The sequence below is a fragment of the Saccharopolyspora flava genome, from assembly GCF_900116135.1.
GTDB classification, from domain to species: Bacteria; Actinomycetota; Actinomycetes; order Mycobacteriales; family Pseudonocardiaceae; genus Saccharopolyspora; species Saccharopolyspora flava.
In genome coordinates this window covers 172,155-227,691 of the sequence record NZ_FOZX01000001.1, presented here as the reverse complement: position 1 = coordinate 227,691, position 55,537 = coordinate 172,155, and the positions used below count along the sequence as shown (strand labels likewise).

Annotated in this window: 55 protein-coding genes and 4 tRNA genes (2 of these 59 only partly in view); 40 read left to right on the top strand and 19 right to left on the bottom strand. The window is 70.7% G+C overall.

The annotated features are described in order from the left end of the window. Positions 1-1,482 carry the 5' portion of a Na+/H+ antiporter gene (locus tag BM424_RS00980; protein ID WP_093412976.1) on the bottom strand. Its footprint begins 84 nt before the window's first position, so only the first 1,482 of its 1,566 coding nucleotides appear in the window; its start codon is at positions 1,480-1,482; the stop codon falls past the left edge of the window. 50 nt (positions 1,483-1,532) lie between these two features. Here BM424_RS00980 and BM424_RS00975 point away from each other — a divergent pair, with 50 nt between their 5' ends. Continuing rightward, entirely contained in the window at positions 1,533-1,805 is a 273-nt protein-coding gene (locus BM424_RS00975) for a UBP-type zinc finger domain-containing protein (RefSeq protein ID WP_093412975.1), read from the top strand. A gap of 293 nt (positions 1,806-2,098) precedes the next feature. On the opposite strand, the gene BM424_RS00970 is transcribed toward BM424_RS00975, so the two are convergent. After that, positions 2,099-2,521 (bottom strand): hypothetical protein, encoded by a 423-nt coding sequence (locus BM424_RS00970; RefSeq protein WP_093414511.1) that lies wholly within the window; start codon positions 2,519-2,521, stop codon positions 2,099-2,101. Between the two features lie 416 nt (positions 2,522-2,937). On the opposite strand from BM424_RS00970, the gene BM424_RS00965 reads away from it, so the two are divergent. Continuing rightward, the gene (locus BM424_RS00965) at positions 2,938-3,303 is read left to right on the top strand and encodes a hypothetical protein (protein ID WP_139273981.1); all 366 of its coding nucleotides are present in this window, start codon (positions 2,938-2,940) and stop codon (positions 3,301-3,303) included. On the opposite strand, the gene BM424_RS00960 is transcribed toward BM424_RS00965, so the two are convergent. Further along, positions 3,279-4,058 carry a cupin domain-containing protein gene (locus BM424_RS00960; RefSeq protein WP_245775527.1) on the bottom strand — a complete coding sequence of 260 codons (780 nt, stop codon included), beginning with the start codon at positions 4,056-4,058 and terminating at the stop codon, positions 3,279-3,281. The two genes, BM424_RS00965 and BM424_RS00960, sit on opposite strands and share 25 nt — an antisense overlap. Before the next feature lie 89 nt (positions 4,059-4,147). On the opposite strand from BM424_RS00960, the gene BM424_RS00955 reads away from it, so the two are divergent. Beyond that, positions 4,148-5,095, top strand: a complete 948-nt coding sequence (locus BM424_RS00955) for a D-2-hydroxyacid dehydrogenase family protein (RefSeq protein WP_093412970.1) — start codon at positions 4,148-4,150, stop codon at positions 5,093-5,095. Positions 5,096-5,204: 109 nt separating this feature from the next. Further along, positions 5,205-6,524 (top strand): MFS transporter, encoded by a 1,320-nt coding sequence (locus BM424_RS00950; RefSeq protein WP_093412969.1) that lies wholly within the window; start codon positions 5,205-5,207, stop codon positions 6,522-6,524. Positions 6,525-6,624: 100 nt separating this feature from the next. Here the strand turns inward: BM424_RS00950 and BM424_RS00945 are convergent, their stop codons facing one another. Beyond that, positions 6,625-7,671, bottom strand: a complete 1,047-nt coding sequence (locus tag BM424_RS00945; protein WP_093412967.1) for an LLM class F420-dependent oxidoreductase — start codon at positions 7,669-7,671, stop codon at positions 6,625-6,627. A gap of 214 nt (positions 7,672-7,885) precedes the next feature. Between BM424_RS00945 and BM424_RS00940 the strand changes: the two genes are divergently transcribed. Genes BM424_RS00940 through BM424_RS00930 form a run of 3 tightly spaced genes read left to right on the top strand, consistent with a single transcriptional unit; the run spans position 7,886 to position 9,970 of the window. Then, on the top strand, positions 7,886-8,842 hold the full coding sequence (locus BM424_RS00940) for a Ppx/GppA phosphatase family protein (RefSeq protein ID WP_093412966.1): 957 nt from the start codon (positions 7,886-7,888) through the stop codon (positions 8,840-8,842). 54 nt (positions 8,843-8,896) lie between these two features. Further along, positions 8,897-9,283 carry a phage holin family protein gene (locus tag BM424_RS00935; RefSeq protein ID WP_093412964.1) on the top strand — a complete coding sequence of 129 codons (387 nt, stop codon included), beginning with the start codon at positions 8,897-8,899 and terminating at the stop codon, positions 9,281-9,283. After that, positions 9,284-9,970: an ESX secretion-associated protein EspG gene (locus BM424_RS00930; protein WP_093412963.1), complete on the top strand. Its 687-nt coding sequence runs from the start codon at positions 9,284-9,286 to the stop codon at positions 9,968-9,970. Between the two features lie 5 nt (positions 9,971-9,975). On the opposite strand, the gene lhgO is transcribed toward BM424_RS00930, so the two are convergent. Further along, positions 9,976-11,169: an L-2-hydroxyglutarate oxidase gene (gene lhgO, locus BM424_RS00925; protein WP_093414510.1), complete on the bottom strand. Its 1,194-nt coding sequence runs from the start codon at positions 11,167-11,169 to the stop codon at positions 9,976-9,978. A gap of 333 nt (positions 11,170-11,502) precedes the next feature. Between lhgO and BM424_RS00920 the strand changes: the two genes are divergently transcribed. From BM424_RS00920 to pip, 4 genes are all read left to right on the top strand, one after another. Continuing rightward, complete coding sequence (locus BM424_RS00920; RefSeq protein ID WP_245775526.1) at positions 11,503-13,773, top strand: sensor histidine kinase; 2,271 nt, start codon at positions 11,503-11,505, stop codon at positions 13,771-13,773. 27 nt (positions 13,774-13,800) lie between these two features. Next, complete coding sequence (locus BM424_RS00915) at positions 13,801-14,226, top strand: roadblock/LC7 domain-containing protein (RefSeq protein WP_093412961.1); 426 nt, start codon at positions 13,801-13,803, stop codon at positions 14,224-14,226. Positions 14,227-14,241: 15 nt separating this feature from the next. Beyond that, a complete protein-coding gene (locus BM424_RS00910) occupies positions 14,242-14,610 on the top strand; it encodes a DUF742 domain-containing protein (protein ID WP_093412960.1) in 369 nt (122 codons plus the stop codon). A gap of 180 nt (positions 14,611-14,790) precedes the next feature. Next, positions 14,791-15,741, top strand: coding sequence for a prolyl aminopeptidase (gene pip, locus BM424_RS00905; RefSeq protein WP_093412958.1), 951 nt, complete (start codon positions 14,791-14,793; stop codon positions 15,739-15,741). A 34-nt stretch (positions 15,742-15,775) separates the two neighbouring features. On the opposite strand, the gene BM424_RS00900 is transcribed toward pip, so the two are convergent. Beyond that, positions 15,776-16,147, bottom strand: a complete 372-nt coding sequence (locus BM424_RS00900) for an iron chaperone (protein WP_093412957.1) — start codon at positions 16,145-16,147, stop codon at positions 15,776-15,778. A gap of 81 nt (positions 16,148-16,228) precedes the next feature. On the opposite strand from BM424_RS00900, the gene BM424_RS00895 reads away from it, so the two are divergent. Continuing rightward, a complete protein-coding gene (locus tag BM424_RS00895; RefSeq protein ID WP_175547885.1) occupies positions 16,229-16,624 on the top strand; it encodes a VOC family protein in 396 nt (131 codons plus the stop codon). 97 nt (positions 16,625-16,721) lie between these two features. Here the strand turns inward: BM424_RS00895 and BM424_RS00890 are convergent. Further along, a tRNA-Val gene (locus tag BM424_RS00890) sits at positions 16,722-16,793 on the bottom strand. Between the two features lie 56 nt (positions 16,794-16,849). Next, the gene (locus BM424_RS00885) at positions 16,850-17,239 is read right to left on the bottom strand and encodes a TIGR02611 family protein (protein WP_281248677.1); all 390 of its coding nucleotides are present in this window, start codon (positions 17,237-17,239) and stop codon (positions 16,850-16,852) included. 955 nt (positions 17,240-18,194) lie between these two features. Between BM424_RS00885 and BM424_RS00880 the strand changes: the two genes are divergently transcribed. The 5 genes from BM424_RS00880 to BM424_RS29685 all read left to right on the top strand — a co-directional run bounded on the left by BM424_RS00880 (position 18,195) and on the right by BM424_RS29685 (position 19,347). Further along, positions 18,195-18,620 (top strand): SsgA family sporulation/cell division regulator, encoded by a 426-nt coding sequence (locus BM424_RS00880; RefSeq protein ID WP_093412952.1) that lies wholly within the window; start codon positions 18,195-18,197, stop codon positions 18,618-18,620. A 139-nt stretch (positions 18,621-18,759) separates the two neighbouring features. Then, positions 18,760-18,832, top strand: a tRNA-Gly gene (locus BM424_RS00875). A gap of 46 nt (positions 18,833-18,878) precedes the next feature. After that, a tRNA-Cys gene (locus BM424_RS00870) sits at positions 18,879-18,950 on the top strand. Between the two features lies 1 nt (position 18,951). Further along, positions 18,952-19,026, top strand: a tRNA-Val gene (locus BM424_RS00865). Positions 19,027-19,212: 186 nt separating this feature from the next. After that, positions 19,213-19,347: a hypothetical protein gene (locus BM424_RS29685; protein ID WP_281248666.1), complete on the top strand. Its 135-nt coding sequence runs from the start codon at positions 19,213-19,215 to the stop codon at positions 19,345-19,347. Positions 19,348-19,470: 123 nt separating this feature from the next. On the opposite strand, the gene BM424_RS00860 is transcribed toward BM424_RS29685, so the two are convergent. Next, positions 19,471-20,037, bottom strand: a complete 567-nt coding sequence (locus tag BM424_RS00860; RefSeq protein ID WP_093412951.1) for a CGNR zinc finger domain-containing protein — start codon at positions 20,035-20,037, stop codon at positions 19,471-19,473. Between the two features lie 82 nt (positions 20,038-20,119). On the opposite strand from BM424_RS00860, the gene BM424_RS00855 reads away from it, so the two are divergent. Together BM424_RS00855 and BM424_RS00850 are read left to right on the top strand one after the other, a co-directional pair. Further along, positions 20,120-21,277 carry an epoxide hydrolase family protein gene (locus BM424_RS00855; RefSeq protein WP_093412949.1) on the top strand — a complete coding sequence of 386 codons (1,158 nt, stop codon included), beginning with the start codon at positions 20,120-20,122 and terminating at the stop codon, positions 21,275-21,277. 135 nt (positions 21,278-21,412) lie between these two features. Beyond that, complete coding sequence (locus tag BM424_RS00850) at positions 21,413-22,027, top strand: hypothetical protein (protein WP_139273979.1); 615 nt, start codon at positions 21,413-21,415, stop codon at positions 22,025-22,027. A gap of 54 nt (positions 22,028-22,081) precedes the next feature. Here BM424_RS00850 and BM424_RS00845 read toward each other — a convergent pair whose 3' ends face one another. Next, entirely contained in the window at positions 22,082-22,999 is a 918-nt protein-coding gene (locus tag BM424_RS00845; RefSeq protein WP_093412946.1) for a cyclase family protein, read from the bottom strand. A gap of 156 nt (positions 23,000-23,155) precedes the next feature. Between BM424_RS00845 and kce the strand changes: the two genes are divergently transcribed. The 10 genes from kce (at position 23,156) to BM424_RS00795 (ending at position 34,402) form a co-directional block, all read left to right on the top strand. Further along, positions 23,156-24,085, top strand: coding sequence for a 3,5-dioxohexanoate:acetyl-CoA acetone transferase (gene kce / locus BM424_RS00840; RefSeq protein ID WP_093412945.1), 930 nt, complete (start codon positions 23,156-23,158; stop codon positions 24,083-24,085). Positions 24,086-24,124: 39 nt separating this feature from the next. Next, the gene (locus BM424_RS00835; RefSeq protein WP_093412943.1) at positions 24,125-24,850 is read left to right on the top strand and encodes a GntR family transcriptional regulator; all 726 of its coding nucleotides are present in this window, start codon (positions 24,125-24,127) and stop codon (positions 24,848-24,850) included. 173 nt (positions 24,851-25,023) lie between these two features. Then, positions 25,024-26,079 carry a zinc-dependent alcohol dehydrogenase gene (locus tag BM424_RS00830; RefSeq protein ID WP_093412942.1) on the top strand — a complete coding sequence of 352 codons (1,056 nt, stop codon included), beginning with the start codon at positions 25,024-25,026 and terminating at the stop codon, positions 26,077-26,079. Positions 26,080-26,089: 10 nt separating this feature from the next. Then, positions 26,090-26,941 (top strand): FAD binding domain-containing protein, encoded by an 852-nt coding sequence (locus tag BM424_RS00825; RefSeq protein WP_093414506.1) that lies wholly within the window; start codon positions 26,090-26,092, stop codon positions 26,939-26,941. Beyond that, positions 26,938-27,435: a (2Fe-2S)-binding protein gene (locus tag BM424_RS00820; RefSeq protein ID WP_093412940.1), complete on the top strand. Its 498-nt coding sequence runs from the start codon at positions 26,938-26,940 to the stop codon at positions 27,433-27,435. Before BM424_RS00825 ends, BM424_RS00820 begins: the two co-directional genes overlap by 4 nt. Continuing rightward, positions 27,428-29,728, top strand: coding sequence for a xanthine dehydrogenase family protein molybdopterin-binding subunit (locus BM424_RS00815; protein ID WP_093412938.1), 2,301 nt, complete (start codon positions 27,428-27,430; stop codon positions 29,726-29,728). Before BM424_RS00820 ends, BM424_RS00815 begins: the two co-directional genes overlap by 8 nt. 71 nt (positions 29,729-29,799) lie before the next feature. After that, positions 29,800-31,077 (top strand): Tm-1-like ATP-binding domain-containing protein, encoded by a 1,278-nt coding sequence (locus BM424_RS00810; protein WP_093412937.1) that lies wholly within the window; start codon positions 29,800-29,802, stop codon positions 31,075-31,077. Positions 31,078-31,112: 35 nt separating this feature from the next. Next, positions 31,113-31,766, top strand: coding sequence for a histidine phosphatase family protein (locus tag BM424_RS00805; RefSeq protein WP_093412935.1), 654 nt, complete (start codon positions 31,113-31,115; stop codon positions 31,764-31,766). Positions 31,767-31,845: 79 nt separating this feature from the next. After that, entirely contained in the window at positions 31,846-32,757 is a 912-nt protein-coding gene (locus tag BM424_RS00800; protein WP_093412933.1) for a glutaminase, read from the top strand. Between the two features lie 331 nt (positions 32,758-33,088). Further along, entirely contained in the window at positions 33,089-34,402 is a 1,314-nt protein-coding gene (locus tag BM424_RS00795) for an alpha/beta hydrolase (RefSeq protein WP_175547884.1), read from the top strand. Between the two features lie 180 nt (positions 34,403-34,582). On the opposite strand, the gene BM424_RS00790 is transcribed toward BM424_RS00795, so the two are convergent. Both BM424_RS00790 and BM424_RS00785 read right to left on the bottom strand, forming a co-directional pair. After that, positions 34,583-35,011 carry an HIT family protein gene (locus BM424_RS00790; RefSeq protein ID WP_093412929.1) on the bottom strand — a complete coding sequence of 143 codons (429 nt, stop codon included), beginning with the start codon at positions 35,009-35,011 and terminating at the stop codon, positions 34,583-34,585. A 10-nt stretch (positions 35,012-35,021) separates the two neighbouring features. Continuing rightward, complete coding sequence (locus BM424_RS00785; protein WP_093412927.1) at positions 35,022-35,921, bottom strand: LysR family transcriptional regulator; 900 nt, start codon at positions 35,919-35,921, stop codon at positions 35,022-35,024. 125 nt (positions 35,922-36,046) lie between these two features. On the opposite strand from BM424_RS00785, the gene BM424_RS00780 reads away from it, so the two are divergent. Beyond that, positions 36,047-36,796 carry an SDR family NAD(P)-dependent oxidoreductase gene (locus BM424_RS00780; protein WP_093412925.1) on the top strand — a complete coding sequence of 250 codons (750 nt, stop codon included), beginning with the start codon at positions 36,047-36,049 and terminating at the stop codon, positions 36,794-36,796. Positions 36,797-36,854: 58 nt separating this feature from the next. Here the strand turns inward: BM424_RS00780 and BM424_RS00775 are convergent, their stop codons facing one another. The 3 genes from BM424_RS00775 to BM424_RS00765 all read right to left on the bottom strand — a co-directional run bounded on the left by BM424_RS00775 (position 36,855) and on the right by BM424_RS00765 (position 39,807). Beyond that, on the bottom strand, positions 36,855-37,622 hold the full coding sequence (locus tag BM424_RS00775; RefSeq protein WP_093412923.1) for an SDR family NAD(P)-dependent oxidoreductase: 768 nt from the start codon (positions 37,620-37,622) through the stop codon (positions 36,855-36,857). Between the two features lie 132 nt (positions 37,623-37,754). Next, positions 37,755-38,720, bottom strand: a complete 966-nt coding sequence (locus tag BM424_RS00770) for an ABC transporter substrate-binding protein (RefSeq protein ID WP_093412922.1) — start codon at positions 38,718-38,720, stop codon at positions 37,755-37,757. Positions 38,721-38,736: 16 nt separating this feature from the next. Continuing rightward, positions 38,737-39,807 carry an LLM class flavin-dependent oxidoreductase gene (locus BM424_RS00765; RefSeq protein ID WP_093412920.1) on the bottom strand — a complete coding sequence of 357 codons (1,071 nt, stop codon included), beginning with the start codon at positions 39,805-39,807 and terminating at the stop codon, positions 38,737-38,739. Between the two features lie 111 nt (positions 39,808-39,918). Here BM424_RS00765 and BM424_RS00760 point away from each other — a divergent pair, with 111 nt between their 5' ends. Then, positions 39,919-40,371, top strand: coding sequence for a cupin domain-containing protein (locus BM424_RS00760; protein ID WP_093412919.1), 453 nt, complete (start codon positions 39,919-39,921; stop codon positions 40,369-40,371). Positions 40,372-40,623: 252 nt separating this feature from the next. Next, positions 40,624-41,154 (top strand): sigma-70 family RNA polymerase sigma factor, encoded by a 531-nt coding sequence (locus BM424_RS00755; RefSeq protein WP_093412918.1) that lies wholly within the window; start codon positions 40,624-40,626, stop codon positions 41,152-41,154. A gap of 26 nt (positions 41,155-41,180) precedes the next feature. Here the strand turns inward: BM424_RS00755 and BM424_RS00750 are convergent, their stop codons facing one another. Further along, on the bottom strand, positions 41,181-43,001 hold the full coding sequence (locus BM424_RS00750; RefSeq protein WP_245775524.1) for an Hsp70 family protein: 1,821 nt from the start codon (positions 42,999-43,001) through the stop codon (positions 41,181-41,183). Between the two features lie 147 nt (positions 43,002-43,148). On the opposite strand from BM424_RS00750, the gene BM424_RS00745 reads away from it, so the two are divergent. From BM424_RS00745 to BM424_RS00735, 3 genes are read left to right on the top strand one after another with little or no spacing between them, the layout of a single operon-like run. Next, entirely contained in the window at positions 43,149-43,700 is a 552-nt protein-coding gene (locus BM424_RS00745) for a hypothetical protein (RefSeq protein ID WP_139273978.1), read from the top strand. Continuing rightward, the gene (locus BM424_RS00740) at positions 43,691-44,356 is read left to right on the top strand and encodes a response regulator transcription factor (protein ID WP_093412913.1); all 666 of its coding nucleotides are present in this window, start codon (positions 43,691-43,693) and stop codon (positions 44,354-44,356) included. The genes BM424_RS00745 and BM424_RS00740 overlap by 10 nt, the downstream gene beginning before the upstream one ends. Before the next feature lie 5 nt (positions 44,357-44,361). After that, complete coding sequence (locus BM424_RS00735; protein ID WP_093412912.1) at positions 44,362-46,182, top strand: hypothetical protein; 1,821 nt, start codon at positions 44,362-44,364, stop codon at positions 46,180-46,182. Here the strand turns inward: BM424_RS00735 and BM424_RS00730 are convergent. Further along, positions 46,160-47,101, bottom strand: coding sequence for a sensor histidine kinase (locus BM424_RS00730; protein ID WP_093412910.1), 942 nt, complete (start codon positions 47,099-47,101; stop codon positions 46,160-46,162). The two genes, BM424_RS00735 and BM424_RS00730, sit on opposite strands and share 23 nt — an antisense overlap. Before the next feature lie 152 nt (positions 47,102-47,253). On the opposite strand from BM424_RS00730, the gene BM424_RS00725 reads away from it, so the two are divergent. From BM424_RS00725 to BM424_RS00705, 5 genes are all read left to right on the top strand, one after another. Beyond that, positions 47,254-48,378, top strand: coding sequence for a 4-oxalomesaconate tautomerase (locus BM424_RS00725; protein ID WP_093412909.1), 1,125 nt, complete (start codon positions 47,254-47,256; stop codon positions 48,376-48,378). Between the two features lie 236 nt (positions 48,379-48,614). Then, positions 48,615-49,637 (top strand): amidohydrolase family protein, encoded by a 1,023-nt coding sequence (locus tag BM424_RS00720; protein WP_093412907.1) that lies wholly within the window; start codon positions 48,615-48,617, stop codon positions 49,635-49,637. Between the two features lie 28 nt (positions 49,638-49,665). Beyond that, positions 49,666-50,349 carry a 4-carboxy-4-hydroxy-2-oxoadipate aldolase/oxaloacetate decarboxylase gene (gene ligK, locus BM424_RS00715; RefSeq protein WP_093412906.1) on the top strand — a complete coding sequence of 228 codons (684 nt, stop codon included), beginning with the start codon at positions 49,666-49,668 and terminating at the stop codon, positions 50,347-50,349. Next, a complete protein-coding gene (locus BM424_RS00710; protein WP_093412904.1) occupies positions 50,339-51,250 on the top strand; it encodes an amidohydrolase family protein in 912 nt (303 codons plus the stop codon). Before ligK ends, BM424_RS00710 begins: the two co-directional genes overlap by 11 nt. 27 nt (positions 51,251-51,277) lie before the next feature. After that, the gene (locus tag BM424_RS00705) at positions 51,278-52,624 is read left to right on the top strand and encodes an MFS transporter (RefSeq protein ID WP_093412902.1); all 1,347 of its coding nucleotides are present in this window, start codon (positions 51,278-51,280) and stop codon (positions 52,622-52,624) included. Positions 52,625-53,377: 753 nt separating this feature from the next. Here BM424_RS00705 and BM424_RS00700 read toward each other — a convergent pair. Together BM424_RS00700 and BM424_RS00695 are read right to left on the bottom strand one after the other, a co-directional pair. Beyond that, positions 53,378-54,847, bottom strand: a complete 1,470-nt coding sequence (locus tag BM424_RS00700; protein WP_093412901.1) for a hydrogenase large subunit — start codon at positions 54,845-54,847, stop codon at positions 53,378-53,380. Beyond that, positions 54,844-55,537: the end of a proton-conducting transporter transmembrane domain-containing protein gene (locus BM424_RS00695; protein WP_093412899.1), read on the bottom strand. Its footprint extends 770 nt past the window's final position; the window shows 694 of its 1,464 coding nt (coding positions 771-1,464); its start codon lies beyond the right edge, outside the window; the stop codon is at positions 54,844-54,846. Before BM424_RS00695 ends, BM424_RS00700 begins: the two co-directional genes overlap by 4 nt.

The window sequence follows — 55,537 nt, the reverse complement described above, 5'->3', positions numbered from 1 at the left end:
CCGGAACTGCACGAACACCGCGCGCTCGGCGGCCAGCATCTCGCCGCGCAACCGCTGGTAGGCGGCCGTGGGGCTCTCGCCCAGCTCCTCGTCGGAGCGGCCGAGCCGCTCCCAGGCGCGGTTGGCGCGCTGCTGCGCGGCCCGGCGCAGCTGGTCGGCCACGTCGCCGGGCGGCTCGGCCTCGGCGGTGAGCTCATCGAGCCGCTGCTGCGAGGCGCGGGCGGCGTTGTGCCGGGCCTCGGCCTCGGCGAGGGCGTCGGTGTAGTCCTCGCCGCCGACCACGCCGAGCCGCTCGATGAGCCTGCGCAGCGTGGTGCCGTGCAGCAGCAGCGTCGCCAGGGTGACGAAGAAGGTCAGGAACAGCACCTCGTCGCGGTGCGGGAACGGCTGCCCGGACAGGGTGACCGTGGGGATCGCCGAGGCCGCCGCCAGCGACACCACACCGCGCATCCCGGCCCACGACACCACCAGCTTGTGGCGCCAGTCCGGACGCTTGCCGCGCAACCACTCCGGTAGGTGCATCGCGGCGAACACCCACACCACCCGCGCCAGCACCACCGCGGCGGTCAGCGCGCACCCGGCTAGCAGCAGCGGGCCGAAACCCGTGGTCACCCCGGACACGACGCTGCTGAGCTGCAGTCCGATCAGCGCGAACACCACCGCCTCCAGCAGCGTGTCGGCCGCGCCCCACACGGCCTTGTCCTGCACCCGGGTCGCCGCGCTGCGGGCGGGGGCGTGGTGGCCGAGGTAGAGCCCGGCGACCACCACCGCCAGCACCCCGGAGGTGTGGGCCTCCTCGGCGACGAAGTAGGCGAAGAACGGCACGATCAGCCCGACGGCGCTGTCGAGCATGTCGTCGCGCAGCATCGGCTTGACGCGGTTGATCACCCAGCCGATCGCGAACCCGATCACCGTGCCGCCCACGGCGGCCAGCAGGAACATCCCGATGCCGGTCAGCAGCGAGACACCGGTGCCGATGGTGGCGGCCACCGCCACCCGGTAGGCGGTGAGCGCGGAGGCGTCGTTGACCAGGCTCTCGCCGCTGAGCACCGTCATCAGCTTGCGCGGCAGGCCCACCCGGCGGCCGATGGAGGTCGCCGCCACGGCGTCCGGCGGGGCGATCACCGCGCCCAGCACCAGGGCGGCGCTCAGCGGCAGCCCCGGCACCAGCCACCACGCCACCAGCCCGGCGACGACCGTGGTGAACAGCACCAGGCCGACCGCGAGCAGCCCGATCGGGCGCAGGTTGGCCTTGATCCCGACCGTCGAGCTGTGCAGCGCCGCCGAGTACAGCAGGGGCGGCAGGATCAGCAGCAGGATCACGTCGGGGTTGATCGCGTAGTCCGGCACGCCGGGGATCGCCGAGACCGCCAGTCCGACCACGACCAGCACCAGCGGCGCCGACACGCCGAGCCGGCGCGACACGGCGGTGACGGCCAGCGCCCCGGCGAGCAGGGCCATCAGCGCGGGCAGCTCGTGCATGCTCACTCCCGTCGGGACATGCTGGGAGGCAGGAGAGAAGGGACCTGACGATGTCGGATCGTTGCGCACACCTGACCGCGGCCGCCACCCAGCGGCCCGAACCCAGCAGCGTGGAGGGGTGCGAGGACTGCCTGGCCGCGGGCGAGCGGGTCTGGGCTCACCTGCGGATCTGCACCGATTGCGGCCACGTGGGCTGCTGCGACTCCAGTCCGAACCGCCACGCCACGGTCCACCACGAGCAGACCCGGCACCCGGTCGTGCGCTCCTTCGAACCGGGCGAGTCCTGGATGTGGTGCTACACCGACGAACAACTCTCGGCATAACCCGGGAGACCCCGGGTGGGGGAAGTTTTCATGAAAACCTCCCCGACCCCGAACGACCCCTGGGTGGGCGCAGTTTTCATGAAAACTTCCCCCACCACCCACCCAGAGGAAGTCTCAGTCGAGAACTCACCCCGACGAACCCCGGACACCCCACCACCAGCACGTTCTCCCGTTTCAGGGGTTCGACGACAACTCGGTTCGGGACGTGGGGGAGGGAAGTTTTCATGAAAACTGTCGTCCCCCACCACGTGACGGGGGTGGGGAAGTTTTCATGAAAACTGCGGGGGCGGGGGTCAGCCCCGGTGGGTGTGCTCGTCGAGGGCGTTGAGCGCTGAGGTCCTGGTCTCCTGGTCGACCGCCTCGGCCTCCGGCGGGGGCACCGGTTCGAGGTCCGGGCGCGTCGGGTCCCGCTGCTCGGAGGCCCGCGGCCCGGAGACCTGGTGGTCCGCCAGACCGTGCCCGGCGACCGGCCGGAAGCGGGGGTGCGACGGCGGGGCTGGCGGCATCGGCCTGCGCGGGGCGGGCGGCGGTTCGCTGGCGATGATGTAGAAGACCTGCAGCAGCAGCACGATGATCCCCACGATCAGCGCGGCCGCCGACAGGTAGAGCGCGTTGCGCTCGCCGCTGAACCACCACAGCGCGCCCGCGACGCCGCAGGCGGCTCCGGCGACGATCGCCAGCAGGTGGAAGAGCAGGTGGACGGGATAACCCCGCACGGCCGACACCTCCCCGGGTGCAACGCGGCGTGGGAAAGGGCGCGTAGGAAAAGCGTTCTGCGTGGACACGCGCGCCGGTCGCGGTGGGTTGCCTCCGGCCTGCGACGCGACGCGGGATCGATGGTAGACCGCCGGGACGCCGACGTGCCCGAGCAACGATCGTTCGGCCCAGCCGGAATCGATCCGAGACGAACTCGCATTCACCCGTTGGGGCGATGGGTGCGCGACGCGAGCGGCGTTCACGGCGACCCGCCCCTACCGTGGGAATCAACGGGCCTGGGAGTCGACAGGCCACAGTGGATCCGCGCGCATCGGACGGATCGATCTCAACGCGACCAACCCGGACGGGGTAGCGGGTGACGTCGCGCGATCATCCGGGCGAGCGCGGGCCGGCTACGTGTTCGGGGGTGTTGCCGGTGCTGAATTCGTTGACCGGGTTCGCGATGGCCGCGAGCATCGGTATCGGAATCGTTCTGATCTTCTCGATCCTCATGTCGTGGGTGGAGCGCGGGATGCTCGGCTCCGGCACGACGCGCAGGGGCAGGCATCGCGAGCACGCCGGCCTCGCCTGCGCCTACCGCAAGCACCGCGCCGCGCTGATGGCCCGGGGAACCTCGCTGCCCGCCGTGGCCGCCCTCGTCGAGACCGCGCGCAGCCCCCGCGGCCGCGTCGTCTCCGCCGGTGGCCCGGGCGCGATGCGCCGGCCGGGCGCCCGGCACTCCTCGTTCGACCCGCCCGCGAGACCCCGGAACCGGGCCTACAGGACTTCGAAGTCGGCGTAGTCGAATCCCGGCGACACCACGCACGTGACCAGCGATTCCACCGTCGCCGCGGCCGAGGCGCTCTGCCAGGTCCCGGCCGGGATGACCGCCTGCGGCGTCTGACCCGCGCCCGCGCCCAGCACGATCTGCTCCGGGTGCTCCGACGGGTTCGCGCCGGTGCCGCCCAGGTGCAGGGTCAGCGGGCCGCCGCGGTGCCACAGCCACACCTCGTCGGAGGCCACCACGTGCCACGCCGAGCGCTGGCCGGGCGGCAGCAGGAAGTAGATCGCGGTCGCGGTCGGCCGGGTGCCGTTGGTGGCCTCGACCTCGACGGAGGCGGCCCAGGTGCGCCGGAACCAGCCGCCCTCGGGGTGCGGCAGCAGGTCGAACTCCTCGGCGGTGCGGCTGCGCGACTCCAGCGCCAGGTAGTGGCCCTTGACGTCGCGGCGCGCGTAGCGGATGCCGATCACGGCCTCGCGCTCCAGCGGCCCGTAGACGTGCGGGAACAGCGCGTCGGCGGCGACCCCGGGCGGCGGCGCCGGGTCGGCGGCCTCCCAGCGCACCGGCGCGGACAGCTTCGCCGGGTCCAGCTCGATGGCGACCATCGGTTCCTCGACCTCGCTGTAGAGGGCGTTGGCCACGGCCAGCGTGGTGGGAACGTCGGGGGAGCAGTGCACGAAGCCCTGCGACTGCAGGCTCGCGGCGGTGATGGGCTGGTCCCGGTCGCTGTGGAAGGCGCTCAGGGGCAGCAGGTGCAGCAGGCTCGATCCGGTCACGCGCCCCAGTGTCTCCCGCGACCGGGGTCGAACGCGATCTCCTGCGTAGGATTTCCGGCGTCCGATCATGCTCGACCCAGGAGGACGCCATGCGCATCGCGGTGCTCGACGACTACCAGGACGTCGCCCGGAGCTACGCCGACTGGGGATCGCTGGACGTGGAGGTCTTCTCCGAGCACATCCGCGACATGGACGAGCTGGTGGCGCGGCTGGAGCCGTTCGAGGTGATCGCGGCGATGCGCGAGCGCACCCCGTTCCCGCGCGCGGTGCTGTCCCGGCTGCCCAACCTGAAGCTGCTGGTCACCACCGGGATGCGGAACGCCTCGATCGACCTCGACGCGGCGCGCGAGCTGGGCGTGGTGGTGTCCGGGACCGGCAGCGGCCGGGGCTGGGGCGCGACCTCCGAGCTGGCGTGGGGGCTGATCCTGGCGGTGCTGCGCGACATCCCCGGTCAGGACCGGCGGATCCGCGAGGGCGGCTGGCAGACCGGGGTCGGCGTGGAGCTGGGCGGCAAGACCCTCGGCGTGCTCGGGCTCGGGCGGCTGGGGTCGCAGGTCGCCGCGGTCGGGCGCGCGTTCGGCATGGACGTGATCGCCTGGAGCCGGAACCTCACCGAGCAGCGCGCCGCCGAGGGCGGGGCCCGGCTGGTCGGCAAGGACGAGCTGTTCGCGACCTCCGACGTGCTCAGCGTCCACCTGGTGCTCGGCGAGCGGACCCGGGGCCTGGTGGGCGAGGCGGAGCTGGCGCTGATGAAGCCCACCGCGTACCTGATCAACACCTCGCGCGGGCCGATCGTCGACGAGGCCGCGCTGCGGGCGGCGCTGCACGAGGGCCGGATCGCCGGGGCGGGCATCGACGTCTTCGGCACCGAGCCGCTGCCGGCCGACGACCCGTGGCGCACGACGCCGCGCACGGTGCTGACCCCGCACATCGGCTACGTCACCGACGACACCTACGAGGCCTTCTTCGCCGAGACGGTCGAGGACGTCCGGGCCTTCGCGGCCGGTTCGCCGATCCGGGTGCTCAACGCCGGGTGAGCGGACGCCGATCCTCCGGAACCTCTTGTCCGATGTGCCTTGACTCCTGACGAGACGGACATCACAGTCATACCAACCGGTCGGTCGGACGTGACAAAGGAGTCTGTCGATGACTGCTGCACAGGAGCCACCCAAGACCTCGAAGAAGCTGCTCGGCGCCGCGCTGATCGCGAGCTCGATCGAGTGGTACGACTTCTTCATCTACGCCACGGCGGCGGCGCTGGTGTTCGGCACCCTGTTCTTCCCCAACGCCTCACCGCTGATCGGCGTGCTGCTGTCGTTCGCGACGTTCTGGGCCGGGTTCATCGCCCGTCCCATCGGCGGCCTGTTCTTCGGCCACCTCGGTGACAAGATCGGCCGCAAGCCCGCCGTGGTGATCTGCCTGATCATGATGGGCTCGGCGACGTTCCTGATCGGCGTGCTGCCCGGCGCGGCCACGATCGGCGTCGCGGCCCCGATCCTGCTGGTGACGCTGCGGTTCCTGCAGGGCATCGCGGTCGGCGGCCAGTGGGGCGGCATCGTGCTGCTGCTGACCGAGAACAGCGCCAGCGGCAAGCGCGGCATGGCGGGCACCTTCGGTCAGATGGGTGTGCCGTTCGGCGTCATCTTCGGCAACGTCGCGTTCCTGGGCGTGGGCGCGCTGATGGGCCAGGAGGCGTTCCTGGCGTGGGGCTGGCGGCTGCCGTTCCTGTTCAGCGCGGTGCTCGCGCCGGTGGTGCTGTTCATCCAGCTCAAGATCGAGGACACCCCGGTGTTCCAGGAGCTGCAGGCGAAGCAGGAGAAGGAGGTCGTCAAGGCGCCGCTGATGGAGGTGCTGCGGGACCACAAGCGCAGCGTGCTGCTGGGCGCCGGACTGCTGTTCGCCACCAACACGTTCTTCTACATCGGCATCTCGGGGCTGCTCGACTACGGCACCCGGGAGCTCGGCCTGCCGCGGCAGCAGCTGCTCGGCGTCACGCTGCTGACCTCGCTGGTCGGCATCTTCGTGATCTTCATCTCCGGCTCGTGGTCCGACAGGCTGGGACGTCGCCCGATGATCCTCATCGGCGCCGGGATGCTGGCGCTGTGGTCGTTCCCGTTCTTCTGGCTGATCGACACCGCGTCGATCTGGTTGATCGCGCTGGCCGGCTGCGTCGGCAGCATCGGGCAGAGCATGACCTACGGTCCGCTCGCGGCCTACCTCAGCGAGCTGTTCCACCCCAGGGTCCGCTACTCCGGCGCCTCGCTGGCCTACCAGCTCGCGGCGATCCTGGTCAGCGGCGGAACCCCGTTCATCATGACCGCCCTGCTCGCGGCCACCGGCACTTCCGCCTCGGTCTCGCTGTTCCTGCTCGCGATGTCGGTGTGCACCTTCGCCGCGGCCTACTTCCTCCGCGAAACCCGCACCACCGAACCCGCTCCGACCACCCCCACCCCCGCCGAGGCCTGACCCTCCCGGGGGACCCCCGAACGAAAACCCCGGTTTTCATCGCGCGAAAACCGCAACATTCATCGCGCGAAAACCGGGGTTTTCGATCGGGGGAACGGGATCAGGCGTCCTGGGCGAGGGTTTTGACCTGCTCGATGAGCTTGGCGCGGCCCTCGGCGTCCTGGGCGAAGGGGGTGACGTTGAGGGTGGTCACGCCGGCCTCCTTCATCGCCGCCAGACGCTCCTTGACGTGGGACTCGGTGCCGATGAGGGAGATCTTCTCCAGCAGGTCGCGCGGGACCGCCGCGGCGGCCTCGTCCTTCTTGCCGTCGAGGTAGAGGTTCTGGATCTCCTCCGCCTCGGCCTCGTAGCCGTAGCGGCGGGCGAGGTTGTTGTAGAAGTTCTTGCCCTTGGCGCCCATGCCGCCGACGTAGAGGGCGACCATCGGGCGCACGAAGTCCACCAGGTCCTCCAGGCCCTCGCCGATGGCCAGCGGGGCCTGGGCGACCACGTCCAGCGGCGGCAGCGACGCGTCGCGCTTGGCCTTGCCCGCCGCCAGCGGCTCGCCCCAGACGTCACCGGCGCGCTCCGGCAGGAAGAAGATCGGCTCCCAGCCCTCGGCGATCTCGGCGACCATCTCGACGTTCTTCGGGCCGATCGCGGCGATGAGGATCGGGATCCGCTCGCGCACCGGGTGGTTGATCAGCTTCAGCGGCTTGCCCAGCCCGGTGCCCTGCTCGGCGGGCAGCGGGATGTTGTAGTGCTTGCCGCTGTGCTGCACCTTCTCGCGGCGCCACACCTGGCGGCAGATCTCGACGATCTCCCGGGTCCGGCCCAGCGGCGCGTGGTACGGGACGCCGTGGAAGCCCTCGATGACCTGCGGTCCCGAGGCGCCGATGCCGAGCGTGAACCGGCCGTCGGAGACGAAGTCCAGGCCCGCGGCGGTCATCGCGGTCAGCGTGGGCGTGCGGGTGTAGATCTGCAGGATGCCGGAGGCGATCTCCAGCCGTTCGGTCTTGGCGGCGATGAAGCCCATCTGGCTGACCGCGTCGAAGGAGTAGGCCTCGGGGACGTAGACGATGTCCAGCCCGGCCTTCTCGTAGGTCGCGAGGTCGTCGACGGTCTCCTTGAAACCCCCGCTGTAGTTCAGCGGCATCCCGATGCGCATCGGCCGATCCTTCCCGGGGTACGGCTGGCGGCGGGTCGCGGCGACACCGCCGAGGTCTGCAAGGACGTTACCGCCGAGTACGCCGGACCGGGAGCCCGGCCGCACGCCTGGGGCGTGTGATGCGCCTCGCAAATCCAATCGGGCGATTTGGTCGAACGCCGTCCGCCGTGCTCATCTAGAGAGCCATGTCGACCGTAGAGGCTGTGACCCCGTCATGAGACTCGCCATGCTCGACATCGGCTCCGCCGCGGCCCGGCTGGACATCGTGGACCTCGCCAGCCCCCGCATGCCGCGCGCGACCTGGAGCGTCAAGTCCCGCACCCACCTCGCCGAGCACACCCTCGCCGACGGCCGGGTGACCGAGGAGGGCTTCGCCGAGGCCGAGCGCGCGGTGCGGCGCTGCGTGCGCGCCGCGGCCGACAAGCCCGTCGAGGCGCTGATCGCCTACGGGACCTCGGCGGTGCGCGATGCGAGCAACGGCGCGCGACTGCGCAAGCACCTCGGCCGGGCCGCCGGGGTGCGCATCGGCGTGCTCACCCCGCGCGACGAGGCGGCCGTGGCCTACCACGCGGCGCGCCGCTGGCACGGCCACGACGACGAGCCGATGACCACCGTCGACATCGGCGGCGGCACCGTCGACGTCGCCACCGGAACCGGCGTCGACCCCCGCCGCGTGGTGACGCTGCCGCACGGCGCAGCCCGGCTGACCAGGCAGTTCCTGCTCGACGACCCGCCGACCCCGCGCCAGCTCGACGAGCTGCGCCGCGAACTGGCCGGGACGATCCCGCCCGCGCTGCGCCGCGTCCGGACCGGCTACCCGCTGGCGCTGTCGAAGGTGCTGCGGCAGCTGGCGGTGCTCACCGAGAGCGAGCCGGGCGCGGTCGCCCGCCGCCCGCAGCGGCTGCGCCGGGACCGGCTCGCCGACTGGATCCCCCGGCTCGCCGAGCTCGACCACCAGCAGCGCGCGAAGCTGCCCGGCATCTCCCGCAGCCGCGGCAAGCGCATCCTCGCCGGTGCGATCGTCGCCGAGGTGCTCCTGGACTCCCTGGACCTGCCGGAGCTGGAGATCTGCCCGTGGGGGCTGCGGCAGGGCCTGGTCTACCGGTTCCTGGAGGCCCGCACCCGCACCCGGGCCGACGCGCTCGACCTGGTGGGCACCCTGTTCGACTGACTCCCGCCCGCGATCCCCGGTAGCGTCGGAGGGAGATCGACTAGGGAGGCGCCCGTGGCACTGCTGTTGCACATCTTGATCACGATGGTGGCGGTGTGGATCACCACAGCGCTGCCCGGCATCGACCTCTACGGCGAGGACACCACCGCGAAGATCCTGACGCTGCTGGCCGTCTCGGTGATCTTCGGCCTGGTCAACCTGGTGCTCAAGCCGATCGCCAAGACGCTGGGCTGCCTGCTCTACGTGCTCACGCTCGGGCTGTTCGGGCTGGTCGTCAACGGTCTGCTGTTCTGGCTCACCGGCTACCTGGCGGACCGGCTCGACCTGCCGTTCCACGTCGACGGGTTCTGGGCGGCCTTCTGGGGCGCGCTGATCGTGTCCATCGTCAGCAGCGCGCTGGCCGGCATCGTCCGCCGCGTTGCCCAGCCGCAGGAGGACTGAGTGCGGTTCGCGCTGCGGTCCTTCGCCGCGCTGCTGGACGACGACGAGATCGCCGAATTCCTCGGCGCGACGGGCGCTTCCGGCGAGCCGCCGGAGGACGGCGAGGACGTGGCCCGCGCCCTGGCCAACGCCTCGGTCTTCGGCCTCGCCGAGGTGCGGGTGCCGGGGGAGAGCGAGCTGCGCGCGGTGGTCGCCGTCGGCGACGGCGGGGGAGTGCGGGTCCGGGTGCTCGGCGAGGAGGTCACCACCGACGTCGTCCGCCCGGACGCCCCGTGGCCGGCACTGGTCGCCTGCCTGCCGAAGCGGGAACCGTCCGAGGGCTGCGAGGTCACGCTGCCGACCCGCGAACTCGCCGAGGCGCGCGCCGAATCCGCCGACCGCGACGAGGGCGCGGACTGGCTGGCCTACGAGCTCAAGCAGCGCGAGGTGCCCGCCGACGACGCCCGCGCGGCGGCCGACCTGCTGGCGCGCGGCGACGACACCGAGGCGCGGCTCGCCGTCGCCTACCGCGACGGCTCCGGCGGGTTCCGCCGCTGGCGGCACGAGATCGAGGTCCGGCACTCGCCCACGGGCCGCTCGGCGGTCATCCCGGAATCCCCGGACGACACCTTCACCATGATCGCCCCGGCCGACGCCTACCTGCTGGGCAAGACGCTCCAGGAGTACCTGGAGGACCTCACCGGCTGACGTTCTCAGCCCTTGGCGTCGAGCCTGGCCGCGATGTCCTTGCCGATGAGCAGGGAGGCCGTCGCCGCCGGGGAGGGGGCGTTGAGGACGTGGACCCAGTGCGCGTCCTCGACGACCAGGAAGTCGTCGACCAGCTTTCCCTCCGGGGTGACGGCCTGGGCGCGGACCCCGGCTTCGGAGCGCAGCAGGTCGTGGCCGCGCAGGTCGGGCAGCAGCGCGCGGGCGGCGCGCAGGAACAGCGGTTTGAGCGCGGAGCGGGCGATCTCGGTGGCCCCGGTGCGCCAGTACTTCTTGGCCAGCACCCGCAGTCCCGGGTCGGTGACCAGGCGCTTGAGGTGCTCGGGCGAGATCGCGCCCCACCGGTAGCCCTCGCGCGCGAGCGCGGGCACGGCGTTGGGGCCGACGTGCAGGCTGCCGTCGACCATGCGGGTCAGGTGCACGCCCAGGAACGGGAACGCCGGGTCCGGCACCGGGTAGACCAGCGCGTTGACCAGGTCGCGGCTGAAGGACGTGGTCTCGTAGTACTCGCCGCGGAAGGGCAGGATGCGCGCGGGCGGCGTGGTCCCGGCGAGCTCGGCGACGGCGTCGCTGTGCAGGCCGGCGCAGTTGACCGCCTTCCTGCTGCGGATCTCGCCGCGGCTGGTCAGCAGCACCAGCTCGCCGCCGTCGCGGCGGACGCCGTGCAGCTCGGTCGCCGGGCGCAGCTCCACGCCGCGCTCGGCCAGCAGCTCGGCCAGCTTCTCGCTGACGGCGGTGAAGTCGGTGATGCCCGCGTCGGGCACGTGCAGCGCCCGCACCCCGCGCACGTTGGGTTCGCGCTCGCGCAGCCCGATGAGGTCGAGCTCGCCGACCTCGACGCCGTTGGCCCGGCCGCGGCGTTCGAGCTCGGCGAGCCGGGGCAGCTGCTCCATCGACGTGGCGACCACCACTTTCCCGGTCCGCCGCACCGGGATTCCGTGATCGGTGCAGAAGCGGTACATGGCTTCGCCGCCGGCGCGCGCGAACCGGGCCTTGGCGCTGCCCGGAGGGTAGTAGAGTCCACTGTGGATGACTCCGGAGTTGTGCCCCGTCTGGTGCGCTCCCCAGTGACGTTCCTTGTCCAGCACCGCGATTCGGAGTCCGGGCTGCTGCTCGACGAGCGCGTGGGCCGTGGCCAGTCCCACGATGCCGCCGCCGATGATCGTCACGTCGTTGGTCATGAAGGCCATCCTGCGCGTCCGGATGCGTCGTTTCCACAACGGACCGGAAATGTCCGAAAGCTCCGGGAATTCCGTTGCGATGCTTGCTGGTGAGAAAACGTTCATAATCCCCCAAGATCACCCTGTGCTAGGGTTCTTTCATCCTGTCGGGCGAGCGAAGTTCGCTGCTGACAGTGGTATCGGCTTGGTTACGAGCAGTGAGTTTCGGACTCGCGTGCCGCATGCTGATGCCGAGATTCCGCGCCGCATCCCGGTCGCGGAGCCCTGCTGAGTTGAGTCGCGATTCCGGCCCACGCGCGGAAGAGGCGACCGGTTCGACGGTTACGAGGCGCTGTGACGCGGAGCAGTTCGGGTAGTGAGCACAAGACGATCCGGGCCCGCCTGACGCGCGTCGGGCTGGCCCCGAGCATCATCCTGCTGGGCATCTGGTTGGCGTTCTCCTCGGTGCCCGTCTACGAGGGCGTCTACGACCGGATGGTCGCCACCGGAGCCCGCGACGCGGCGGTGCCCTCCGCCGCGTCCTTCATCGCCACGCAGCAGGAACGCCGGCTGTCCATCGACGAGCTGACCGGGGCGGGCCCCGACGCGGCGACGATGACGGCCAAGCGCGCCCAGACCGACCGCGGCATCGAGGACGCGCGGGCCGGCCTGCGGATGCTGGCCGACGCCGGCGGCCCCGAGATCGCGGCCAAGCTCCAGTCCCTCGAGAACCAGGTCGCCCAGCTGCCCAAGATGCGCCAGCGCATCGACTCCGGCCAGGTCTCGCGCACCGAGGTGCTGGACTTCTACGACCAGATCCTCGACACCGGCTTCGAGCTCTTCGAGATCTACTCGCACGGGCTCGACGACGGCGGCCAGGCCGGTCACGCGGGCACCGAGCTGCTGCGCGCCGCCGACCAGATGTCGCGCGCGACCTCGCTGGGCACCGGCGCGCTGGCCGCAGGCGAGTTCACCCACGACGAGCACCTGGAGTTCGCCCAGCTCGTCGGCGCCGCCCGCAACGCCCTGGACTCCGAGCTGCCCGTCGCCGAACCGCGCGCCGCCGAGCTCGGCAGGAAGCTGGAGAACGCCCCGATCTGGTCGCAGGTCACCGACCTGCAGGACGAGCTCATCGCCCACCCGCCGGAGCGGCCCGGCCGGTTCGGCATCGACCAGGCCACCTGGCGCCAGTCCTCCGCCCAGGTCACCGACCAGCTCGCGACGATCGGCATCGAGCAGATCCGCACCAGCACCCAATCCGGCGTGAGCGCCGCGACCGGCAGCCTCGTCGGCGTGATCGTGGGCAGCATCATCGCGCTGCTGGCGATGCTGCTGGGCATCCTGCTGGCCGCCCGCAACGCCCGCGTGCTGATCAACCGCGTGCTCATCAGCCGCCTGGAGCGGCTGCGCGACGACACGCTGCTGCTGGCCACCGAGCGCCTGCCCCACGTCATGGAACGCCTGGAGCACGGCGAAGAGCTCGACATCGAGGCCGAGCTGACCCCGCTGGACTACGGCACCGACGAGATCGGCCAGGTCGCCGACGCGTTCAACACCGCCCACCACACCGCCGTCGTCGCCGCGGTCAAGGAGAACCAGGCCAAGGAGGGCGCCAACAAGGTCTTCCTCGGCATCGCCCACCGCAACCAGGGCCTGGTGCACCGCCAGCTCAAGACCCTGGACAAGATGGAGCGCGGCGAGGAGCACCCGGAGCGGCTGGAGGGCCTGTTCGAGCTCGACCACCTCGCCACCCGGTCCCGGCGCAACGCCGAGAACCTGATCATCCTGGCCGGCGAGAAGCCGGGCAGGCAGTGGCGCAAGCCGGTCCGGCTGATCGACGTGATCCGCTCCGCGGTCGCCGAGACCGAGCACTACTACCGGATCCGGGTGCACCCCGCTCCGGAGCTCTCGCTGGTCGGCGCGGCGGTGGGGGACGTGATCCACCTGCTGGCCGAGCTGATGGACAACGCCACCTCGTACTCGCCGCCCCGCTCGCAGGTCCAGGTCTACGCCAGCGACACGCCGCGCGGCGTGCTGATCCAGATCGCGGACCAGGGCCTGGGCATGCGCCCCGCCGACCGCGACGAGGCCAACGTGCTCATGGCCACCACCCCGCGGTTCGAGGACATCACCCGCCGCGGCGACTCCCGCCTCGGGCTGTTCGTGGTGGCCCGCCTGGCCGCGCGCCGCGGCATCGAGGTCGACCTCCGCGACGCCGAGGAGCAGGGCACCGTCGCGTTCGTGCTGCTCCCGCCGCACATCGTCGCGGAGGAAGCGGCCCAGGGCGACAAGCAGAGCATGTCGCAGCTGGCCGAGAAGGCCCGCGAACGCGCCACCGGGCAGTCCGTGGTCCGCGAGGCCCGCACGGCCCCGGTCGCCGCGGTCGAGGAGCCCGTGGCCGAGTTCGAACCCCGGTTCCCGTCGGACGATCCCGACGAGCAGCGGCCCGAGCTGCCGCGCCGCGACCGCCAGCAGAACCTGGCACCGCAGTTGCGCAACGATCCCGACGGCGGCGTCGCAGGCGACACTGCGGCGCTCCAGCCGGAGCGGACTCGTGGCACCATGTCGGCGTTCCAACGCGGAACCCTGGATGCGCGCCGGGCCGGCGGCCGCGACCGAGCTTGACCCGACGATTCGAGGAGCAGCGCAGCAATGAGCGAACAGATCGGTTCCGACGATGACCTGAACTGGTTGTTGGACGACCTGGTCAACCGGGTCGTGGGAGCGCGCGACGGCGTGGTGCTCTCCGGTGACGGGCTGCTGCTGGCCAGGTCCGCGGGACTCACCCCCGGCGACGCCGACCACCTGGCGGCGATGGCCTCGGCGCTGCAGAGCCTGGCCAAGGAGACCGGCAGGCACTTCGGCGGCGGCGGTGTCCGCCAGACCGTGGTGGAACTGGACACGGCGTTCCTGTTCGTCACCGCGGCCGGAGCGGGCGCCTGCATGGCGCTGCTCGGCGACGAGAACGCCGACGTGGGCATGATCGCCTACGAGATGAACCTGATGGTGATCCGTGTCGGCGAGTACCTGAGCTCGGCCCCGAGGGTGGATGCCGTGGCGCAGCTGCGCCAGCAGTAGAGGCAGAGCCAAGCCATGTCTGATGACCAGCTCTGGCTGGACGAGGAGTCCGGGCCGCTGGTGCGACCGTACGCGATGGTGCACGGTCGCACCCGCCCGGCGCGGCCCGAACTCGACGTCGCCACGCAGCTGCTGACGTCGTGGAGCGGCGCCGACCGCAGCGGGATCTCCGTGGAGCACGAGGAGATCCTGCGGTTGTGCGTGCGCCCGATGTCCATCGCCGAGGTCGCCGCGCACCTGGACACGCCCATCGTGGTGGCCAAGGTGCTGGTGTCGGACCTCATCGACCGCGGCGACCTCGTCACGGACAAGGCCTCCCGCCAGGCCCAACGCCCCAACCGCCAACTCCTGGAAGCGGTCCTGGAAGGCGTCCGACGCCTGTGACGGGACAGTTTTCATGAAAACTGTCCCCACTCACACCCACGTGACCAAGGGTGGGACAGTTTTCATGAAAACTGTCATCACCCCCACTCACGTGACCGGGGGTGGGGAGGTTTTCATGAAAACTGCGTTCACCCCCGAAAAGCCCTCCCGCGCAGGGAATCCGTCCGTCACGATGACGTGATGCGCGATCTCCACCCGCAGCGGGAACCCCACGCGTCCGGTCACCTCGACGTCGGTGACGGCCACCTCGTCTTCTGGGAGGAGAGCGGCAACCCGGACGGAAAACCCGCGGTGTTCCTGCACGGCGGTCCCGGCGCCGGCTGCGCCCCCGCGCACCGCGGCCTCTTCGACCCCGAGGTCTACCGGATCGTGCTGTTCGACCAGCGCGGATGCGGCCGCAGCACACCGGACGCGGGTCGTCTCGGCGCCGATCTCAGCACGAACACCACCTGGCACCTGGTCGCCGACGTGGAGCGCCTCCGCGAGCACCTCGGCGTCGAATCCTGGCTGGTCCTGGGCGGTTCCTGGGGCAGCACCCTGGCCCTGGCCTACGCCGAGACGCACCCGGAGCGGGTCAGCGAACTCGTGCTGCGCGGCGTGTTCACCTGCCGGCAGGCCGAGCTCGACTGGATGTACGGAGGGGGAGCGGCGAACCTGTTCCCGGACCGCTGGGCCGAACTCCTCGCCCTGGTACCGGATTCCGAGCGCGACGACGTCCTGCGCTCGTACCACCGGATGCTGCACGACCCCGACGAGCAGATCCGCGCCGCCGTCGCCTGGAGCCGCTGGGAGGCGAGCCTGATCGGCCTGCTGCCCCGCCCGGAACTGGTCGAGGACTTCGGCGATCCCGCCTTCGCCGCGGCGTTCGCCCGCATCGAGACCCACTACTTCGTCCACGGCGCCTGGCTCGACGAGGGACAGCTCATCGCCAACGCCCACCGCCTGCACGGCATCCCCGGCACCATCGCCCATGGCCGCTACGACGTCATCACCCCACCCGTCACGGCCTTCGACCTAGCCGAAGCCTGGCCCCAGGCCGACCTCCACCTCATCCCCGACGCAGGCCACGCCTACGACGAACCCGGAATCCTCAACGCCCTCATCCAAGCCACCGACCACTACGCCCGCTGACCTTCCGGGCCCGGGGAGATCCGCGCTGAAGCGCTCATTTCCAGAGGACGCCGTGGTCTTCGTGCTCGCGGAGGCGGTAGGTGATCATCCGGCGGAGGAGGTCTTCGGGAACCGGGCGGCCGTAGGGGAGTTTCACCGTGCCCTTGCCGGTGTCGAACTCGGCGAGTTCGGCCGCGAAGGCTTCCTTCGTGCTCGGGGTGAACGCGACGTTGGTGTGCTCGGCGTGACCGCTGAAGGCGAACAGGATCGTTCCCGACGGGTGCACCCAGGCGGGATTCCCCCACTTGATCGTTTCGCTCGCCTCCGGGACGGTCTCCCGGGCGATCCGCCGCAACTCGGCGAGCAGTTCCCGCTTCTCCCCGGTGAACCCGTCCAGGTACTCGTCGATCGTGGTCGCTCCGGCCATGCGGACGAGTCTGGCACGGGCGAGCCCGGTTCGCGGAGGAATTCAGGTGCGCACGCCGCCCGGCCTGGTCATACTCTGCCCATGTCCAGTCGACTGGCCGTGGTCGTCATCGACGCGCACGACACCGAGAAGGTCGCCTCCTTCTGGTGCGACGTGCTGGGCTGGAGCGTCGTCGAACGCGACGAGGACGGCATCGCCATCGGCCCCGCCGACGGTTCCTGGCCGCGCATCGACGTCTACCGGGTCCCGGAGTCCAAGACCGTCAAGAACCGCCTCCACTTCGACCTGCGCGCCGACGACCGCACCACGGCGGAAGAACTCGAACGCCTCGAAGCCCTCGGCGCCCGCCGCGTCGACGTCGGCCAGCCGCCCGACGTCACCTGGGTCGTCCTCGCCGACCCCGAGGGCAACGAGTTCTGCCTCCTCTCCCGCTCCGTCGAAGACCTCCCCAACGACGAAAAACCACCCAACCCCTGATCAGCCCGATTCGTGCAACGATCTCGTGCGCCCTCGGCAAAGGCACGAAAAAGAGGATTCCCCGTCGATGAATTCATCGACGGGGAATCCTCTGCGGTGGGCGATACTGGGATCGAACCAGTGACCTCTTCGGTGTGAACGAAGCGCTCTCCCCCTGAGCTAATCGCCCTTGTTCTGTTGTTCGCCGCCGTTCCCGGCGACGAGAAGAACAATACACGATCGTTTCTAGGGTCCGAACAGGGGGGAGGCCAACCACGTCCAGCGCAGGCCGAGCCAGCCGCCGACGGTGCCGAACATTCCCAGCAACCACAGCGTCACCACCACGACCAGGCCGGTCGCGGCCATGATCGTGAGCTTGGTGGCAAGGTGCTGGCGGCCCAGCCAGCGAACCCAGCGCTGGTAGTGGCGCTTGGCGAACATGTTGACCCGGTGGGCCCAGTGGAACTCCGTGGCGAGGATGCCCAGGCCCGCGAAGACCACCAGCCAGCCGGGGCCCGGGTACGGGATCATCAGGATCCCGGCGATGAGCACCACGGTGCCGAACACGCCCAGGACGATCCGGTACGTGAGGTTCAGGCTCGGGCGGCGGCGGACGTGCTCCCGGTAGCCCCGCAGGCGCTCGCGCAGCGCGTGCAGGCGCGGGTGCTTCGGTCGCTCGTGGTTGCCCGGGTCCGCACCGGCGGGTCGGGCTTCCGGCTCGGCTTGATCGTTCAGGGCTGTCCACCTCGGGGCGTTCGTCGGGATGCACGCTCAGGATACGGTCGGTGGTGGAACCCGGCGGTGCACTGGGTCACATGCGCCGGTGTGTCGGTAGCGCGCCAGTGTGCCCGCACCCGGTAAACAGGGTCTTGCTGTCAAGCGGACAGACGGGTGCTGGACGCCTGACGGCGTGACTGAATTGTGACTGGGATCATTGTCCGGTTCGCCGGGAGTCGGGACCTTGGACTCTGCGGCGGGCTTTCGATCCTGGTCACACTGTGAGCCGACTCTCGACCGCGCGTTCGGCGCCGTGCGTGCGCTGTAACCAGCGCGGTGAAGACCATTAGCCCGAAACGGTGACATCTCGTGGTGGACGTCTCATCCGAGCCTTTTTCGGGAAAATGCGAAGGGCTCCTGTCCCTTATTCTTGAGGCACGTCAGGCGAACTCGACGAAGCGTGAACCCGGTGGTCAGCCGGTACGCGGAGGCGGGCTTCACCGGGCGTGAGCGACCGATCTGCAGACCGGGCTCGGACACAGTCGACCTAGTCACGGAAAGTGACGAAGCGTCGTTGCTGGGCGAGGCGGGTCCTCGGGGCCGGCCGCTCTGATCGGGAAGAGTTCGCGACGGTTCGAGACCTCCGGCGTGGACGACGGCCCGACCGATCGGAAGAGGATCGGCCGGATCCGGCGACCACCCCGACCCCGGAGCGATTGAACACGGAGTGCGCTCGCTTGGTCGCCCAGCGAATTCGGGCATGGCCCGTCCGGGTGATCTATGCGGGAGTCGCGACTAAATCTGCCCGATGAGGCGTCACAACTGTGTTGCTCGGTCGATATACGGACCGGGAGGGAGCAGGAAGGGGAGGACAATGCGTAATGATCACGTGACACTCCGTTCTACGGCCGTGTTCGATCTGCTGGCTCCGCAAGCGCCCGCAGTGCCGGTCCAGGTCGAGCTGCGCTACGACACCCAGGATCCCTACGCCGTGGTGGCCGCGTTCCGCACCGGCCGCGCCGGATGGGTCGAATGGGTCTTCGCCCGCGATCTGCTGGCCGACGGCCTGATCGCGCACGCCGGCGAGGGCGACGTGACGATCCGCCCGGCGGTCGACGACCCGGAGGTCGTCGCCATCGAGCTGAGCTCGCCGTCCGGCCACGCCGTGTTCGAGGCTTCGGCGCAGGAGCTCGCCGACTTCCTGGACCGCACCTACGACGTGGTGGTCCCGGGCAACGAGAACCTGTGGGTCGACGTCGACGACGCGCTCACCCGCCTGCTGCCCTTCGACATGGGCTGATCAGGTCTGATCCGCTCTGCCGGGCCGCGGCCGGGCGGAGTGGGGACCCCCCTTTGATCCCGATCTTGGGCGTGGTCTAAAGTTCACTGTGCAACGCGGCGGACGGGCCCGGGGACACCGGGCCGTGAAGTCGCAGCAGGCGGATGTAGCGCAGCTGGTAGCGCATCACCTTGCCAAGGTGAGGGTCGCGGGTTCGAGTCCCGTCATCCGCTCTGGTTCTCTGGCGTTCCAGCCGGCTTTGGTGTGGATGCGGAGTCCGGCGGAGTGGCCGAGTGGCTTAGGCAAGGGCCTGCAAAGCCCTGTACGCGGGTTCGATTCCCGCCTCCGCCTCGCGCGATTAGCTCAGTGGGAGAGCGCTACCTTGACACGGTAGAGGTCACTGGTTCAATCCCAGTATCGCGCACCATTCTTTGACGAAAGCCCTGTCGGCGTTCTTGCCGACAGGGTTTTCGTCGTTCGGGTGCCATGCTCCGCGATATCCGCACTCGGTTCCGCACTGCACGACTTCCCGGTCTCCGGAGGAATTGTCCTCCTATCCGTAGTGCCGGGAAACCGATCCGATGCACCCGGGGGAGAGAGCGGCTATGCGGCCTTGCTCGCCGCGCACGGGCACGCGGTCGAGAGCGCGCGGTTGCTGTGCTTCTCGGCCGCGGGGTTCACCAGCGACCTCCGCGCCAGCAGCGACGCGACGCTGGTCGACCTGGAGCGGATCTACACCGGAAGTTGAGCCGGTTCGGCTGGGGCGAGGGGCTGTCAAGGGGCAGTTTTAGTCATAACTGTCCATGGTCGATGCCCGAAATGTCCGGACAGTTTGGGCTAAAACTGCCCGGCCGGCCGCTGCGTCGCCGGGTCACTTCGTTCGGCTCGCGCGGTGGTTGGCGTGGAAACGTGCCTTCTTCTGGCGGTTTCCGCACGTGTTCATGTCGCACCACTTGCGGGTGCGGCTCTGGCTGGTGTCGAAGAAGGCGGCCCGGCAGGTCGGCGAGGCGCACAGGGCGAGCCTCCCGGCCCGCTCGCCCGCGATGATGTCGACCGCGTCGGCGGCGATCACGCTGAGGGCGTCCTCGACGGACGATGCCCCCAGCTGCCAACGCCTTTCGCCCTCGGGTGTCAGGACGGCCGCGGACCGGCCTTGAACGCTGGCGTCGTTGATCATCTGGAGGGCGGGAGTGGGAAGGGGGTCTCCGGTCGCTGCTGCTGTCGCGGCGGCGTGGATCGCTTCCCGCAGCTCCCGGGCGCGGTTGAGCTGCGCGGAGGTGCAGGAGTCCGCGGCGAGGCCGTGCAGCGCCAGCCAGTCGAGGAGTCGCTGCGGGGTCGGGATGCGCTCCACCGGGTCGCCGGCCCGCTCGGTCAGGGTCGCCGTGAAGCCGGTCGCCAGCTCGGTGCCTGGGCGGAAGTCGGGGCGCTCAGCGGACATGGAACCAGCTTAGCCGGTTGCCAGTCGCCCCTGGTGATGCTAGAACCGTCTTAGCTGGTTCTTCGATGGTCAGGAGGCTGCCGTGTCCCGTCAGTCCAGCGATGTCCAGGTGTTCGAGGCCCGCGCGAGCGAGGCGGACCTCGACGATCTGCGCTCGCGGCTTGCCGCCGCGCGGTTACCGGAGGCCGAAACCGTCAGCGGCGATGACCGATGGCGGCAGGGCGTTCCGCTCGCCGACCTCCTCGACGTCATCGACCACTGGCGCACCGGGTACGACTGGCGGTCGTTCGAGCGGCGCCTCGATCGGATCGGCCAGTTCCGCACGACCGTCGACGGTCTGGGGATCCACTTCCTGCACCGCCGGTCCCCGCGCGCCGACGCAGTGCCGCTGCTGGTGACCCACGGGTGGCCGGGCAGCGTCGCGGAGTTCGTCGACGTGATCGACGAGCTGGCGGATCCGGGCGACCCGGGCGCACCGGCGTTCCACGTGGTGGCCCCGTCGCTGCCGGGCTTCGGCTACAGCGACAAACCGACCACCACCGGGTGGGGAGTCGAGAAGATCGCGGCCGCCTGGGTGGAGCTGATGGGCAGGCTCGGCTACGCCAGGTTCCTGGCGCACGGCGGCGACTGGGGCGGCAACATCACGACCGTGCTCGGCGGCAGGTTCCCCGAGCGCGTGATCGGCATTCACTCGACCTTCGCGGCGGGAACACCCGATTCCACGATGGACGGACTGACTGCGATCGAGCGCGGCTGGGCGGAGGAGACCCACGACTTCTGGCACCACCGCGCGGCCTACGCCAAGCAGCAGGCCACGCGGCCGCAGACGATCGGCTACTCGCTCGTCGACTCGCCGATCGGGTTGCTGGCCTGGCTTCTCGACAAGTTCGCCGAGTGGTCCGACACTGAGGACAGCCCGTTCGAGACGATCTCCAGGGACCGGGTTCTGGACGACGTCACGCTCTACTGGCTGACGCGGTCGGGCGCTTCGGCGGCGCGGATCTACTACGAGAGCCACAACTCGCTCGACCCCGACCTCCGGGTCGACGTCCCGGCGGCGATCACCATCTACCCGCGCGACACCGAGAAGTGCCCGCGGCCCTGGGCGGAACAGCGGTATCGCCGGGTCGTGCGGTGGAACGAGCCGCGAGCCGGAGGGCACTTTCCGTCGCTGGAGGTGCCGGGGTTATTCGTCGACGACCTTCGTGACGGCCTCTCCGCTGTGCTGGCGGCGCGGTGACTCGGGTGCTCCCACTTTCGGGTGGGAGGGCAACTTGGGGTGGGGTGTGGACGTCTTTCGGGCAGGTTCGCGTGGAGGCGGGCCGGGCAAGACGGTTCGAAACGATCTGGGGGACTGATGATTCGCGAGGGAAAGGTGTTGCTGGGGGTCGTGGCGCTGGCCGGGGCGGGTGCTCTGGTGGCGGGGCCGGTGGCCTCGGCGCAGGGGGACTCGCAGACGGTGTACGCCGATGTGGACGGTGACGGGACCGCGAACGTGGTGACGGTGCGCCTGCTCGACGAGTCGACGCAGTCGATCACCTTCGACCTGCCGCAGGGGCCGGTGGAGACGACCGCGCCCGCGCAGTTGCAGGCGCCGCAGCCGCCGCGGGTGACCGACGTGAACCGCGACGGCGCGGCCGAGGTCGCCGTGACCACCGTGACGGGGGCGAACACGCAGCACTTCCAGCTGTTCAAGTACGAACCGGCGATCGGCGTGGTGGCCGTCGACGGCGGGGGAGCGCCGTTCACCTTCTACGAGGGCGGCGGGATCAGCGCCCGCTCCGGCTACCAGTGCGAGGACCCGGGCAAGGGGCCGATGCTTCGCATCGTCAGCGCGCAGTACGACTTCGAGACCGAGACCTACGACGGGACCACGTCCTGGCTGGTCCAGAGCGGCAACTCGATCAGCGAGTGGACCCGGGCGCCGTTCTCGGACCTGCCCGCGGACGATCCGCAGCTCAACCTCGATCCGACCACCTGCGCGCCCTGATCGCGCACGCCTCCGTCCGGCCCGCTGACCCGGTCGCGGGCCGGACGTCGACGGTCACACGATCGCCACGGGGTCGAGCATCGACCCCGTGGCGCCCTCGATCTTGATGGGCAGCGCCACGAACAGGAACTCGTGCGCGCCGGCGCGTGCGAGCTCTTCGAGGTAGATCGACTCGAAGAGGTAGATGGCGTTCTCGATGAGCAGCAGGGTGTGCACCGGCTGCGGGTTGGCCGGTTCCCCGAGATCGGGGGCCGGCTGGACCTCGAAGGTCTCGGTGTCGCTGCCCGCGGCGACGACACCGCTGTCGAGCAGCCACCGGGCGGCGCTGATGTCCGGGCCGGCCGTCGCGTGCCGGGCCATGCCTTCGGGATCGGGCCACTTCCCGAGGTACCCGGTGCGGATCAGCACGACGTCGCCCGGCCGGATCTCGGTGTTCTGGTGCCGCGCGATCGCCCGGAGCTCGTCGCCGGTGACCGGATCGGACTTGGGCAGCGCGTCGACGCCGCGGTAGGCGGGGACGTCGAGCATGACGCCGCGCGTGATGAACGGTGGCAGCTTGGAGGCGTCGCCGTGGCGCGGGCCGCCGTCGCCGAGGTGCTCGGCGGCGTTGCCGCCCCCGTACCAGTGGTCGTCCTCGCCGATCGTCATGTGCGCCAGGGCGTCCACGTGCGCGCCGCAGTGCGAGGTCGCGCTGACGAGTTCGGCCATGTAGCCGAGGTTCACGTCGTTGCGCGGGCCCCAAGGTTGGCGGCCTTCGGCGCGCAGCCCGGACGGCGTGCGCGACATGCTCACCTGGAAAGGCGGGTGCGACCCGAACAGCGGCATCCCGGTGAACCGGGGCACCGACAGCGAGTAGGTGTCGCCGCGGGTCGGCAGCGCCAGCGCGGACAGGACGTCCTCCGGGCGCGCGAAGGCCGCAGGTCCGCGTTCCGGGTCGGTCGGTGCGCTCTGGCGGTCGGCGTTGACGCTCATGAGGTTCTCTCCCTCTGGTGAGAAGGGCGCGCTGCGGCGGTGTTTCGAGGGCGGGGGTGCCGGATGCGCCGACCGGCTCGCTGCTGCCGGTCATTGGCAACGGCATGAACGGAGGCTACCATCGATTATCGATAGTTCAAGCGCTTTGGAGGGACGATGGCGAGCAAGGCAACGAGGCCGGCGATCATCACCTGCGCTCCGACCGGCGCGATCCACACCCCGACGATGTCGCCGGCGCTGCCGGTCACGCCGGAGCAGATCGCGGAGGCGAGCCTGGCCGCCGCCGGAGCGGGCGCGGCGATCGTGCACCTGCACGTCCGCGACCCGCAGGACGGCCACCCGGTCCAGGACGCGGGCCTGTTCAAGGAGGTCATCGCCGCGATCAAGGACCGCTCCGACGTGGTCGTCAACCTGACCACCGGCGGCAGCCCGCACATGAGCGTCGACGAGAGGATCGCCCCCGCGGTCCAGCTCGCCCCCGAACTCGCCTCGCTGAACATGGGGACGATGAACTTCGGGCTGTTCCCGATGCTGGACCGCTTCCCGGACCTGCAGCACGACTGGGAACGCCGGCACCTGGAGAACAAGGACATCGTCTTCAAGAACACCTACGCCGACATCGAGCGCATCCTCAAGCTCTGCGGCGACCAGGGAACGCGCTTCGAGTTCGAGTGCTACGACACCGCGCACCTCTACAACCTCGCGAACGTGCTCGACCGCGGGCTGGTCGAGCCGCCGCTGTTCATCCAGACCGTGCTGGGCCTGTTCGGCGGAACCGGCGCCGACCTGGAAGACCTGGCGCATCTGCGCCGAACCGCGCTGCGGCTCTTCGGCGACGACTTCGAGTGGTCCGTGGTCGGAGCCGGTGCCGCGCAGCTGCGGTTCGCCTCGATCGCGCTGTCGCTGGGCGGCAACGCGCGCGTCGGCCTGGAGGACTCGCTGTGGGACGGGCCGGGCAGGCTCGCCGAGTCGAACGCCGCTCAGGTCGAGCGGGTCGCGGAGATGACCCGGCTGCTCCATCGGGAGGTCGCCACGCCTGATGAGGCCAGGCGCAGGCTGGATCTGAGAGACTCGGTGGACAAGTGACCGTCCGGGACCTGCGTGCCCAGGCGCGATGGCGCATCGATGAAGGAGACCCGCGTGATGGCCGCGAACGGCTTGGCTGCTGACTTCGGTGGAGAGCTGCTGTCGGACAAGGTCAAGCGCTTGGTCCTCGACCGCATCATCCACGGGCACTACCGGCCGGGCGAGCGCGTGGTGGAGTTCCAGCTGTCCAAGGAGCTCGGCGTCAGCCAGTCGCCGGTCCGCGACGCGCTCCGGGAGCTCTCCGCGATCGGCGTCATCACGATGCACGCGCGGCGCGGGGCCCGCGTGCGCATGCCCAGCGCGAAGGAGCTCGCCGACGTCAGCCAGGTGCGCGCCGAGATCGACGGACTCGCCGCGCGCCTGGCCGCCGCCGAGATGAGCGCGGCGACGCTGAGCACGCTCGAAGAACTCGTGGCGCGGATGCTCGACAAGCTCGCCGAGGGGGACTTCCCCGCGGTGACCGATGCCGACGTGCGGTTCCACGAGGTGATCGTGCAGGCGTCCGGGAATCGCGCGCTGGAGCAGACCTTCAGCCAGCTCGCGCCCTTCGCGCGCACCTTCCTCACCCTGACGCTGCCGGACGTCGACGTGCGCGAGATCGTGCTCGAGCACGAGGGAATCCTGGAGGCGTTGCGCAGCAGGGACGCCGACGGCGCGGCCGAGGCGGCGCGCCGTCACCAGCTCAACGTGCGCGCGCTGATGCTCGAGCACTCCTCGGTGGACGGTGCCGCCGACGACGCCGACGAGGCCGCTCAGGTCTCCTGATCCGGGTCTTTCCGGAACCCCACCCCATCGATTATCGATAGTCCGTTGACATGTAGCCGCGTGCGCATTAGCTTTCGATTATCGATAGAACGAAGTGGCGTACGCCACGGTCCGCGGTGGGGCGGCTCGCCGCGGGCGTTGTCGCACACGACGAACCGACGGGGAGACCTCGAATGAACGAGACCATGCAGGCCCTGGTCGTCCAGCAGCCGAACGTTCTCGAGATCCAGGAGAAGCCGGTTCCGCTGCCGGGGCCGAACGAGGTCCTCGCCCGGGTCCGCTCGACCTCGATCTGCGGGACCGACGCCCACCTGATCAACGGCGACTACCCGGGTTTCTGGCCGCCGGCCTTCCCGTTCACCCCGGGCCACGAGTGGGCGGGCGACATCGTCCAGCTCGGACCCGGCGCCGAGGAGCTCGGCTGGAAGGTCGGCGACCGGGTCGCCGGGACCAGCCACAACGCCTGCGGCGTGTGCCAGAAGTGCGTGGAGGGCCGCTACAACCTCTGCGAGAACTACGGAAAACCCGGCCTGCACGCCCAGTACGGCCACAACCACCAGGGTGCGGACGCGACCTACGCGGTGCACAACGTCAAGTGCATCTTCCGGCTGCCCGACTCGATCTCCTACGACGAGGGCGCGATCATCGACCCGGCCAGCATCGCGCTGCACGTCGCGCGGCGCGGCAACATCAACCCGGGTGACACCGTGGCGATCACCGGAGCCGGGGCGATCGGCATGCTCGCCGCCGACGCCGCCCGGATCTGCGGAGCGGCGCGGGTCGTCGTCGTGGGCCGCGGCTACCGGCTGAAGAAGGCGGGCGCGCTCGGGTCGGAGATCGTCGACTCCGAGGCCGGTGACCCGGTCGCCGAGGTCCGGGAGCTCACCGGCGGGCGCGGGGCCGACGTGGTGCTCGAATGCGCGGGCGTGCCGCAGACCCTGACCTGGGCGATGGCGATGCTCCGCAAGGGAGGGCGCTGCGCGATGGTCGGCATCCCCACCGAAGACGTGATGCTGGCGTGCAAGTCGCTCGTGCTCGACGAGCTGGAGCTCGTGGGTTCCCGGGCCTCGGCCGGGGAGATGCGGCGGGTCATGCCGTTCGTCGCCGACGGTCGGATGCAGGTCGGCGAGCTCATCACGCACCGCTTCCCGCTGGTGGAGTACGAGAAGGCGCTGGCGACGTTCAACGATCGCGGCAGCGGCGCCATGAAGATCATCGTGAATCCCTGAGGTGTCGGCGATGACCAGGTACTACCGGCCGCGGAGCAAGGCCGACGCGCTCGCGGTCCTGGCCGAGGAGGGCGACGCCGCGCGTCCGCTGGTCGGGGGCACCGACCTGCTCGTCGGCCTCCGGCACCGCACCGCGGAACCGCGGTTGATCGTCGACCTCAAGGGCGTCGAGGACCTGCCCGCACCGCTGCGGACCGAGGACGACCGGGTGCTCGTCGGCCCGACCCTGACGCTCGGGGAGCTGGCCGCCGACCCGACCGTGCGGGAGTGGTTCCCGTCCCTGGTCGAGGCGGCGCTGACGGTCGGCTCGGTGGCGATCCGCAACCGCGCCAGCCTGATCGGCAACTGCTGCAACGGTTCTCCGGCCGCCGACACGGTTCCGGCGATGCTCGTGCACGAGGTCGCGGTGACGATCGAGTCGGTCGACGGCGCGCGCACCGCCCCGTTGAGCGAGTTCTTCCTCGGTCCCGGGCGAACCCTGTGCGGGGCGGGGGAGATCGTCACCGGCATCGGGATGCGCCGCCCGCAGCCGGGCCACGGGTCGGCGTTCCAGCGCCTGACCAGGCGGCGCGGTGTGGACCTGGCGACGGTCAGCGCCGCCGCCGGGATCGACCGCGACGGCAGGGTCGTGCTGGGCCTCGGCGCGGTGGGCCCGCGACCGCTGCGGACCGAACTGGACGAGCCGGTCGACCCGGCCGACGAGGACGCCCTGGCGAACGCGCTCGACCGGGCCGCGGCGATCGCGACGCCGATCTCCGACATCCGGGGCGGGCGGGAGTACCGGGCGGCGATGGTGAAGGTCCTCGCCCGGCGCGCCGTGGTCGCCGCCGACCGCCGACGTCACGAGGAGGTGCCGGCATGACATCCGAGGAGCTCGGCGACGCGCAGGACGTCGACATCACCGTCAACGGAGTTGCGCACCGTGTCACGGTTCCCGGGCATCGCACCCTGCTGGAAGCGCTGCGCGAGGACGTGGGGCTGACCGGGACCAAGAGCTGCTGCGCGGAGGGCGAGTGCGGGGCGTGCACCGTCCTGCTGGACGGTCGTGCCGTCAACGCCTGCCTCGTGCTGTGCGCGGAGGTCGCCGGCCACGAGGTGACCACGATCGAAGGGCTCTGCGCCGACGGGCCCACCGACCTGCAGGAGGAGTTCCTCAACGCCGGTGCCGTGCAGTGCGGGTTCTGCATCCCCGGCCAGGTCATGTCCGCGGAACACCTGCTGCGCACGACACCGCAACCGAGCGAACCCGAGATCCGCGACGCGCTGTCCGGGAACCTCTGCCGCTGCGCCGGATACCAGCGCATCGTGCGGGCCGTGCAGGCCACCGCGGTGCGGAGGGCGGTGAGCCATGACTGAGACCCGCGAACACCCGACCCCGGCCGCGGCACCGCACCGCGAGGTGGGAGCCCCGGTCGAGCGCTACGGCGGCCTCGACCGCGCCTGCGGGGCGCAGCGGTTCGTCGCCGATCTGCGCTTCCCCGGGGCCGCTCAGGTCGCGCTCGTGTCGTTGCCGGTGGGCTGCGCCGAGATCCACCGCGTCGACGTCGCCGAGGCCACCGCGATGCCCGGCGTGCTGGCCGTGATGACCGCGGCCGACCTGCCGTCGCCGATGCCCCGGTTCGGTGTGTCCCACCAGGACCGGCCGGTGCTGGCCGCCGAGCGCGTCACCTACCACGGCGAACCGGTGGCCGCCGTCGCCGCCGAGACCCTGGAGCTCGCGGAGGCCGCGGCCCGCGCCGTGCGCGTCGACTACACCGAGCGGCGCGGGGTGCTCTCCGTCGAGGAGGCGCTCGCCGAGTCGGCACCGCTGGTCCAGGACCCGTCGCTGCGGCCGGGCGACCCGCTGGCCGGGACCAACGTGCTCGAACACGCGCGGTACGAGTGGGGCGATGCTGCGGAAGCCGAGTCGCGGACCGACTTCGTCGTCGAGGACGCCTACACCTTCCCGATGGTCACCCACTTCCCGATCGAGCCGGGCGGCACCGTCGTCGTGCCGACCGACCAGGGCGGGCTGGACGTCCACTCGCCGGTGCAGCACCCCTACCTGCTGCAGCGCACGATCGCCTCGCTCGTCGGGCTCCCGCTCAACCGGGTGCGGGTGCTCGCCCCGGACCCGGGCGGAGCGTTCGGCGGCAAGCAGACGCCCAAGCTGGAGCCGCTGCTGGCGTTCCTCGCGCTGCGGACCGGGCGGACCTGCCGGCTGGTGCTGTCGCTGGAGCAGACGTTCCAGACGATGCGTCGCGCAGGCTGCCGGATCAGGGCACGCACCGGGTTCACCGACCAGGGCGCGATTACGTTCCACCAGGTCGACGCGGACTTCCAGATCGGCGCCTACGCCGACGTCGCTCCCCGGGTGATGACCAAGGGCTCGTTCGTGTCCGCCGGGCCGTACCGGGTCCCGGCGCTGCGGGTGAACGGGCGCGCGGTGCTGACCAACACCACGCCCAGCACCGCGTTCCGCGGGTTCGGCAGCCCGCAGGTGTCGTGGGCGACGGAGAACCAGCTCGACGCGGCGGCCCGGCGACTCGGCGTCGACGGGCTGGAGATCCGCCGCCGCAACCTCGTCGCCCGCGGCGAGGACTTCATCCGCGGCGACTCCCCGGCCCCGGCCGACGGTGACTGGGCGCAGAGCCTGGAGAAGGCCGCCGAACTCATCGGCTGGGACCGGCCACCGGAACCCAACCGGGGACGCGGGATCGCGATCGGCATCAAACCCGGTGCCACATCCGGTCTTTCGCAGAGTCTGGTGCGGCTGCTCGCCGACGGCAGCGCCATCGCCTACGCCGGGACCTCGGACATGGGGCAAGGCGCGAGAACGCTGTGGCAGCAGATCCTCAGCGACGAGCTGGGAACGCCGCTGGACCGCGTCGAGGTCGTCAGCGGCGACACCGGCGCGGTGCCCTTCGACCTGCAGACCTCGGCGAGCCGGTCGACGGTGTTCATGGGCTCGGCCGTGCTGGAGGCCTGTCGCGACGTCCGGGACAGGGTCCTGGAGCTCTACGCCGAATCGACCGGCGTGCCCGAGGAGGAGCTCGCGCACGCTCCCGGCGTGCTGCTCACACCCGACGGCGAGCTGCCGCTGGCCGACGCCGCGCGGCAGGCCCTCGGGTCGTTGCACGGCGAGTTCATCGGACAGGGAACCCGGCGGCTGCGCGGCAAACGAGGACATCCGCTCGGCGGCGACGCCGCGTTCTACGAGTTCAACGCCACGGCCATCGAGGTAGAGGTCGACGTCGAGACCGGCGAGCTGCTGCTCACCAAGCACGTCATCGTCAGCGACGTCGGTGCCGAGCTCAACCCGCTGCAGGTCGTCTCCCAGGACGAGGGCGCCGCCATCATGGGCCTCGGCCACAGCCAGATGGAGCAGCTGCTGCTCGACGAGCACGTCCGCATCCGCAACCTCGGCGCGCTGGACTACCGGATCCCCACGTTCAACGACGTCCCGGTGGAGCTGACCAGCGCGGCGATCGAGAACCACGACGGCCCGGGGCCGTACGGCTCGAAGGGCATCAGCGAAGGCGCACTGCTGTGCACCGCGGGCGCGCTCGGCGCCGCGGTCGCGGACGCGACCGGCGTCGTCATCCGCGACCTGCCCCTGACCCCGGAACGCGTGTGGACGGCTCTGCACGCGTCACCGCACCACCCCTGACGGGAAAACGCACACGCACCGAACAACTGCGAGCACAACGAGGGCCACCCCAGTAACAAAGGAGTTACGCGATGCCTCGGAAGCCTGTTGTCTGCCTGGCCGGAACCCTGGACACGAAAGGGGCCGAGTACGCCTACGTCCGCGACGCGCTGATCGCCACGGGCGTGGACGTGCTGGTCGTCGACTGCGGAGTCCTCGGTGACCCGTACTTCACGCCCGACATCCCCGCCGATGAGATCGCCGACCGCGCCGGAATCCGGCTCGAGGACTTCTCCGACAGCGTCGAAGGGGCGGGAGGCCGCATCCTGGCCGTGGCCAAGATGAGCGAAGGACTGCGCTGCGTGCTGACCGAGCTCACCGAGGAGGGACGCATCGACGCCGTCCTCGGACTGGGTGGCACGGGCGGGACCGACCTGCTCAGCGGGGCGCTCAAGAACCTCGACATCGGCGTGCCCAAGCTCGTCGTGTCCACGATGGCCTCCAACAACACGCGGCCCTACATCGGTCACTCCGACATGATGATGATGAACGCGGTCACCGACATCGCGGGCCTCAACCGGATCTCCAAGCAGGTGCTGATCAACGCCGCGCACGCGGCCGCCGGGATGGCCCGGGGCTACGAGCTGACCAAATCGCACGCCGCGGCGAGCAAGCCGCTGGTCGCGATCTCGATGTTCGGGGTGACCACGCCGGGCGTCATGCGCATCCGGGAACGCTTGGAGGACAGCGGTTTCGAGGTCGTCACCTTCCACGCGGTCGGCGAGGGCGCGGGCATGGAGCACCTCATCGACAAGGGCGTCATCGACGGGCTCATCGACTTCACCCTGCCGGAGATCCTCAACCACTGGCACAAGGGCATCTTCGATCCGGGGTGCGACCGCATGCAGGCCGCCACGAGATCCCCGATTCCGCAGGTCGTCGTGCCCGGTGCCGCCGAATGCTTCAACTTCGGTGCGCGCGAGACGGTTCCGGCCGAGTTCGACACCGAGGAGCGCAACGTCCTCATCCACAACCCGAACGTCACCTCGCTGCTGGCCACGCGCGACGAGATGCGGCGCCTCGGTGAGTACATCGCCGAGCACGTCAACAACTCGGCGGGTCCGGCGGCCGTCGGGATTCCGCTCGACGGTCTCGACAACTACTTCAAGACCGGCAGCCAGTGGAACGGCGTGGACGTCACGCCGCTGATCGAGTCGTTGCGCTCCGGGCTGGACCCCGGCATCGAGGTGGTCGAGAAGAACACCAACATCAACGATCCCGTGTTCGCCGATGCCGTGTTCGAGCTGTTCCAGAAGCAGTGGGCGCGTCATCGGGAGCCGGCCCCGGCCGCCCCCGCGGTGACCGCCTGACCGGAAGCCCGCACGATCTGAGAGGGGATGCCCGCATGCCACGCTTGCTCCTGCTGCGCCACAGCGAAGTCGAGTCCCACCGGGGCGATGTCCCGATCACCGACAAGGGGGTCCGGATCGCCGCTGACGCGGGTCGCCACCTCGCGGCGTGGGAGGGCGAGCGGCTGCGGGTCATCAGCGGCGAGACGCGCCGCGCGCGGGAGACCGCCGCGGCCATCGCCGGCGGGGCCCGCGAGGCCGGTGCCGAGGTCGTCGAGGACGGGGTCGCGTTCGCCCTGCGCAACCCCGATCTCTACCTGGCGGGCGTGCGGGTAGACATGGTCAGCAGCGCCGAGAAGTTCGCCGTCCAGGTCCCGGGCCTCACCGCCGAGGACGTCCTGGGAGTCGAGTTCTTCGAGCAGTGGCTGACCGTGCCCGACCGGGTCGGATGGTGGGTGGCGCACTCGAACCCGCCCGGGGACACCGCCGCCGCGGTCGCCACCCGCATCCGGGCCTTCGCGGGCAGTCTCGGCGATCGTCCCGGGGACGGGGACCTGATCGTGGCGATCACCCACTCGCCCGTGCTGCGCGCCTGCGCCCTCGACATCACCGGGGCCGACCCGGGCGAGCCGAACTGGGTCTCGGGCATCGAGGCGCAGGTCCACCCGGACCGGATCACCACCATGCGGGTCCTGCCCGAAGCTCCCTGACCTGGTCGGGGGTGCGTCCGGTCCTCCTTCGGTGCACGCGGGGGTCCGTTGTGGACCGCGGGTGCGATGATGGTTGCTCGTGGAGTGGAACCAGGTGCTCGGGCGTGTCGTCGAGGAGGTCGCGCCGTTGCGCGGCTCCGGGGTGGTCGCGGACTACATCCCCGCGCTGGCGCGGGTCGATCCCTCCTGCTTCGGCATCGCCGTCGCCGACCTCGAAGGGCGCGTGCGCGGGGCCGGGGACTGGGAGATGCCGTTCTCGATGCAGAGCATCTCGAAGGTGTTCACCCTCGCGCTGGTGCTCTCCCGCGGCGACGGGACGTTGTGGAACCGGGTCGGGCGGGAGCCGTCGGGCAACGCGTTCAACTCCCTCATCCAGCTCGAACACGAACGGGGGATTCCGCGGAACCCGTTCATCAACGCCGGTGCGCTGACGGTCACCGACGAGCTGATCTCCCAGGTGGGCGACGCCAGCGGTGATCTGCTGGAGTTCCTGCGCGCCGAGAGCGGCAACCCCGGCCTGCGCGTCGACGACGAGGTGGCCGAGTCCGAGGTCGCGCACGGCGACCGCAACCTGGCGCTGACCCACTTCATGGCCTCCTACGGCAACGTGTGCAACCCGGTTCCGACCGTGATCGAGCAGTACGTGCGGCAGTGCTCGATCGCGATGAGCTGCCGCGACCTGGCGCTGGCGGGGAGGTTCCTCGCCGCCCACGGCGTGCGGCGGGACGGTTCGGAGCTGCTCACCCGGCGGCAGGCCAAGCGCATCAACGCGATCATGCTGACCTGCGGGACCTACGACGCCGCGGGCGAATTCGCCTACCGCGTGGGAATTCCCGGCAAGAGCGGGGTCGGCGGCGGCATCCTCGCCGTCGTGCCGGGACGCTGCGCGATCGCCGTGTGGAGCCCGGGTCTGGACGCGCGCGGGAACTCCGTCGCCGGGGTCGCGGCGCTCGATCACTTCACCACGCTCACGGGTTGGTCCATCTTCTGATCGACCTCGTCGATCTTCGAGTGGCGGCGCTGTTGAGTCCACATGAGAATGTCGCTCACCAGTGAGGTTGCAGGGGGAACAGCCGGCCTCGCGCCGGGCTCCGCTGCGATGACGAGGGGGAGGGGTCATGGCCGCGCCGCGCACGAACACGAGGTTTCGCACCCGAAGCTCCGACCTCATACGTCGTTGAGCACTCGCTGATCACCCGGCGCTGATTCCGCGCTTCGGCGCCGTCGCCGCGTCCCTTCGCGGCTGAAATCCCATCACCCGCAGGCGAATGACCGCATCAGGTCATTCGCCTACCGGGTCACGCACTTCTACGGGGGAATGCATGCGTGCTTTCAGGAGGTCGTGGGGGCGTGCCCTCGCGACGATCACCACCGTTCTGGCCGTCCCGGCGATCATCCCGTCGGTGGCCGACGGTGCCGTTGTGGAGGACGGGCGGGACTTCGGCACACCGACCCGCGCACCGGGCAAGACCTGCCCCTTCGTGGGTGATCTGCCCGTGCGGCTGCCGGCTGTGGCCGTTCCGGCCGGCACCCTGCCCGCGCTACCGGAACCGTCGGTGCCCAGCACGATCCACGGCGAGCTGTGCATGAGCGAGGCCGCGCGGGACCGCGTGGCGGCCGGAGGCGAGCCGCCGGCCGTGCTGCTGCTCGTGCACGGGCTCACCTACGGGACCTGGTACTGGGATTCGCCGTTCCAGCCCGGGACGTACTCGACCGTCAACCGGTTGATCGAGCGCGGGTACGCGACGCTCAACATCGACCGGGTCGGCGCGGGCCGCAGCGGGCACCCGCTGAGCGCGCTCATCACCCCGAACGCGGCCGCCGAGACCGTGCACCAACTCATCACCCGGCTCCGCGGTGGTGATGTGGGTGGAACGCGGTATCCCCGAGTCGGTCTCGTCGGCCACTCCTACGGCACGGCCGTGGTCTGGTTGGAGAGCGCGCTGCACAACGACGCCGATCTCGTCATCGGAACGGGCTACAGCAACAGGTTTCGGCTCGAGCAGGGGGTGAACCTGCTGTCCACGATGCTGCCTGCCGCGCTGCATCCCGTGCTGCCGCCGGCGCCCTGGAAGGCGGATCCCGGCTATCTCGGCTCGCGTCCGGGAACTCGTCCGCAGCTGCCCTTCTTCCACAAGCCGGGTACGGATCCGGCGATGCTCGCCGTCGACGACCGGCTGCAGAATCCCATGACGGTCACCGAACCCCTCGCCCTGAGCCGGGAGTACGACGGAACGCACAAGGGGATCCGCATCCCGACGTTCCTCATCAACGGTCGGCACGACGACTTCGTCTGCGGTCCCGGCGGGTCTTCGTGCCGCACCACCGCCGGTGTCGACGACACGCCCGAGGAGCTCGAACGCGCCGGTTCAGCGCTCGCCGACTACGAGGCGCCGGGCTTCCACCCGCACGCCTGCCTGCGCGCGGCGGTCATCCCCGCCGCCGGGCACAACCTGGCCCTGCACCGCAATTCCCACCAGGCCACGGACACCATCGCCCACTTCGCGGACCAGGCCATGGGCCCCACGGGCGCCAACGCCGCTCCCTACCGCTCGGCCTGCTCCACTCGCCCTGCCACAGCCGCCGACACCCTCCCGGACCTCACGAGACTCATCCCGGACCTCCTACCACAGTAACCCGTTCCGGGGTCCTCCCGTCGAAAACCCCGGTTTTCATCGCGCGAAAACCGGGGTTTTCGACGTCGGTGGCTGCCGAGATCCGCCTGAACGGGGTACTCAAGTCGAATACCGGGGTTTTTGACCCGACGAATACCGCGGTATTTGACCCGATGAAAACCGGGTTTTTGGCGTCGGGGGTTAGTTGAGGGCGTTGGCGAGGCGGTTGCCGAGGTGGGTGAGGTGGTTCTTGTCGCCTGGGACGTTGGGTTTCCAGGGGAGGGTGAGGGAGTCCCGGGACTTGGTGCGGTAGCGGGGGATGACGTGGAGGTGGAAGTGGAAGACCGACTGCCACGCCGCGGAACCGCAGCAGTTGAGGAGGTTGACGCCGTCGGCTCCGAACTCCTCCGCCGCCACCTTGGCGATGCGCTGCGCGGCGAGGGTGACGGCGGTGAGGTCGTCGGCGGGGATGTCGAACAGGTCCTGGCTGTGCCGCTTCGGGATCACCAGCAGGTGCCCGTCCGAAGCCGGGTGGATGTCCATGAACGCCAGCGTCGTCTCGTCCTCGGCCACCTTCACGCTCGGCAGATCCCCGGCGACGATCCCGCAGAACACGCAGTCATCACTCATGCACCGAAGGCTATCGGTCCACACCGCCGTCGATGCGGGGCCAGTCCTGTCGTTTCAGCTCGTCCAGCAAGGCGCTCTCCGCTCGGCCCGGTGTGCGGCGCACGCCCGCGAGCACTGGTTCCGACAGGGCTGGGTTGAGCGGTCGGGCCAGGTGCTCGAAGCCGTCCGGGATGGCGGAGGAGGGAGCGATGGCGACGCCGAGACCTTCTGAGGCGAGCCGCACCGCGGTCGAGATCTGCGACGCGCGGCCAACCGTGCGCGGGGCCAGGCCGCGGTCGGAGAGCAGTCGCGCCAGGTACTCGTCGAGCTTGCTGCTGCGCCGGTAGCGCACCCATCCTTCGCCTGCGAGATCGCCGAGGACGAGCGGCGCGTCCTGTTCGAGCAGCGGATGGCCCTCCGGCAGCACGGCGACGTAGGACTCCTCACCCAGCTTGTGCACGTCGAACAGGCATCCCGGCGGGATCTCGTGCACCAGGACCATGTCGAGCGTGCCCTGGCGCGCGAGGCGTTCCATGTCCGTCGGGTCGGGTTCTTCGTGAATGGTGACCTGCAGGTGTGGGTGACGGCGGCGCAGCTCGCCGAGCGCGCGCGGCAGCCGGCGGGTCCCGAGCCCCAGGTACACGGCGATGATCAGCTCGCCGGTCAGGTCGCCTTCGGCGGCGCGAGCGGCGGTGAACGCGCGCCGGGACGCGGTCGCGGCGACCTCGGCTTCGGCCAGGAACGCCCGCCCCGCCACGGTGGGCGTCATGCCGTGCTGGGTTCGCGTGAACAGGCGCACGCCGATCTGCTTCTCCAGGGTGCCGATCTGCTGCGACAGCGACGGCTGGGCCAGGCCGAGCCGCTCGGCCGCCGCCGTGATGCTGCCTTCCTCGGCCACGGCCAGCGCGTACTCGTACTGCCGCAGGTTCATCGGAAGCCACCTCGCTGAATAGGAAGATGCTATGCGGAGGATAGCAGTCTTCTCTTTGCGCCTATATGTCGAGCGTGCGTACTTTGCGGATGGCAAGCGGTGGTTCGTGCAGAAGAGGGAGAAACATGCGTCTCACCGACAAGGTCGCTCTGGTCACGGGCGGCGGAGCGGGCCTCGGCCTGGCGATCGCCGAGCGATTCGCCGCCGAAGGCGCCCACGTCTACATCACCGGTCGGCGGAGGGAGGTCCTCGACGCCGCAACGGCTTCCATCGAGGGGAAGGTCACCGCGATCGTCGCGGACTCCACGTCCTCCAGCGACCTCGACGGCCTGATCGACACCATCCGGGAGGAGAACGGACGCCTCGACGTGCTCGTCGCCAATGCGGGCATGATCGAGCGGGCCGACTTCGGCGAGGTGTCCGAGGAGCACTTCGACCGCACCTTCGAGGTCAACGCGCGCGGCACGATGTTCACCGTCCAGGCGGCGCTCCCGTTCATGCCGGTCGGCGGTTCGATCATCCTGGTGGGATCCGTTCAGGCGTCCAAGGGGCTGCCGGGATCGACGACCTACACCGCGGCGAAGGCTGCCGTGCGCTCCTACGCGCGCGTGTGGGCGGCCGAGTTCGGTGACCGCGGCCTGCGGGTCAACGTGCTGTCCCCGGGCCCGTTCGACACCTCGATCATCGATGGGCAGGCCGAGTACTTCGGGCAGGACCCGGCGGAGTTGCGCGCGCAGATGGCCACGCTCGTCCCGATGGGCCGACTCGGACGCCCCGAGGAGCTCGCGAGCGCGGCGCTGTTCCTGGCCTCCGACGACAGCTCCTTCATGACCGGCGCGGAACTCCCCATCGACGGCGGTATGGCTCAGGTGTGACCGGGTGCTCCGGCTGAACGACGGTGAAGGCCGGTGTCCCGGCCTTCACCGTCGTGCGTCAGCTCCGAAGACCGCCTGAGGCGGTGAGGCGTTCGCCGGTCACCCACGCGGCATCGTCGGAGGCGAAGAACACCGCGGCCTTCGCGAGATCCTCCGGTTGGCCCATGCGTCCCAGCGGCGTACGCTCGATCATGTCCTTCTCGGCGTCGCTGCCCATGAAACCCGCGGTGTGGATGCCCTCGGTCTCCACACCGCCCGGCGCGAGCGTGTTCACCCTGATCTTGCGCGGGCCGAGTTCGGCCGCCAGCACCCGGGTGAGGGCGTCGACGGCGCCCTTGCTCGCGGCGTAGACGGACATCCCGGGAACCGCGCGGGCGCTGTCGAGTGACCCGATGTTGATGACCGACCCGCCGTCGGGCCCGAAGTGCTTGAGCGCCTCCTGGATCGTGAGGACCGTGCCGAGCACGTTGACCGACAGCTGGCGCGAGATCTGTTCCTGCGTCGTGGTTTCGATCGGCTCCGGGTAGTACACCCCCGCGTTGTTGACCACGATGTCCAGGCGGCCGTAGGCGCGCACGACCTCGTCGAAGACGCGCTCGACGTCCCCGGATTCGGACACATCGCCCTGGGTTGCGACCGCCGCCCCGCCGTTGTCGCGGATGTGGCTCACCACCCGCTGCGCGCCTTCCGCGTCCGAGGCGTAGTTGACCACCACGGAGGCCCCGGCGTCCGCGAACTCCTTCGCGATGCTGGCCCCGATCCCCTTGGCGGCCCCGGTCACGAGCGCGACCTTCCCGCGCAACCTGTTCGAAGAACTCCCTGTCATGACAACCGTTTCTCCCGTCCGCGCACCGGACGTGCCCGGTGCTGCGACAGCGAGAGTTGGGAGGCAAAAGCATAGGCGCAAAGAGTCACTATGCATGTGATGTATAGGAGTCTCCTATACCGATGCCGGCGGCTATCCGGGGGTGGTGAGGGAGTTGTCGACGTAGTGGTGGAGGTTCTTGTGGCCGTGGAGGACTCCTGCTCTGGTCCAGGTGTTGTAGGTGGTTTGGAGTTGGGCGGCGAAGGCGTCGTCGACCGGGATTCGGCGGTAGGTCGCCTGTTCTGCTCGGATCTGGGAGGCGATCTCGACGGGTTGGCGGGCGAAGTGCGAGTACCAGTCGTCGAAGGCGGCGGGGTTCTGCTGGGCCCAGGTGAAGCTGCGGTCGACCCGGTCGGCGAAGTCGGCGATGGCCTTGCGCTTGGCGGGGTCGGTGAGGGACTTGTCGGTGGCCGACAGGACGTTGAGGCCGCTGTTGATGCCGGTGCCGTCGGTGAGGACCCGGGCGCCCAGCTCACCTCGGGTGCGGGCGGCGTAGACGCCCCAGGTGGCCCAGGCGTCGATGCTGCCGGTGGAGAACGCCGAGCTCGCGTCGGTCGGGGACAGGTAGTTCAGCGTGGCGTCGGACTCGCGGAGACCGGCCTGGGCGAGGGCGCCCAGCACCAGGTAGTGGGCGACGCTGCCCCGGGTGCTGGGGGAGATGCGCTTGCCCTTGAGATCGGCGAGGGTGCGGATCGGGCTGTCCTTCGGCACCAGGATGTAGGTGCCCTTGCCGCCGTTGTTCCACGCCGCGACCGCTTTGATCGGCGAACCTCCGGCGATGGCGGCGACCGTCGGCGAGTCGGCGGCGGAGCCGATGTCGACGGCGTCGGCGCGCAGGGCCTCGTGCAGGTTGGCCGCGGCGGGGAAGCGGGCCCACTCGATCTCGTAGGGCAGGTCGTCGAGGAGCCCGGCCGCGCGCAGGCGCGACTCGGTTTCGCCGGTCTGGTCGCCGACCCGCAGCACCGGCTTGTCCTCGCCCGCACCGCAGGCGGTGAGCGGGAGGACGGTGACGAGCAGGGCGACGAGCACGGCCAGGCGTGCGGGGAGGGACGACAACACCGGGGTCCTTTCGGGGTCAGCGGTTCGCGAGTTCCTGGCGGACCAGCGGCAGCAGGTCCTTGCCCCAGTCCACGACGTCCTCCAGCGGTTCGTAGCCGCGGATCAGCAGCGTCGTGACCCCGATGTCCACGTAGTCCAGCAGTGCCTTGGCGACCGTCTCCGGGCTGCCGACCAGGGCCGTCGAGTTGCCGGCCGCCCCGGTGGCGCGGGCCGGGGCCGTCCACAGCGCGCGGTCGTGGACCTCGCCCTTGCCCGCCGCGTCGAGCAGCCGCTGCGAGCCCACGCCGCGCTCGGCGGCCGGGAACGCCAGCATCGCGCCGGAGGACCCGGCGGTGATCTTGCCGAGGATCTCGTGCGCGCGCTGCCACGCCTCGGCGTCGGTGCGGCCGATGATCGGCCGGAACGACACCGAGAACCCCAGGTCGTCGGGGTTGCGGCCGTGTTCGGCGGCGGACTTGCGGACCGCGGCGATCTGCTCGGCGGTCTCGGCCAGCGGCTCGCCCCACAGCGCGAAGACGTCGGCGTGCTTGCCACCGACCCGGTAGGCGTCGGCCGAGGAACCGCCGAAGTAGATCGGCAGGGTCCCGTTGACCGGCTTGACCTCGGATCGGGCGCCCGCGACGCGGTAGAACTCGCCCTCGTGGTCGATCGGCTCGTCGGAGGTCCAGACGCGGCGGACGACGTCGAGGTACTCGTCGGTGCGGCGGTAGCGGGCGGGTTTGTCCGAGTAGTCGCCGTCGCGCCGCTGCTCGGTGTCGCTGGCGCCGCTGATGACGTGCATCGCCAGCCGTCCGCCGGTCAGCTGGTCCACCGTCGCGAGCTTGCGGGCCGCGAGCGTCGGAGCCACGAAACCCGGCCGGTGCGCGAGCAGGAACCCGAGCCGCTCGGTGTGCGCGGCGGCGTAGCTCGCGACCGCGAAACCGTCGGCGTCCCACGAGTGGTAGCCGATCAGGACCCGGTCGAACCCGGCTTCCTCATGCGCCTGGGCGAACCGGCGCAGGTAGTCGCGGTCGACGGCCGGTCCGGACGGCGGGCGGATCTCCGAGGTGTCGGCGGTGCGGATCATCCCCACGAACTCGACGGCCATCAGCCACTCCCCTCTACATCCCACATTGCGAAAAGAACGTCCCACAAGCTAGGGACGTGGCAGGGTGAGGGGCAAGGCCGACCACTATGTAGGAACAGCGAGGAGACGTCCTTGGCAGGCAACGACGACCGGCGCGACGGCACCGCGGACTGGCACCAGAAGCTCGAGCACATCCGGGGCGGCGGGCTCACCTCCGACACCAACCAGACCTCCGGGATGCGGCGGTTCGAGGCCATCTCCGGCAAGACCGTCGGTTCCGAGAAGCTGTGGATGGGGCGGACTCACGTCGGTCCGGCCACCAACTCCGGCGACCACCACCACGGCGAGGCCGAGACCGCCATCTACGTCGTGTCCGGGCACCCGGTGTTCGTCTTCGCCGAGGGCGAGGAGGAGGTCCGGCTCGAAACCGAGCCCGGTGACTACATCTTCGTCCCGCCCTACGTCCCGCACCGCGAGGAGAACCCCGATCCGGCGGAGGAGGCGGTGGTCGTCATCGCCCGCAGCACCCAGGAGGGCATCGTGGTGAACCTGCCGAGCCTGTGGGCCGAGGTCGACCGGACGTGACCGGTCCCACCCGTATCCGCCGGCGGGGTCGTGCGTTGAACCCGTCAACGCACCCCGTCGGCGGTGTGCGGGCGCCAGGTGGGGGATAGCCCTACCGCGGACTGCGGGTCAGCCTCCCTCGAAAGTGCGGGACAGCACCAGGGAACGGAGGGACAGACCCGACGACTCCCTTCGCGAAACGCGACAGCATTCCTCTTAAGACACGGCCGGGTAGGGCTTCCCGGATCACCCGTCGAGAGAGGAACAGCGCACATGGACACCAAGAACGCCGTTCGGCCCGTCGCCACCGACATGGACGGTGTCATCCGCGAGCACGGTGCCGCGCTGCTGTCCTACGCCACTCGGCTCACCGGTGACCGCTACCTGGCCGAGGACATCGTGCAGGAGACCTGGCTGCGGGCCTGGCGGCACGCCGATCGCCTCTCCAACGGCAATGGCTCGGTCCGGGGCTGGCTGCTGCGCGTGGCCCACAACGTGGCCGTCGACCAGCACCGCAGCCGCAAGGCGCGCCCCACCGAGGTCGCCTTCGAGAGCGAGGACCTGGCCAACAAGGCCGTGCAGTCCGCGCCCAGCGACGAGGTGGAGAGCCGGATGGTCGTCGACGAGCTGCTCGACCACCTGTCCCCGGCGCACCGCAGTGCGGTCGTCGAGGTCTACGTCACCGACCGCACGACGGCTTCGGCCGCGACCCACCTCGGCGTCCCGGTCGGCACGGTGAAGAGCCGCCTGCACCACGCGATCCGCTCGCTCCGCACCCGCGTCGCCACCCCGCTGGCCGCCTAGCGGGATGGCCGCTCCCGCAACGGTTCTCAGCTCAGGGCGTTGCAGGGGGTCGCGTCCGGGACTTCCGCTTCGACCCGGACGTTGGCGAAGGTGATGTCCATCTTGCGCTGCGACCAGACCAGGAACGGGGTGTTGACCCGCTTCGGGTCCAGGCCGCCGTCGACGAAGCAGGACAGCGGGATCTTCACCGTGGCGCGCTGCTCGCGCGGCATGCTCGCGAACAGGTGGCTGGCGGCGACCTCGGAGCGGCACGGGTATTCGCAGTGCATGCCGATCTTGGTGGTGTCGCCGACCGGTCCTTGGTGCACGACGGCGTCGAAGACGAGCGCTCCGCCGTTGGCCGAGTAGGCGGTGAGGTCGAGCGGGCCGCGCGGGCTGTTGGTCTGCAGGTAGACCTGGGCGGGCTTGTCGTCCAGCCACGTCACGCGGAGTCCCGCGTTGGCCGGGTCGTCGACGGCCTTGATGGCCGTGCCCTGCTCGGTTCCCTCGTCGAAGATGTAGGAACCGCCCCAGTTCGCGTCCGAACCCAGGTAGCCGGCGAAGGGTTCCAGGGTCTTTCCCTCGAAGACCTTCAGCGGACCGTCCGGCGGGGCGGGTTTCTGGGCCACCGCGCCCGGGGCCGTGTCCGGGGTGTTCTGGCCGGTGGCGTAGATCGTGGCGGCGACGCCGACGACCAGCGCGGCCGCGGTCGCCAGCGCGGGGATCAGCCACGGTCTGCGCTTGCGGTGCGACGTCCTCGGAACCTGGTGGGCCGCAACGGGTTCGGCGGTCTGATCAGGCGCGGGTGCCGGGCGCGGCTGGGTCGCAGTGCGAGCGGCGCCCAGCGCCACGGTGTACTTCGGGTGCAGGGTGACCCGGACCGGCTTGTTGAACTCCTCCGAGAGCATCTGCGCCACCAGCGGAACCCGCGAGGAACCCCCGGCCAGCAGCACCGCGGAGAGGTCCTCGGCGCGCAGCCCGGCCGACGCGGTGGTGCGGTGCAGGGCCTCGGTGGTCAGCTGCACCGAGGGCCGGATCATCTCGTTGAACTCCAGCCGCGTGATCGTCACGCCGCGGGGTCCCGACGGCAGCGGGATCGTCAGGTTCACGTCCGGCTCGGTGGACAGCTCTTCCTTGGCGCGCACGCACATCGCCTGGATCGTGCCCAGGGCCGAGGCCGCGCGCGGATCGGAGGTGTCGAGCCTGCCGATCGCGCCGCCCAGCTTCTGGTCGATGTGGGCCAGCAGCGCCTCGTCGAAGTCGATGCCGCCGAGGTGCTCGATGCCCTCCGGCGTGCCCAGGATCTCCATGCGCCCGCCGCGCATCCGCAGGATCGTGGTGTCGAAGGTGCCGCCGCCGAGGTCGTAGACGGCCACGACCTCGCCGTCCTCGAGCCTGCGCTCGGTGGAGTAGTGCGTCGCGGCGGCCTCGGGCTCGGTGATGAGGCGGAAGTCGTCCACACCGGCCAGTCGCGGCACCTCGGTGAAGTGCTCCTGCCGGTACGGGCCCCAGATCGCCGGGTAGGTCAGCGCGACCGAGTCCGGTGCGGCGCCCATCTCGGCGGTGACGACGTCGAGCACGGACCGCAGCTGGGCGGCCATCAGCGCGGCCGGGGAGTAGGCGGACCCGCCGAGCACGAGCGGCGTGGGGTCGCCGAGCCTGCGCTTGAAGTTCCGCGCGACCTGGGAAGGATCGGACACCGAGTCCAAAGCGGATTTTCCGGTCAGCAGTGTCCCGTCCGGGGCCGGGTGCGCTACCGACGGGATGACCACCTCGGGCGACAACGACACCATGCGGGTTCCGCCCGGGCCGCTGACCGCAGCCGAGGTGAACGAAGTCCCGAGGTCGATGCCAACGCCGTAACGCACCTTGTGTGCTCCCTTCGCGTCAGCAAAAGATAATCACAACTCCAGTCTCGTCAAGACTAGGCGAGTCCCGCTAGGGGAGGGATAGCCCTACCTCCGCAACGGGCTGGCACCCTTTTGCCAGGCCTCCGCGTGCGCGAGGCTGGGACGATGGTCGGGCGTGTGGGCAGGTACGACGTGCTGGGTGGCGGGCGGTTGCTGCCCGGCTGGCTGCGCGTTCCCGGCCGCGGAGCCGCGGCGTACCGGTTCGAGCTGGAACGCGCGCTCAACGACGGCCCCGCGGCGGGCTTGTCGGCGCTGGCGGTCGAGCTCGACCTGTTCTCGACGATGGTGGGGGACCTGCGGCTGACCTCCCGGGTGGAGGTGCTGCGCGAGCGGGTGTACGTGCTCATCGAGAACCTGCGCCAGCTCGGCGGCGCGCTGCACCCGCCGGTGCTCTCCGAGGGCCTCGAACCCGCCTGCGTGTCGGTGGCCGAGCGCTACGACCTGCGGCTCAAGCTCGATCTGCCGGAGCACGAGCTGTGCCAGGAGGTCCGGATGCGGACCGGTCTCCTGGTCGCCGACCACCTGCGTACGCTGGAGCCCGGTACGGCCGTGCGGGTACGAGTGCGAGGCAGGAGGGTCGTGCGGGTGCGCATCACCGAGCAACGACCGGGTTCGTCGGTCCGCCGGAACCTCCGGGCGGTGCTGCTGTGCGGGTAGCCATCGCGGAGGACGGCGCGCTGTTCCGGGAAGGCCTGGTCCTGCTGCTGCAGGCGGCCGGGCACGAGGTCGTCGGCTGCGTCGGCGACGGGGATTCGCTGCTGGGCGTGGTGGCCACCGAGCAGGTGGACGTCGCGGTGCTCGACATCCGGATGCCCCCGGAGCCCGACGGCGGGTTGACCACGGCGGAGAAGATCCGCGCCCGGCATCCCGAGATCGGTCTGCTGCTGCTGTCGCACTACGCCGAGACGCACTACCTGATGCGGGTTCTGGAGATCGGCGCCGAGCGCATCGGCTACCGGCTCAAGGAGCGCGTCGCCGGCGTGCAGGTGCTGGCCGACACCCTGGACCGGATCGCCGCCGGTGAGATCGTCATCGAGCCGACGCTGGCGAAGCGCCTGGTGGAGGCGCCGTCGAAGCGGGCCGACAGCCCGATCTCGACGCTGACCGAGCGGGAGCTGGACGTGCTGCGGCTGATGGCCGAGGGGCACGCCAACAACGCGATCGCCAAGGAGCTGTTCGTGTCCCCGAAGGTCGTGGAGAAGCACACCGCGTCGATCTTCACCAAGCTCGGCCTGCCCCGCGACCAGGCGATGCACCACCGCAGAGTCCTCGCCGTGCTCGCCTACCTGAGGTCGAGCCGGATCGAGAGCTAGTCCGCATGCGCAAGAACCGGCGTCCGCACGAGCTCGTCACCTCGGTCCCGCAGGACCGGCTGGCCGACGAGCTGGTGGGGCAGTTGGCCCGCACCGTGGGCGGGCAGGCCGCGTACTGCGTTCCCGCCGCCGACCGGCCGGAGGGCTACCAGGTCGTCGCCTCCTCCTCGGAGTCGATCCGCAGTGGACTGGAGCGCGACTCGTTCCGGGAACCCGTGCGCGGCGGGGGAGTTCTGCTCATCGCCGGGGCCCGGCGCTGGGGCGCCAAGGAGCAGGCGGCGGTGCGCGAGACCGCGGGCTGGCTGGCCGTGACCTCCGACGTGGCGCGGCTGCGCGCCGACCGCGACGAGGCCGACGAGCGGTTCCGCGCGCTGCGCGGCGAGGTCACCGCCGCGCGCGAGCGGCTCGCGCACGTGCGCGACCTGGAGCGGCGCAGGCTGGTGCGCTCGATCACCACCTCGACCCTGCGCGACCTCGACGATCTGCGCCGCAGGCTGCGGGGTTTCGGCGAGCAGCTCGCCGAAGGCGGTGAGATGGCCCGGATCTCCGAGATCGGGGCCGCCGTGGACGAGATGCTCGACACGTTCCGGACCGTCGTGCGCGGCGTGTACCCCGCGATGCTGCCGGACAAGGGACCGCAGGCCGCGCTGGAGGAGCTGGCGGCGACGCTGCCGCACCCGGTGCGCTTCACCGGTGATCTGGGCAGGCGCGTGGGCTGGCAGATCGAGTCCGGCTTCTACCACGCGGTCGCGGCGGTGCTGAACCTGCTGGCCGGGGACGGCATCCACCGCGACGACCCCGCCGTGGCGGTCGAGTTCGGCCGCGACGAGGAGCTGCGGGCGCGGCTGCGCGCCGACGTCGGAGTCCTGTCGGCGGCGGACCTGCGGGCCGCGCTGCACCAGGACGCCGAGCGGATCGGGGTGCTGGGCGGCGCGCTGGAGTGCGGGGTCACCGACGGGTTCGCGGTGGTGTCGGTGCGCCTGGCCGACCGGACCAGCTCGGCGATCACCTCGCAGGGCGAGGGCAGCGCCCTGTTCCAGCGGGTCTCCGACCTGGTCAAGCAGGGGCAGGAGGCCGCGGGCGCCGGACCGGCCCGGGCGCGCTGGGACGCCCTGGCCGCGCGGCTGGTGCAGCCGCCGCGACTGGCCGTGGTCGCCGACGCCGACGGCGCGGACCCCTCGGAGCTCGACAGCGCCTCGCTGCTCGGGGTGACCGTGGTGTTCGCCGAGGGACCCGCCGACCGCGAGCTCGCCGAGGAGCTGCTGGCCGACGACGGGCCTCGCGGCTCGGTCGACGCCGTGCTGTGCCGGGTCCCGCCGTCACCGGAGTTCCGGGCGGTGCTGCGCCGGGCCGCGCAGCGGGTCGAGCTGTCGGAGTCGGCGTGCGTGGACGACGTGGCGCGCAGGCTGGTGACCTGGGCTCCGGTGATCGCCGCGCGGCGGGCGATCACCTCCGCCCGCGGGCTGCTGCCGGGCCTGCCCGCCGATCACCCGCTGCGCTGGTCGGTGGACCGGATCGCCGCCGAGTCCCACGAGATCACCGAGCTGGACCTGCTGGACGAGCTGCTGGGCGGCGAGACGCGCCTGCTGCGCGGGGTCGCCGCCGACGCCGCGCGGCTGCTCGGCGCCGAGGGCACCGATCCGCGCTCGCGGCTGGGTCTGGAGCCGGAGGCCAACGACGAGCAGGTGTCGGTGGCCGCGCAGCGGGCCGCGCACCGCTGGCGGACGCACGCGGTCCGGCCGATCACCGGCGGTCGCGACGCGTCGGTCTGCGACGTGCTGATCCGCACCGCCGAGGGGTTGCTCAGCGGGGAACGAGCCCGATGATCGTGGTCCCCCGGCCCGGGCTGGAGCGGACGTCGATGCTGCCGCCGACGGTGGCCATCCGGGCCGAGAGGTTCGGCAGCCTGGCGCGGTCGGCGGCGAAACCGGGACCGTCGTCGGAGACGCCGAACTCCAGGCCCCGGTCGGTGTCGCGGACGACGACCGCGATGGCCGCGCCGGGGGCGTGCTTGTGGGCGTTGTTCACCGCTTCCAGGCACGCGAAGTACACGGTGGACTCGACCAGCGGCGGGTAGCGGCGGCGGAATCCCGTCGTGTCCAGGGTGACGTCGCTGTGCGCGGCGAGCTCGGCGGCCAGCGCGCCCGCGAGCCCCTCGGTGGACAGCGGGATCGGCAGGATGCCGGCCGCGGTGTCGGTGAGGGCCTTCTCGGCGGCGTCCAGTTTGGACTCCAGCTGGGCGAGCCGTTCCTCGGTGGCGCCGGTGTGCTCGACCAGCGCCATCGCCATCTTCAGCGCCACCAGGTGGTGCTGCGCCCCGTCGTGCAGGTCGCGTTCCAGGCTGCGGCGCTCCTGCTCCATCTCGACGGTGGTGCGCCAGCGGTCGTCGACGAGTTCGCGGGCGGCCGCGTCGCCGTCGCGGCGCAGCCGGTCGGTCTCGGCGGCCAGCCGCATCGCCAGCAGCGGTGGCCCGAGCGCGGTGGCCAGCGCGTCGAGGGGTCCGGCCGAGTCGGGGGCGACGGCGAGCAGCGCTTGTTCCTCGCCGTCGCAGGTGACGGGCTGGGTGTGCCACCGCTCGGCGCAGGCGCCCCACTGGTGGCGCTGGCCCGCGACGGTCAGCGCGCAGCCGGTCGCGCCGAGCGCGGTGCCGATGACCTGCGCCAGGGACAGCGCGTCGGGCGCGCGATCGAGGCCCGCGAGGTGGTCGCTGACGGCCTCGACGGCTCGCTTCTCCTGAGCACGCATCCCCTGAACGGTAGCTGCCCGTGCGGCGCCGATGGGTCGCGGCCGCCCAGAAGTGGTGCGCAATATCCGCACTGAATTTTGTCGAAAGGATTGTGAACAATCCTGGTCGTCGTCTAGGTTCGCTGGCACACCGAGATGAGGGAGGGGCGCCGATGCCCGCCGGTTCGCAGACCGCGATCCCGTGCCTGCTCATGCGAGGGGGCACCTCGCGAGGCCCGTTCTTCGACGAGCGCGCGCTGCCCGCCGACGTCGCCGCCCGCGACGCCGTGCTGCTCGCCGCCCTCGGCTCGCCCGACGAGCGGCAGATCGACGGCATCGGCGGCGGCCACCCGCTGACCAGCAAGGTCGGCATCGTCGCCCCCGGCACCCGGCCCGGCGTCGACGTCGAGTGGACCTTCGGGCAGATCCAGCCCGCCGGCGACACCGTCGACGTCACCGCCAATTGCGGCAACATGCTCGCCGCCGTGCTGCCCTTCGCCCTGGAAACCGGCATCGTCGAGCCCGCCGGCGACACCACCACCGCCCGGGTGCTCACCCGCAACACCGGCATGATCGCCGAGATCACCGTCCGCACCCCCGCCGGAGCCGACGGCGCGCGGCACGTGGAGTACGCGGGTCGGGCCCGCATCGACGGGGTGCCCGGCACCGCGGCGCCGATCGAGATCGGGTTCCTCGACACCGCCGGATCGATCGCCGGATCGCTGCTGCCCACCGGGCGGGTCCGCGACACCGTCGAGGTCGACGGGCTCGGGGACGTCGAGGTGACGCTCATCGACAACGGCCAGCCGCTGGTGATCGTCGCCGCCGAACGCCTCGGCGCCACCGGCTACGAGACGCCCGCCGAGATCGACGCCGACGACGGGCTCAAGGCCCGGGTCGAGGCGCTGCGGCTGGTGTGCGGCCGGGCGATGGGGCTCGGCGACGTCGGCGACAAGAACTACCCGAAGATGACGCTGGTCGCCCCGCCCGCGCACGGCGGCAGCATCAGCACCCGCAGCCTCATCCCGCGCGTCGCGCACCGGTCCATCGGCGTGCTGGCCGCCGTCACCGCCGCCACCGCCTGCGTGCTGCGGGGCAGCGTCGCCCACGACGTCGCCACCGGCATCACCGGGACCGAGCCGACGGTGTCCGTCGAGCACCCGAGCGGCGAGTTCAGCGTGACCCTCGGTCTGGACCCCGACGACCCGCAGCGCGTCGTGCGCTCGGCGCTGCTGCGCACCGCGCGGTTGCTGATGTCCGGCGACGTGCTCGTGCCGAGGGCGGCGCAGTTTTCATGAAAACTTCCCCCCCCACCCACCAAACGTCCCTCCCCACCCACCCGGAGGGAGCGTCCGGGGAAACGTCCCCTCGACGGGTCCCGGAGGCCCCGTCACCAGCGCGTTCTCCCGGTCCGGGGTTGTCGTTGGAACCTCGGTCTGGGGACGTGGTGGGGGAAGTTTTCATGAAAACTTCCCCCACCCCAGGAGACGAGCGGAACACCGGTGACATCGGAGAAGAAGAAGGAGCGTTGCGCGTGATCATCGACGTCCACGGGCACTACACCACCGCACCGGAACCGCTCGGCCGCTGGCGCGACGCCCAGGTCGCCGGTCTCGACGACCCGGCGCGGCGACCCGACCCGGCCGGGCCGGTCATCAGCGACGACGAGATCCGCGAGTCGCTGGAGACCCGGCAGCTCAAGCAGATGGACGAGCGCGGCATCGACGTCACCGTGTTCTCACCCCGCGCCTCGTTCATGGCCCACCACATCGGCGACTTCGAGACCTCCTCGACGTGGGCCCGGATCTGCAACGACCTGTGCCACCGGGTCGCCGAGCTCTACCCGCGCCGCTTCGCCTTCGGCGCGATGCTGCCGCAGTCGCCCGGCGTCGACCCGGCCACCGTGCTCGCCGAGATCGACCGCGTCGCCGACCTCGGCGCCGTCGCGGTCAACATCAACCCCGACCCCTCCGGCGGGCACTGGACCTCGCCGCCGCTGACCGACCGGCACTGGTACCCGGTGTGGGAGAAGCTCGTCGAGCTCGACCTGCCCGCGATGGTGCACGTCTCGACCAGCTGCAACCCGGCCTTCCACACCACCGGCGCGCACTACCTCAACGCCGACACCACCGCGTTCATGCAGCTGCTGCAGGGCGACCTGTTCGCCGACTTCCCCGGGCTGCGGCTGGTGATCCCGCACGGCGGCGGCGCGGTTCCCTACCACTGGGGGCGTTTTCGCGGTCTCGCGCAGGCGCTGGGCAAACCCGAACCGGAGGAGGCGCTGCTGGGCAACGTCTTCTTCGACACCTGCGTCTACCACCAGCCCGGCATCGACCTGCTGCTGGACGTGATCCCGCGCTCGTCGGTGCTGTTCGCCTCGGAGATGATCGGCGCCGTGCGCGGCGTCGACCCGCGCACCGGCCACCACTTCGACGACACCCGCCGCTACGTCGAGAACGCCGGGCTGTCCGCCACCGATCTCGCCGCCGTCGAGGAGGGCAACGCCCGCCGCGTCTACCCGCGCCTGGACGCCCTGCTCACCGCCCAAGGTCGCTGAAACCCGCTCTCGCTGAAGGGAATTCGTCGTGCAGGAACTCGGAGTCGTTCACACCGCCGTGCAGCGCGCCGACCGCGAGGCCGTCGAGGCCCTGTCCCGGTTCGGGGTGGCCACGGTGCACGAGGCGATGGGCCGGACCGGCCTGATGCGCCCCCACATCCGCCCCGTCTACGAGGGCGCGAAGGTCTGCGGCACCGCCGTCACCGTGCTGCTGCAGCCGGGCGACAACTGGATGCTGCACGTCGCCGCCGAGCAGGTGCGCGAGGGCGACGTGGTCGTCGCCGGGTGCACCACCGAATCCACCGACGGGTTCTTCGGCGAGCTGCTGGCCACCTCGCTGCGGGCGCGCGGCGCGCGCGGGCTGATCATCGACGGCGGGTGCCGCGACGTCGACGACCTGCGCGCGATGGACTTCCCGGTGTTCTCCCGCGCGATCAGCGCCAAGGGCACCGTCAAGGCCACCCTCGGCTCGGTCAACGTGCCCGTCGTGGTCGCCAACGCGCAGGTCAACCCGGGTGATGTCGTCGTCGCCGACACCGACGGCGTGGTCGTGGTGCCCGCCGCGAAGGCCGCCGAGGTCGCCGAGGCCGCCGCGAAGCGGGAGGCCAACGAGGCCGGCAAGCGCGAGAAGTTCCGGGCGGGCGAGCTCGGCCTGGACCTCTACGGGATGCGCCCTAAGCTCGCCGAGGCGGGGCTGACCTATGTCGACTGAGGTCACCCCGGGCTGGCTGCCGTTCCACCCGAACCCGAGCGCGCCCACCTTCACCCCGCCCGCCGGGGCCGTCGACGCGCACTGCCACGTCTTCGGCCCGGCGGCGGAGTTCCCGTTCGCGCCCGAGCGCAAGTACACGCCGGTCGACGCGGGCAAGGAGCGGCTGTTCGCGCTGCGCGACCACCTGGGCCTGTCCCGCAACGTCATCGTGCAGGCCACCTGCCACGGCAGCGACAACCGCGCCCTCGTGGACGCCCTGGAGTCCTCCGGCGGCCGGGCGCGCGGAGTGGCCACAGTGGACCCCGACGTCAGCGAGCAGGAGCTGGAACGCCTGCACGCCGCCGGAGTTCGGGGCGTGCGGTTCAACTTCGTCAAGCGGCTCGTCGACGCCGCCCCGACCGAGGCGCTGCGCACCATCGCCGCCAAGATCGCCCCGCTGGGCTGGCACGTCGTCCTCTACTTCGAGGCCCCCGACCTGCCCGAGCTGCGCGACTTCTTCGCCTCGCTGCCGGTGCCGCTGGTCATCGACCACATGGGCAGGCCCGACGTGAGCCGCGACCCCGAAGGACCCGAGTTCACCGGATTCCTCGACTTCGTCGCCGACACCGGCGCCTGGGTCAAGGTCTCCTGCCCCGAGCGCCTCACCCGGACCGGGCCGCGCGCGCTCGACGGCCAGCAGCACGCCTACACCGACGTCGTTCCCTTCGCCCGCCGCGTCGTGGAGACCTTCCCCGACCGCGTGCTGTGGGGAACCGACTGGCCGCACCCGAACCTCACCGACCACATGCCCGACGACGGCCTGCTGCTGGACCACGTCCGGCACATCGCCGTCACCGCCGAGCGGCAACGCGCGCTGCTCGTGGACAACCCGATGCGCCTGTACTGGCCCGACGAGGCCTGAGCGACGCCCTTCCCCCAGGAGACCGCAGTGCCGCACTCCGCCACGAACTCGGCCAACCGGCTCGACCGGCTGCCGATCTCGAAGTTCCACAAGATCACGATCGGCGCCCTGGCGTTCGCCTACTTCTTCGAGTTCGCCGACATCAACACCTTCGCCATCACCGCGCCCAAGGTGCGCGTGCAGTGGGGATCCGACGTCAGCCACATCGCCTACGTGACCTCGCTGTCGTTCGTGGGCATGTTCCTCGGCTCGGTGGTGGCCGGTGCGCTCGCGGACCGGCTCGGCCGCAAGCGGACGCTGACGCTGACCACGATGTGGTTCTCGGTGTGGTCGCTGGCCACCGTGTTCGCCTGGGACATGCTGTCGATGGGCGTGTTCCGCGTGCTGACCAGCGCGGGCCTGTCGGCGATGACCGTGGTGGCGGTGGTCTACCTCAACGAGATGTTCCCGAAGGCCCAGCGCGGCAAATACCAGGCCTACGTCATCGTGATCGGCATCTGCGGCACGCCCGCCACCAACCTCATCGCGTCCCTGGTGGTGCCGCTCGGCGAGCAGACCTGGCGCCTGGTGTACCTGTGGGGCGCGCTGGGCGTGCTGTTCCTGCTGTTCCTGCGCCGGCTGGCCGAATCACCGCAGTGGCTGGAGTCCCGCGGCCGGCACGACGAGGCCGAGACCGTGCTGCGCGGGCTGGAGGCCGAGGTCACCGCCGAGCACGGCGAGCTGCCCGCCGCCGCGGCACCCGTCGAGACCGAACCCACCGCCAAGCCCGGTCTGCGGATGCTCAAGGAGAAGCGGTTCCTGTTCCCGACGATCCTGCTGTCGGTCCTGTGGATCACCCAGACCATCGGCTTCTTCGGGTTCTCCTCGTGGGCCCCGACGCTGCTGGCCGCCGAAGGCGTCAGCGTCGAGGACTCCATCTTCTTCGTCGCCCTGACCACCGTCGGCGCGCCGCTGGGATCGCTGCTGGCCGCGCTGGTCACCGACCGCTTCGAGCGCAAGTGGTGCCTGGTGCTGTTCGGCCTGGTCATCGCTGGTTCCGGCCTGCTGTACGGGCTGACGTTCGTGCCGGTGATGGTCGTGGTGTTCGGGTTCATGGTGAACCTGTTCGAGCGCGGCTACACGGCCCTGGCCTATGCCTACTCGCCGGAGCTGTTCGACACCCGCGGCCGCTCGCTGGGCACCTCGATCTCCTACGGCATCGGCCGGCTGTCCAACGCCGCCGGCCCGCTCATCATCGCCGCCCTCTACAGCGGATTCGGCTACATGACGGTCTTCTACTTCATCGCAGGCACCTGGATCACCGGCGCCCTCGCCCTCGCGATCTTCGGCCCCGCCACCCGAAAACTCCACCAGCAGACCCCCGAACCCGTGTGATCACCCGAGCACAGCGGCCAGCCACCGCTGGAAGCGCTGTAAACGCGACCCACTACGGGTACGTTTCGCAACGGACGCGACCAAGACGACCCAAGCTTTGGTAGAGGCGACCCACTACGGGTACGTTTCGATAGGCAGTGGCAATTTCTTCTGAAATTGGCAGACCCCACAACGCGAGAAAACCCAAAGACGAAGACAATTTCTGGAGAAATTGCCACTCCGCACGCAAGCAGCTCGACCCCGCGAAGCGATCCCGAAGAACCCCGTGGGGGTGGTGACAGTTTTCATGAAAACTTCCCCACCCCACGGGGTCTCTCCGTGGAGGGGACTCCCAGCACTCGAGGTGGCTGAGCTGGGATTTTGGGGTCCCGTCGTGTGGGTGGAGTGACAGTTTTCATGAAAACTGTCCCGTCCCCTCGGGGGTCGTCTTGGGAGCGCTTCGCGGGGTGCTTCGGGTAGGTGCGGAGGGGCAATTTCGTCCGAAATTGGCTTCGTTTCGCGGTTTCCTCACGTCACGCGGTCCGCCAATTTCAAACGAAATTTCCCCTGCCTTTCGAAACGTACCCGTAGTGGGTCGCCTCTACCAAAGCTTGGGTCGTCTTGGTCGCGTCCGTTGCGAAACGTACCCGTAGTGGGTCGCGTTTACCGATCCCCTCCCGAACCCCCGCGCGGCGCGGCTTTCGTCGTCTTCGCCCTGGCCGTGCTGCTCGTGATTCCCTCGTTCCTGCGGACTGTGACACCCGAGGTGGTGGGTCAGAGGTCGTTGCCCGCGTAGGAGAGGTTGAAGCTCTTGTTGGTCAGCGGGAAGTCCGGGACGATCGTGTCGGTCAGCGCGACCGGGAGCGCGGGCCAGTTGAAGAAGCTCGGGTCGACGATCTTCACCCGGGTCAGCACGCCGTCGCGGTCGAGCTCGACGCGGTGCGCGATCGTGCCCCGCCAGCCCTCGACGAGGCCGGTGCCCGAGCGCGGCTCGGGGGTCTCCGGCAGCGGGACCTGCGTGAACCCGCATCCCGGGAGGAGTCGGGTGATGAGGTCGACGGAGTCGGCGAACTCGGTGGCGCGGACCTGGAACCGCGACAGCACGTCGCCGTCGACGACGGCGTGCCGGGCGCGCGGCCGCTCCTCGGCCAGGAACGGGTGGTCGTGGCGGGCGTCGACGTCGTGCCCGCTGGCGCGGGCCACGCAGCCGAGCGTCCTTAGGTCGAAGGCCTGCTCCGCGGTGAGCACGGCGGTGCCGGTGAACCGGTCGCGCACCACCGTGTGCCCCAGCGCGAGCTCGACGATCTCGGCGACGTCGGCGGCGATCTCGGCGAGCTCGGCGGGATCGGGCAGCGACACCGGGGCGACCCCGCCGACGACGACCGCGCCGCGCAGCAACCGGTGCCCGGTCGCGGCGTCGTTGAGGCGCAGCAACCGCTCCCGGACGCGTTGCGCGTGCGCGTTGAGGATCCCGTGGCCGACGTCGTTGCACAGCGCGCCCAGATCGGTGACGTGGTTGTAGAGCCGCTCCAGCTCCAGCAGCACCGCGCGGGTCCGCTGCGCGCCCTGCGGGACCTCCACCCCCAGCGCGTCCTCGACGGCCAGGCAGAACGCCAGCGCGTGCCCGACGGTGGTGTCGCCGCTGACCCGCTCGGCCAGCTCCAGCGCCCGCTCCGGGCGGCGAGACTGGAACAGCTTCTCCAGTCCTCTGTGGACGAACCAGAGGCGGGCCTTGAGGTTCAGGATCGTCTCGCCCACCACCGAGAACCGGAAGTGCCCCGGCTCGATCATCCCGGCGTGCACCGGGCCAACCGGGATCTCGTACACCCCGGGCCCTTCGACGCTGCGGAACGGGTACGGACCGGCGACGTCCCCGAACTCCGGCGGATCCCCGGCGTCGGCGAGCATCGGGTACCAGCCCTGCGGCCAGTGGAAGTGCCGCACCAGCCTGCGCGGCAGCGGGTGATCGGTGGGCACGATGCCGAACAGGTCGCGCATCTCGCGCTCGAACCTGCCCGCGGCGAACGACATCCCGGCCAGGCTCGGGACCTGCGGGTTCTCCCGTTCCAGGGGCACGTGCAGCTCGATCCGGCGGTCCGGGCCCGCCGCGGTGAACAGGTACACCGCGCGCAGCCGGTCGCCGTCGTCGTGGCCCGCCACCAGCGCCACCCGGAAACCGGCCGCCAGCAGATCACCCGCCTCGGTGGGCAGCTGCGCGGGCTCGACCGTCCTAGGGCTGTTCATCGTGCTCCCACCACCGCGTCGGCCGCCAATCGCAACAAGGTCTCCAGAGGGCCGGCCGTCACGCCGAGCACCGCGCAGGCCAGCAGGCCGCCGATCAGCGCGATCCCGGTCGACCTCGGAAGTCGTGGAACCGCAGCGGAGTCCGGCTCGCCCAGCAGCATCCGGGCGGTGTGCCCGACCAGCGCGGCGGCGATCACCAGCACCAGGACCAGCGCCACCGCCGTCGCCCAGCCCAGCGGTCCGCTGAAACCGGCCCGGGCGATGCCGAGCTCGCTGGCGAACAGGCTGAACGGCGGCAGTCCGATCAGCGCCAGCACGCCGAGCGCCATCGCCCCGGCCAGAACCGGCTGCCGTGCCGCCAACCCGCGGACCTCGTCGATCCGGCTGGTGCCGGTGAGCTGCAGGACCCGGCCCGCGCCGAGGAACAGCACGCCCTTGGCCAGCCCGTGCCCGAGCACGTGCAGCAGCGCCGCGGCCAGCGCCGCCGGCCCGCCGATCGCCGCGCCCAGAGCCACCAGCCCGAGGTGCTCGATGCTGGAGTAGGCCAGCATCCGCTTGTAATCCCGCTGCGCCAGCAGCAGCGAGGCCGCCACCGCGAGCGAGGCCAGCGCCATCACCACCAGCAGCGCGCGGGCGAACCCGGTGCCCAGCGCGACGTCGGCGATCGCCTTCACCCGCAGGATCGCGTAG

Excerpts from the sequence above, each read along its gene's own strand:
- BM424_RS00900 (WP_093412957.1), bottom strand. The coding sequence starts at position 16,147 with ATGGCCGGAGCGACCACGATCGACGAGTACCTGGACGGGTTCACCGGG.
- BM424_RS00915 (WP_093412961.1), top strand. The coding sequence starts at position 13,801 with ATGAGCGAACAGATCGGTTCCGACGATGACCTGAACTGGTTGTTGGAC.
- lhgO (WP_093414510.1), bottom strand. The coding sequence starts at position 11,169 with ATGACCAACGACGTGACGATCATCGGCGGCGGCATCGTGGGACTGGCC.
- BM424_RS00975 (WP_093412975.1), top strand. The coding sequence starts at position 1,533 with ATGTCGGATCGTTGCGCACACCTGACCGCGGCCGCCACCCAGCGGCCC.
- BM424_RS00785 (WP_093412927.1), bottom strand. The coding sequence starts at position 35,921 with ATGAACCTGCGGCAGTACGAGTACGCGCTGGCCGTGGCCGAGGAAGGC.
- BM424_RS00940 (WP_093412966.1), top strand. The coding sequence starts at position 7,886 with ATGAGACTCGCCATGCTCGACATCGGCTCCGCCGCGGCCCGGCTGGAC.
- BM424_RS00775 (WP_093412923.1), bottom strand. The coding sequence starts at position 37,622 with ATGACAGGGAGTTCTTCGAACAGGTTGCGCGGGAAGGTCGCGCTCGTG.
- BM424_RS00725 (WP_093412909.1), top strand. The coding sequence starts at position 47,254 with ATGCCCGCCGGTTCGCAGACCGCGATCCCGTGCCTGCTCATGCGAGGG.
- kce (WP_093412945.1), top strand. The coding sequence starts at position 23,156 with ATGGCGAGCAAGGCAACGAGGCCGGCGATCATCACCTGCGCTCCGACC.
- BM424_RS00700 (WP_093412901.1), bottom strand. The coding sequence starts at position 54,847 with ATGAACAGCCCTAGGACGGTCGAGCCCGCGCAGCTGCCCACCGAGGCG.
- BM424_RS00950 (WP_093412969.1), top strand. The coding sequence starts at position 5,205 with ATGACTGCTGCACAGGAGCCACCCAAGACCTCGAAGAAGCTGCTCGGC.
- BM424_RS00780 (WP_093412925.1), top strand. The coding sequence starts at position 36,047 with ATGCGTCTCACCGACAAGGTCGCTCTGGTCACGGGCGGCGGAGCGGGC.
- BM424_RS00910 (WP_093412960.1), top strand. The coding sequence starts at position 14,242 with ATGTCTGATGACCAGCTCTGGCTGGACGAGGAGTCCGGGCCGCTGGTG.
- BM424_RS00710 (WP_093412904.1), top strand. The coding sequence starts at position 50,339 with ATGTCGACTGAGGTCACCCCGGGCTGGCTGCCGTTCCACCCGAACCCG.
- BM424_RS00765 (WP_093412920.1), bottom strand. The coding sequence starts at position 39,807 with ATGGCCGTCGAGTTCGTGGGGATGATCCGCACCGCCGACACCTCGGAG.
- BM424_RS00795 (WP_175547884.1), top strand. The coding sequence starts at position 33,089 with ATGCGTGCTTTCAGGAGGTCGTGGGGGCGTGCCCTCGCGACGATCACC.
- BM424_RS00815 (WP_093412938.1), top strand. The coding sequence starts at position 27,428 with ATGACTGAGACCCGCGAACACCCGACCCCGGCCGCGGCACCGCACCGC.
- BM424_RS00735 (WP_093412912.1), top strand. The coding sequence starts at position 44,362 with ATGCGCAAGAACCGGCGTCCGCACGAGCTCGTCACCTCGGTCCCGCAG.
- BM424_RS00945 (WP_093412967.1), bottom strand. The coding sequence starts at position 7,671 with ATGCGCATCGGGATGCCGCTGAACTACAGCGGGGGTTTCAAGGAGACC.
- pip (WP_093412958.1), top strand. The coding sequence starts at position 14,791 with ATGCGCGATCTCCACCCGCAGCGGGAACCCCACGCGTCCGGTCACCTC.
- BM424_RS00845 (WP_093412946.1), bottom strand. The coding sequence starts at position 22,999 with ATGAGCGTCAACGCCGACCGCCAGAGCGCACCGACCGACCCGGAACGC.
- BM424_RS00790 (WP_093412929.1), bottom strand. The coding sequence starts at position 35,011 with ATGAGTGATGACTGCGTGTTCTGCGGGATCGTCGCCGGGGATCTGCCG.
- BM424_RS00860 (WP_093412951.1), bottom strand. The coding sequence starts at position 20,037 with ATGTCCGCTGAGCGCCCCGACTTCCGCCCAGGCACCGAGCTGGCGACC.
- BM424_RS00955 (WP_093412970.1), top strand. The coding sequence starts at position 4,148 with ATGCGCATCGCGGTGCTCGACGACTACCAGGACGTCGCCCGGAGCTAC.
- BM424_RS00730 (WP_093412910.1), bottom strand. The coding sequence starts at position 47,101 with ATGCGTGCTCAGGAGAAGCGAGCCGTCGAGGCCGTCAGCGACCACCTC.
- BM424_RS00825 (WP_093414506.1), top strand. The coding sequence starts at position 26,090 with ATGACCAGGTACTACCGGCCGCGGAGCAAGGCCGACGCGCTCGCGGTC.
- BM424_RS00830 (WP_093412942.1), top strand. The coding sequence starts at position 25,024 with ATGAACGAGACCATGCAGGCCCTGGTCGTCCAGCAGCCGAACGTTCTC.
- BM424_RS00880 (WP_093412952.1), top strand. The coding sequence starts at position 18,195 with ATGCGTAATGATCACGTGACACTCCGTTCTACGGCCGTGTTCGATCTG.
- BM424_RS00820 (WP_093412940.1), top strand. The coding sequence starts at position 26,938 with ATGACATCCGAGGAGCTCGGCGACGCGCAGGACGTCGACATCACCGTC.
- BM424_RS00895 (WP_175547885.1), top strand. The coding sequence starts at position 16,229 with ATGTCCAGTCGACTGGCCGTGGTCGTCATCGACGCGCACGACACCGAG.
- BM424_RS00755 (WP_093412918.1), top strand. The coding sequence starts at position 40,624 with ATGGACACCAAGAACGCCGTTCGGCCCGTCGCCACCGACATGGACGGT.
- BM424_RS00805 (WP_093412935.1), top strand. The coding sequence starts at position 31,113 with ATGCCACGCTTGCTCCTGCTGCGCCACAGCGAAGTCGAGTCCCACCGG.
- BM424_RS00745 (WP_139273978.1), top strand. The coding sequence starts at position 43,149 with ATGGTCGGGCGTGTGGGCAGGTACGACGTGCTGGGTGGCGGGCGGTTG.
- BM424_RS00835 (WP_093412943.1), top strand. The coding sequence starts at position 24,125 with ATGAAGGAGACCCGCGTGATGGCCGCGAACGGCTTGGCTGCTGACTTC.
- BM424_RS00810 (WP_093412937.1), top strand. The coding sequence starts at position 29,800 with ATGCCTCGGAAGCCTGTTGTCTGCCTGGCCGGAACCCTGGACACGAAA.